Genomic DNA, 57,671 nt, shown 5'->3' on the forward strand with positions numbered 1-57,671 from the left:
GCAACAGACCCAGAGTCGGATGCATTGACCTATAGCGCAATGGGACTTCCAAACGGACTCACCATAGATGCCAGTACGGGATTGATCAGCGGAACTGTCGCCACGGGCAGTGCGACCAACAGTCCGTATACAGTAGAGGTTACGGTAACCGATGATGGCACGCCATCAGAGAGTACCAAGGTGACCTTTACTTGGACCGTCAAAATACCTGCGGAGAATCAAGCACCAATTGCGGTTATTACGGCGAGTGAGGTTTTAGGAACGGCACCATTTAAAGTATTCTTTACAGGAAGCAGATCCACGGATGATAATGGAATCAAAAGTTACTCATGGAACTTCGGAGATGGGACCACTAGTAACGAGATGAATCCAACGCATGTGTTTGATACGCCTGGATCGTATACTGTTGAACTTACTGTTACAGATGGTTTACTTACAGACACAGCCTTTATAGTAATTACAGTAGGTGACAGAGCAGGTAAATTGAAAGCAGTTATCAAACCAAATCCAGCTAAAGGTTTTGCTAAGGTATTCATGTTAAATGCATCTACTGATGATGTTGTTGCAGGAATTAGTCTCCATGATACTGCCGGAAAATATATAGATACCATTTCGTATCCTCCATTTGTCAATGGTCATTATTCAGTTCCTGTGTATGGATTGCAGGATGGTGTGTATTTCATAACCGTACGCATGGAAGGTGATACGGTTCTTACCGTAGTCTTGGTAGTGAAGAATTAGAATCAATTATAGGAAGGAATGACATTGCAAAATGTTATTCCTTTTTTTAAAGCTAATCATAGTGCAAAAAAATCCCCGAATTTTATGATTCGGGGATTTTTATTATTTATAAAACTCTGGACTATCCATTCATAGATAATAAGAATTCTTCATTATTTCTAGTTTTCTTGACTCTATCATTAATAAATTCCATAGCCTCTACAGGGTTCATATCTGCAAGATACTTGCGCATCACCCACATTCTTTGAATGGTGTTTTCATCTAATAATAAGTCATCTCTACGCGTACTTGATGAAGTCAAATCAATAGCAGGGAAGATACGACGGTTAGAGATTTTTCGATCCAGCTGTAACTCCATATTGCCAGTACCTTTAAATTCTTCAAAAATCACCTCGTCCATTTTAGAACCTGTTTCAGTTAATGCTGTCGCAATAATGGTAAGAGATCCACCATTTTCAATGTTACGGGCGGCACCAAAGAAACGTTTTGGTTTATGTAACGCATTGGCATCAACACCACCACTTAATATTTTTCCTGATGCCGGTTGAACAGTATTATAAGCTCTTGCCAAACGGGTAATTGAATCTAATAATATCACCACATCATGGCCACATTCTACTAGGCGTTTTGCTTTTTCTAAAACAATATTGGCAATCTTGACGTGCTCATGTGCTTCTTTGTCAAATGTAGAGGCAATAACTTCACCACGTACATTTCGTTGCATGTCAGTTACCTCTTCGGGACGCTCATCAATTAATAAAATCATTTGGTAAACTTCAGGATGGTTAGCTGCAATGGCATTCGCAACATCCTTAAGTAGCATTGTTTTACCTGTTTTAGGTTGTGAAACAATCATACCACGTTGTCCTTTCCCAATGGGAGAGAACAAATCCATAATTCGGGTAGATATGGTACTTTGTCTTTCGGCAAGATTGAATTTTTCTTGTGGAAATAACGGTGTTAAGTGTTCAAAAGACACCCGATCTCTTACAACTTCGGGTTTTTGACCGTTAATTTTACTAACTTTTATTAAAGGGAAATACTTTTCACCTTCTTTAGGAGGTCTTACATGACCAAGAACAGTGTCTCCAGTTTTAAGACCAAATAATCTGATTTGTGACTGTGAAACATAAATGTCGTCAGGAGAGGATAGGTAATTGTAATCTGAGGAACGTAAAAAACCGTATCCATCTTGCATGATATCCAAAACACCTTCACTTTCGATAATCGCATCAAATTCAAAATCTGGTTCTCTGTAACGGTTACGAGTATCCTTATTTCCGTTATTTACTTTTGACGATGCATGATTACTATTATCACGATTATTATTGTCTCTAGAGTTTGACTTGTTCCCATTAGTATCGCTAGAACGCTCTTGCCTATTATCTTTTCTTTGAGGTTTATTGGAGCTATCTTTTTCTTTTTGGGGATGTTGCTTTTTATCTCTATGCTCTACCTTTTTTGGATTAGATGCATCCCTTTTAGCTGATTTTGCAGTTTCAGAGTGAGATATGCCTTCTGGAGTGGTGGCCTTAGGGGCCGGTTTTTTAGCTTCAGCTTTAGACTCCGGCAATTCCATTTTTTGTTGGGATTGGTCAACAGCAGGTTTTTTTTCAACACGCTCTCTTTTCTTTTTAGGAGGTGTTTTAGCTGTTTTAGGAGTCTCAGATTTAACGTCGGCAGGAGCAGCAATTTCTGTTTTCACTACATCCGGATTTGCAGCTTGTAAATCTAGAATTTGATAAACTAAATCTAATTTTTTGAGTGTACGGTATTTGGGTACATTAAGTTTTTGAGCTATTTCTTGTAAATCAGAAAGCTTCTTTTCTTTTAATTGCGAAATTTCAAACATGTATGTTTATGAATATTATTATAAAATTGAAATTGGATTAGTTCCGAACCTTAGTTTAGAATTAAGAAGAGGAAAAATCGAATGTAATTTTTGAAGATTTAACACCCTATCACTCTGCGAGTAACGGAATGTTATTGCAATAATACAATTTTATTTTAAAAATTACAGTATGATTTAAAAAGAAACTATTAATTTTGAGCGTTAAATTTATTGAATTAATCATGTTACAACGCATTCAAACCATATATTTACTCATAGCAGCCCTATTTTCATGCGGCCTGATATTTGTATTCCATTTGTGGACCAATACTGAAGATGTACTTGTTTATGCCAAAGATGAAATGTTGTATTTGGCTATGTTTTTTGGATCAGCTGCCTTATCTTTGATTTCAATATTTAATTATCAAAATAGAAAGTTCCAATTTGTGCTGGGACGACTCAATATCATATTAAACTTTATTTTATTAGGGCTATTTGTATATCAATTGCTAATGGCGCCTGGAGAAAGTCAAATTTCCGAGAAAGGCGTTGGGATCTTTATTCCTATTTTTTCTATCGTATTTTTGGTGTTAGCCAATAAGGCCATAAAAAAGGATGAAGATCTTGTAAAATCTGTCGATAGATTGCGATAAACCTTATATCTTAATTTTTTTAGTGCGTAAACCCGAGGTGAAGATCTCGGGTTTTTTTAGTGAAACCCAACACCCAAAAGCCGAAGGCGCATTGGGTTTTGTTGGTTGAACTATCCCGCTGAAAAGCGGGATCTCATTAATAATATAACCATTTCCAAAAGCCGAAGGCGCATTGGGTTTTGTTGGTTGAACCTGTCTGCCGACAGGGAGGCTATCCCGCTGAAAAGCGGGATCTCTTCAATAGCCTCATGGTTGTAAAAACCGAAAGCGCATTGGGTGCTGTTGCTTGGACTATAGCGATTAAATGTCGGATTTCTTCAACAGTATAACCATTTTTACGAAGATAAATAAATAGTGGGCTGATTGCATAAAACACCTTGTTAATGCGTACTTTATCACAACTTAGTAATTACCAAAACATTAGGTATTTATTAATCAAAAATAATAGTAAGAAAAAATTCGCCCTACTTTTTAAATTCAATCACCTCTAAGTTATCAATCTTACTCTCATCAATGGTAAAACGAAGCATAGTCCTTACAGTATGAAAACCGTGTTTTCCTATAGCTCCAGGGTTCATGTGTAGAAGATTTAATTTTTTGTCAGGCATGACTTTCAAAATATGGGAGTGTCCACAAATAAACAGCTTTGGTGGGTTTTTATAGAGCAATTCCCTAACCCTATTATTGTACTTGCCCGGATAGCCACCTATATGTGTTATAAAAACATCTACGTTTTCGCACATAAATCTGTTATTTTCACTGAATTCCTTACGGGCATCGGTGCCATCTATGTTGCCATAAACAGCTCTAAGAGGTTTTAGTTTTTTAATGGTATCTGTTACTGTTAAGTCGCCAATGTCTCCAGCGTGCCATACTTCATCGGCTGCTTTTACATGCTTTATAATGGCCTCATCAATGTAGCTATGCGTATCTGAAAGAAGTAGGATTTTTTTCAAGCTGAATTATTTTAATAAGATTTATGTAATGATCAAGAGGTTTCTGAAAGCTCTGGGCTTTTAAAACGGAATTCTCGTTATCTTTGCAACTCACAAAATTAGTGATAAAGACATAAACTTGAACTCTGTTTCAATTAAGATGCATGAAAAGCATTTATGTCAGATATTAAACTATCAAAATCTACCACAGTCACATTGAGATATTTTATCGAATTGTCATATAACGGGAAAGCCTATCATGGCTGGCAAAATCAGCCTAATGCCATTTCAGTGCAACAGGTTATAGAGCATGCTTTATCAACTTTATTGAGAACATCTATAAGAATAATGGGTGCTGGACGAACAGATGCAGGTGTCCATGCTTCTCAAATGTATGCTCATTTTGATGTGGACGAACCAGTGGATGTAGAGATCCTTATTTTTAAGATTAATTGGTTTTTACCGCATGATATCGCTATCCACCGAATCTTTAGAGTAAAAGATAAAGCCCATGCTAGGTTTAATGCTTTAAGTAGAACATATAATTACCGAATTTCTAATACAAAAAATGTATTTACCCATGATTTTGCTTACAAAATCCATTTGTCTTTAGATCTGGATAAAATGAATGAGGCCTGCACTATCTTATTGCAGTATAAAGACTTTCAATGCTTTTCGAAAAGTAATACAGACGTAAAAACGTATTATTGTGATATTAAAGAAGCCAGATGGGTGTTAAATGGGACGGAATTGACTTTTATCATTACTGCCGACCGATTTTTAAGAAATATGGTGCGTGCCATTGTGGGCACTATGGTCAATATTGGGTTAGGTAAAATGGAAGTTGCACAATTACATGACATCATCAAATCTAAAAATAGAGGCGAAGCTGGCTTTTCAGTTCCTGCTCAAGGATTATATTTAACAAATATTCAATATCCCAACACTATTTATAACGTAGAATAAGATTATGAGTGCCAAAAAGAAAACTAAAGTTTATGATGTGGGCTTGTTTAAGCGTTTGATGCAATACATCAAACCATATAAATTCGTGTTTACACTTACTTTGTTGTTTGTTACGGGACTAGCTGTTTTTGGTGCCCTTAGACCTTATGTTTTACAGCAAGCCATTGACAATCATATAGAACTCCAACATTATGATGGGTTTTTGTTTTACATCATCTTAATGATTGTATTATTGATTTTAGAGGTGGTATGCCAATTGCTATTTATCTATAATTCTAGTTGGTTGGGCCAATCTGTGGTTAAAGACATCAGGGTGAAACTGTTTAAGCATATTATGAGTTTCAAAATGAAATATTTTGATAATTCTTCTGTTGGAGTTTTAATTACAAGAACTGTAACGGATATGGAACGTATTTCAGATATCTTTGGGGAGGGGCTTTTTATGATCTTCAGTGACATGCTCAAGATGTTGGTAGTGGGCGGTGTAATGTTATGGATGAATTGGAAACTTGCTTTAATGGTATTTACAACGTTACCACTTGTGCTTTTCGCTACTAAAATCTTTCAAAAGTATATGAAGATTGCTTTTGAAGATGTTCGTAATGAGGTTTCTAATCTTAATTCCTTTGTCCAGGAACGCGTTACAGGAATGAAAATATTACAGTTGTTTACAAGAGAAGAAACTGAATATCGTAAATTTAAGGAAATTAACGCACGCCATAAAAAAGGGTGGTTAAAGACAGTGTGGTATAATTCTGTATTTTTTCCTATTGCAGAATTTTTATCGTCGCTTACTTTAGGACTTGTGGTATGGTATGGCGGACTAAATATTTTGTCGGATGATTTAGCATCTCAAGGTGATTTGTTTGCTTTTATTATGATGATTCCTATGTTATTTAGACCCCTAAACCAAATTGCAAATCGTTTTAACACCTTACAAATGGGAATTGTTGCAGCCAATCGGGTGTTTGATGTTTTGGATACGACATCTCAAATAGACGACGTAGGTACTATTGAAGCAGCACATTTTGAAGGGAATATCAAATTTGAAAATGTTCACTTTTCATATATTGATGACGAAGAGGTATTAAAAGGCATCTCATTTGATGTAAAGTCAGGTCAAACTATCGCTATTGTGGGTGCTACTGGAGCAGGGAAGTCTACGATAATTAATTTGCTCAACCGTTTTTATGACATTCAAAAAGGAACAATTTATGTGGATGGTGTCAATATTAAGGAGATGACTTTAATTTCATTGAGGGCGCAGATTGCAGTGGTGCTTCAGGATGTTTTTCTCTTTGCGGATACGATCATGAATAATATCACGCTCAACAATCCGGATATTACAGAGGCTCAAGTTAAGCAAGCGGCTAAAGACATTGGAATTGATGAATTTATAATGAGCCTACCGCAAGGCTATGATTATAATGTAAAGGAACGCGGCGTTATGCTGTCTTCAGGGCAACGTCAATTAATTTCCTTTTTGAGGGCTTATGTAACCAATCCGAGTATTTTAATATTAGATGAGGCAACGTCTTCAGTAGATTCTTATTCAGAACATTTAATGCAAGTAGCTACTGAAAAAATTACAAAGGGCAGAACCTCTATTGTAATTGCACACCGTTTGGCAACAATTCAGAAGGCCGATCGAATTATTGTGATGGACTCAGGACGTATCGTAGAACAGGGAACACACCAGGAGTTACTTCAAAATATTGATGGGTACTATAAAAATTTATACGAAGTACAGTTCTTAAAAGCTAAAACAGCTTAAATTGAATTGTGATTCTGAGACCTAAAAGCTATTTTAAGCCAAGTCCTTTTTAATCATCATAATCAGCTCGTCATTATCTTTAAACATGATAAATTCACCATTTTTGATATAGCTAATTTGCCCTGTTTCCTCACTCACCACAATCGCTAAAGCATCCGTTTTTTCAGTTATACCCACCGCAGCCCTGTGTCGTAATCCAAAACGTAACGGAATATTTCGCTCATTACTGACAGGAAGAATGACACGAGTTGCCTTAACAATATTATTGGCAATTACAATGGCGCCATCATGTAGAGGACTATTTTTAAAAAATATACTTTCAATAATGGGTTGGGTCACTCCAATATTCATGGCGTCACCAGAGCTGGTTAAAAAATCGAGATTATTGCTGCGTTCTAAGACTATTAAGGCTCCAGTTCTAGTGGAAGCCATTTTTTGGCAAGCAGAAATGAGTACGTCAACATCGGTTTGAACTTGTTCTTCAGTTTTTAAGAAATTAAGATGTCTCAAAAATTTTCGCTTATTGCCAAAATTAGTAGAACCTACCATTAATAAAAACTTGCGTATTTCTGGTTGAAAAACAACAATCAAAGCAATAATACCCACATCCATAAATCCATTAAAAATGGTGCTCAATAGGCCCATTTTTAAAAATGTAGTCAATTTCCAAACAAAATAAATAATAATGATGCCAATAAAGATGTTGATGGCAACGGTACCCTTTATAAGTTTGTAAACGTAATATAATAGTATGGCAACTAGGAATACGTCTATAAAATCTATGATGCCGAAATCCCAAAATTTAAGTTGATCCAATCCTGATGTGTTTTTGTAAAATTAGAAAAATATGATTAATAAATAAATTCGTTAGTATTGACGGTAATTTTGGATGAATCAATTTGAGACAACACTGATTTTAAAGAAATATAATCCTGAAAAGTTAATTTATCTTTGATGTTTAGATAAATTTCATACTGCATTTGATTTGCTAGATCTTCTAAATCCTTTTGCACGCTATAAAGTGTAGAATTTTTTAAAATAGAATCTTTTAAGATTGTCACTAATTTTATATCTGATGGACTACTAAAATCCAATATGATTTTGCGCTCTCTAGGGTTGTTATAATCTGGCGTAACATTAGGTGATACGTAATTGATTTTATATATCACATCAGTAAACTCTATAAAGCCGAGGTTTTTAATGCTGGTGTCATTACAGGTATAATAATTTTTTGCGGTTTCATTTTTATGGTCTGCATTCCGTTTTTTATTTTGTAACAAAATAATTTTTGGGATGGCCTGCTTTAAAGTGAGTCGTTTGTCAACATTTACCAACCAATTGGTCGTACTAATTAAATTGCCTCTATTTAAATCTGTACTGTCATTTTTGGTTTTATCGTAAAATAAATAGGCTGGAGAAACGTCAGTAACTTTGGTTATTTTCGCATTGGTTATTTCGGGTAACAATACCGATTTTTCTTTAGAACAAGAAAACGTTAACACCAGTAAACTGAGTAAGAGATGTTTCATGACTTAAGTTTTTATTTGCTGTGTAAGTTGAATGCATTCCATGGCTTCCTTAACATCATGCACCCGTAGGATGGAGGCGCCTTGTTGCAGTGCCATGGTATTTAAAACAGTAGTGCCATTTAAAGCTTCAGATGGAGAAGCCTCTAATAGTTTATAAATCATAGATTTTCTTGATATGCCAACTAAGACAGGTTTGTCTAACCTTTTAAATGCATTTAAAAGCTTCAACAATTCATAATTTTGCGCAATCGTTTTTGAAAACCCGAACCCAGGATCTACAATAATATCCACAAGGCCTAATGCCCGCGCCGCAGCAATTCGTTCAGAAAAATATAACAAAATGTCTTTAATCAGGTGATCATAGGTAACTTGTTGCTGCATATTTTGTGGCGTTCCTTTCATGTGCATCATAACATAAGGTACTTTAAGTTTCGCAACAGTTTCCAACATAGTATCGTCCATTTTTCCGGCCGAAATATCATTGATCATACACGCCCCAGCAGCAATAGATTGTTTGGCTACTTCACTTCTAAACGTGTCGATGGATATGAGAATATCAGGAAAGGTTTGAGTCAATAACTTTAAAATGGGGAGCAAACGCTGTAATTCTTCTGCCTCGCTGATGTGCGTCGCACTAGGTCTTGAACTGTAAGCGCCAATATCAATAAAAGTGGCGCCATCATTCAGCATTTTTTCAACGTGCTTCAAAATAACCGCGTCTTTAGTATTAACGCCGCCATCATAAAAAGAATCAGGAGTTAGATTTAATATTCCCATAACTTTGGGAATGGTTAAATCAATAAGTTCTCCTTTGCAATTAATGGTCATTTTTGTTTTTTTTCTGCGAAATTATCTATGGTTTCTACAATTTGAGTTTATCCCGGAAATGTAATACTTGGGTTTTATGCTCTATAAAACCATACATTCGTCTATTCGTGGCTATTCGTTTTGAACTTTGAACAATTTAAGCGAAATTTACGCAAAATTACCAGTTTCTATGCAAGATACCTCAAAACAATATGATGCCGTTATTGAAAAATGCCGAAATCTCTTTGTAAATAAAATGTCCGATTATGGAAGTGCCTGGCGCATTTTAAGGTTGCCATCATTAACTGATCAAATATTCATCAAAGCACAGCGCATCAGAGGTTTGCAACAAAATTCTGAACGTAAGGTTGATGAGGGGGAGGAGAGTGAGTTTATTGGTATTATCAATTACTGTACTATGGCGCTCATTCAATTGGAAAAGGGCGTGGTAGAGAAACCTGACTTATCTTTAGAGGAAGCGACGAAGCTTTATGATGAAAAAGTAGCATTATCAAAAGCACTCATGATGAATAAAAATCATGATTATGGTGAAGCTTGGCGCGATATGAGAGTGAGTAGTCTTACCGATCTTATTTTGCAGAAATTACTACGTGTTAAACAGATTGAAGATAATGCAGGCAAAACCATCGTTAGTGAAGGTATTGACGCCAATTATCAGGATATGATCAATTACGCGGTTTTTGCCATGATTCATTTGAGCGAATCAAAATAAATATAAGTAAAAGCAGTGCTCTAGGAGCCTAAAAAATAGATTTAATATATGAAGGTTTTAGTTTGGATTAGTAGAATAATAGTTGGCCTCCTTTATGTCATTTCGGGCTTTGTAAAGCTAAATGACCCGTTGGGTTTTGCTTATAAACTACAAGAATATTTTAGTGCGCAAGTTTTAAATATTCCGTTTTTAGAACCGTATGCCTTGGGGATAGCAATTATTGTAGTGGTTTTTGAGGTGGTTTTGGGCATCTTCTTGCTTATGGGCTATAAACCGAAATTTACAGTTTGGAGCTTACTGCTGATGATTATATTTTTTACCTTCCTTACCTTTTATTCAGCTTATTATGATAAGGTAAAGGACTGTGGTTGTTTTGGAGATGCTATGCCGCTCACACCTTGGCAAAGTTTTACTAAGGACATCATTTTACTGTTCTTTATATTAATTCTCTTTTTAGGGGTTAAACATATCAAGCCTATCTTTAGCAGATTGGGTAGTACTGTGGTAGCACTACTCAGCTTTTTGGCATCCCTTTCATTTGCGTATTATGTACTCATGCATTTACCAGCCATAGATTTTAGAGCTTATAAAATTGGAGATAATATTCAAGATAATATGCAATTGGCTCCAGATGCAAAAAGAGCGATTATTGATTATGAGTGGACCTACACCCTAAATGGTGAGGAAAAAGTATTGACAGATCGCGGACAAGGACCAGCGGCGTACGATGAAATTATCGCTGTCGAAACCAAAGAAATTCAAGCAGCCGATCTTCCTAAAATCCAAGATTTCTCCATCGAGTCAGAGGATGAAGATTTAACCTCATATTTCTTGGAAAAGGATAAATTGTTGATGATTGTGGCTTATAATTTGAGATCTTCGGAAAAAGAAGGTATGGCAAAATTAAAAAGGTTGTCAGATGAAGCGCTTAAAAAAGGCTATACTGTTATTGGGATGACCACTAGTGATGATGCCACAAAACAAAAGATAAAAGCGGATTATCAATTGGATTTTGAATTTTATCTGTGCGATGAAAAAGTACTTAAAACCATTGTGCGTTCAAATCCTGGTGTAGTCATCTTAAATAAAGGAACTGTGATGCAGAAAAAGCATTGGAATGATATTGAAGACTTAAAATTATAATAGTAACTAAATATGGAAATCCTGTCATTAGAGCTGGATTTAGAATCGGATATGAGAAAAAATATAGTAGCAGGAAATTGGAAAATGAACAATGATTTATCGGAAACCGAAACATTGATCAGAGAATTAAAATTACAGAATAACCCATCAGACGTTGAGGTTATGGTTGCCCCGTCCTTCACCAATCTTTGGCAGGCATTCAATACGTTAAAAGACCACCCTATTGAAGTCATTGCTCAAAACATGCATTTTGCTGAATCTGGGGCATACACTGGAGAAGTGAGCGCGGCAATGTTGAAAAGCTTAGGAATTAAGACCGTCATTTTAGGCCACAGTGAGCGTCGTGCGTACTTTAATGAAACAGATGCTATTTTGGCTAAAAAAGTTGATACAGCTTTAAAAAACGAGTTGCGGGTAATATTTTGTTTTGGTGAAGAACTAAAAGACCGAAAAGCTGACAACCACGAAACCATAGTGGAGAATCAGATAAAGAATGCGTTATTTCATTTAGACGCCTCAGCACTTCAGCATATTGTATTGGCTTATGAGCCAGTTTGGGCTATTGGTACAGGAGAAACTGCAAGCCCGGAACAGGCTCAAGATATGCACGCATTTATCAGAAAAACTTTGGCTGCCAAATATGGTAATGATGTTGCAGATGAAACTTCTATTTTGTACGGTGGTAGTGTAAAACCCAACAACGCTAAGGAGATTTTTTCTAAACCGGATGTTGATGGAGGGTTGATAGGTGGTGCAGCGCTAAATGCTGACGACTTTTTTGCCATTGCAAATTCGTTTTAATTTTTTTAACATGCTTAGGTGTCGGTTTTGGATTTTAAATACGACAACTACAACTTAATTGTATCGTATACATGTCAAATACCATTTATATAGGGTATCATTTCAAGGTGGCCCCATTGCAGCCAGGTACTGAAATTTTAATTGCAGAATTAGGTTATGCTGGTTTTGAAAGTTTTGTAGAAACTGAAGATGGTGTAACGGCTTATATTCAAAAGGACGAGTGGAATGACGCGATTCTTGAAGATATTCAGATTTTAAATTCTGACGAATTTGAAATTTCATACACCTTTGAAAATATAGAGCAAACCAATTGGAATGAAGAATGGGAAAAGAATTTCAACCCTATTGTAGTTGATGATGTGTGTTCAGTACGGGCGCCTTTTCATGAAAAGCCTGACACGCAATATGATATTATCATCGAGCCGAAAATGAGTTTTGGAACCGGGCATCATGAAACCACCCATATGATGATTCAGCACATTCTTAAGGATGATTTTAAAGGCAAATCAGTGCTGGACATGGGGTCCGGGACAGGCGTTTTGGCGATTCTTGCAGAGATGAAAGGTGCAAAACCTATTGATGCCATAGATTATGACAATTGGTGCTATGTGAATAGTTTGGAAAATGTTGAGCGCAACAATTGCGAACAAATAACCGTATTGGAAGGCGATGCAAGTCTGTTAAAGGATCAAAAGTATGACATTGTAATTGCTAACATTAATCGAAATATTCTTTTAAATGATTTAGGTACTTATGCTAAATGCATGAACCCGAACGGCGCAATGTACTTGAGCGGGTTTTATGTGGATGATATTCCAGCCATTGAGGAAGAATGCAATAAACAGGGTTTGACCTACGTTGATAGATTGGAAAAAAATAAATGGGTTGCGCTAAAATTCGTAAATTAGTAAGACTTAATACTTTAATTATGAACTACAGATTGATTTCTGTACAATGAAGACTAAAAAATGAGTACTAAAGAGAAAATTCAAGAAGACCTTCTCGTTGATACCCTAGAGCAAAATCAGAACGAGATTGTATTGTACAATGATGATGTCAATACCTTTGATTATGTTATTGACACATTGATCTATGCGTGTGATCATACACCAGAGCAAGCAGAACAATGCTCAATATTGGTACATTATAAAGGAAAGTGTACTGTAAAAACGGGTTCTTATGACGATCTTGAGCCAAGATGTTCCAAGCTTTTGCAAGCGGGACTGAGTGCGGAGATTGTATAAACAAGCTCATTAGAATAAATAAAAAGACCTCACGAGTTTCAAACTAGTGAGGTTTTTTGTATTGATGTATACTCCGTGCTTAATAAAGCATCTTTTTATAAGGTTGAAGGGCATACAAATTCCGTAATAGGCAAATCGGTTTTCTTAATTGCTCCAAATCCGCCGGCTACATCCACCAACTTATCAAATCCACGAGCTTTCAATATCGAGGCCGCAATAACGGAACGGTATCCACCAGCACAATGCACATGGTAGGTTTTTTTAGAATCGATCTGGTTCATTTGCTTATTAATGAAATCCAAAGAAAAATGTTGTGCGTTTTCTAAATGAGATGCTTTATACTCGCCATCTTTCCTAACATCAAGAATGTTGAGTTTTTCTGATCTTGCTTTAGTTGCAAATTCTTCGGCAGATATGGATTCTAAAGTTCCTACATCTTTACCGGAAGCTTTCCAAGCGTCAATGCCGCCTTCTAAATACCCAAGCGTGTTGTCATATCCTACACGGGATAAACGTGTCACAGCCTCCTCGCTTTTACCTTTAGGCACTACCAAAATCAGCGGTTGCTTTAAATCGGTTATTAGGGCGCCAACCCAAGGGGCAAATTGCCCGTTCAAACCAATAAAAATAGAATTAGGAACATGACCTGCAATAAAATCTTGTTGAGTTCTGACATCCAACACTAATGCATCTTCATGGTTTGCCATCGCTTCAAACGTTTCTGGAGATAAGGGCACATTTCCAGTTTCCATAACCTTTTCAAAAGCATCGTAACCTGTTTTATTCATCATCGCATTTTTTGCAAAATACTGAGGTGGCGGCGGCATACCATCCAAAACTTCTTTAATGAATTCCTCTTTGGTCATATCAGCACGAAGCGCATAATTGGTTTTCTTTTGATCTCCAATAGTGCCAACGGTTTCCTTACTCAAGTTCTTTCCGCAAGCAGAACCTGCCCCATGAGCGGGATACACAATAACGTCATCCGCCAAAGTCATTATTTTTGTGCGAAGGGAATCGTAAAGCATTCCTGCCAAATCTTCTTTTGTCAAATCAGATTTAATAGCTAAATCAGGACGGCCTACATCACCTAAAAACAAAGTATCGCCCGAAAATATAGCATGGTTGTTACCATTTTCATCAATCAACAAAAATGTTGTTGATTCTAAGGTGTGTCCCGGGGTATGTAAGGCTTTAATAGTAATTTTTCCAATGTTAAACTCTTCGCCATCTGTAGCAGAATGAATATCATAAGTGGTTTCAGCTCCCGGTCCGTAAACAATGGTGGCGCCAGTTTTATTGGCTAAATCTACATGGCCAGAGACAAAATCAGCATGAAAATGAGTTTCAAAAACGTATTTAATTTTTGCGTTTTCAGCGTTTGCCTTTTCAATATAAGGTTGTATTTCGCGCAATGGATCAATGATTGCAACTTCGCCTTCTGATTCAATATAATATGCCCCTTGTGCCAAACAGCCTGTATATATTTGTTCTATTTTCATAATTTTAATATTGTATGCCCTAGTCAAAAGGCTTTATTCATATTTTATAATGCACTTAAAATGTGTTTTTTTGCATCCAATTCCAAAGATATAAAATCGATCCATAACGTATTGTAACTTAGGTTGCCCTAGTATTATGTTAATTCCATATACATAATATAACATGCCATGATAAGCGTAAAGTACCCAAATCCTCGTTTTAAACTTTCATTAGACACATGTTTAGAAGCATAACCGCCTAAAATAATTCCAATAATGGTAAGAGTTGAAAAGGCGAGTAAAAACTTCCAATCGACATCTATGTTTTGTACATCTCCAGTAAAACCAATAAGCGAGTTGATTGTAATAATGACCAATGAGGTGCCAACCGCTTTCTTCATAGGGAGATTGGCCCATAGCACCAATGCTGGAACATATAAAAATCCGCCACCTGCACCAATTAGCCCAGTAATGGTTCCGATAATTAAGCCTTGAATAAATGTCAGGTAATAAGCTTGATTTTTTTGAGGTCCGTCCACTTCTTTTTTCTTTCTAATCATCGAAATTGATGATAACAACATGATGATTGCAAAAAACAACATGATAGCCACTTCTTTTGTAAAGATGAAATCATTCACTTGGAAAAAAGTATCTGGTAGACTTGGTACTAAATAACGACGTGTTAAATAAACTGCAAGAAAGGAAGGAAATGAAAAGATTAAACCGGTTTTAATATCCACTAGTTTTTTTTTGTGTTTTTGGATGGTCCCAACCAAAGATGAAGACCCCACAATAAATAATGAATATGCCGTAGCAATAATAGGGTTAAAGCCCAAAAGATAAACCAAAATAGGTACTGTTAATATAGAACCGCCGCCACCAATAAGCCCTAATACAAAGCCAACCAAAAGTGCGCCAATAAAACCTATAATGTGCAGTGTATCCATAATTAATGAGGTAATCTATCTTTTAGTACACCATAAACATACGTTCCTAAGATAGCAGCAAAAATGAGAATGAGTATCGAGAAAACTCCCGTGCCAACTAAAACATACATTGGTCCCGGACAAGCGCCAGATAGCGCCCATCCCAATCCGAAGAGTGTACCACCCACGATATAACGAACCAGGCCCTTTTCTTTATCAGGAACTCTCATAAACCCGCCTTCAATATTTTTGAATTTGAATTTTTTTGTAAGGAGCATCAAAAGAACCCCAGTCGCAACAGCTGAACCAATAATGCCATACATATGAAACGATTCAAACCTGAACATTTCATAGATGCGATACCAAGATACGGCTTCTGATTTAACGAGGACAATTCCAAAGACCACTCCAACGAGTAAAAATTTTATAAATTTCATCTGTGCTTTTTTATATGATTTAATGCCCATGCATCTAGAACTACGATTTAAATGAATTCCAGATGTGCATAAAGACAGGTTATATTAACCGAAAATTAAAGGGAATACTAAATGAATCATAATTAAACCGCCAAGGAAAAATCCTATTACGGCAATTAATGAAGGCAGTTGCAAGTTGCTCAGCCCGGTAATGGCGTGACCAGAAGTACATCCACCAGCGTAACGTGTACCGAAACCAACCAAGAAGCCTCCAATAATTAATATTGACAATCCTTTCAAACTTAAGACAGCATCCCAGCTATAAAGCTCAGCGGGTAACAATGATTTGCCAATATTTTCAAATCCATATTGCGAGAGACTTTCAACTGTTACAGGATTAAGATCTATATCAGTGGGAACGGAGAGTAAAAAATGAGCAATAAATCCGCCAATAACGGCGCCCAATACCACGGTAAGATTCCATCGTTGTGCTTTCCAATCGAAATCGAAGAATTTTGTCTTTTTTCCCGCACCGGCAATGGTGCATAAAGTTCTTAAATTGGAAGACATACCAAATGTTTTTCCAAAATAGACAAGCGTAAACATGATAATTGCCATCATCGGGCCGGCAACATACCAAGGCCATGGTTGTAAAATGTAATCCATATTAATTAAATTTATGCAAATATAAGGGTAGCAAATGAACTGAATTGAAATAATATTGACTTAAAAATTCAATACTTCCAGCTTATTACGGCTCAAAATAATTTTGCCTTCATTTTCCAATTGTTTTAATACCCGAGAAACAACTACCCTTGATGTATTTAAATCTTCCGCAATTTCCTGATGGGTTTTTGAAATTGTTTCAGAAGCATTCAACTTAACATGATCTTTGAGGTATTTAAAAAGGCGTTCATCCATTTTCATGAAGGCCAATGTGTCAATAGTTTCGAGCATTTCATTAAAACGAATCTGATAGCTTTGCAAGATAAAGTTGCGCCAACTTTCATTTGTATGAAACCATGTTGACATTAGATCATTAGGAATCATAATGACAGTGGAATCTTTATCGGCAACGGCCCTAATTTTGCTGCTCGATTTGTCCATGCAGCAGGTTAAGGACATTGAACAGGTGTCTCCTGATTCTAATACATATAATAGAAGCTCATTTCCATTATGGTCTTCCCGTAACACTTTAATGTTGCCGTTTAAAAGCAATGGAACATGTGTCAGGTCTTGACCGATATCCATGATGATATCATCTTTTCTAAAATGCTTGATGATGCCGTATGTTGAAATGCTTTTGATGATGGGTGCATCAAATTGATATTTGAATGGCGTTAATAACTCTTGGTTTATCATAATTCAAAAATAAACAATTAGAAATTTGTAATAATTATTTGGTACTAATTTAATAAAAGTATTATATTTGCACCCACTTAAAAAGGCCTCGTGGCGCAACTGAATAGCGCACTTGATTACGGCTCAAGAGGTTACTGGTTTGAATCCAGTCGAGGTCACAAGACGCTTTAAGTAAAAGCACTAAAACCATGCAAACACTACGTTTCGCATGGTTTTCCTGTTTTTAGGCATACATGTAAATTGATATCAAATCATTCAAAGTGTCTGATATTCAGTTGCCTCTCGTTCAAAGTGTCTGCTCAGTAGACATTTTTAAGGAAATCGTCACGGCAGAAAATCATTGAGAATAGTGAAACAGGAATAATGGTTTTTAGAGAAATCATGGAAACTAAAATTGGTAACGCCTTCCAATTATATAATTTTAGCCGTCCACGTTAAGGTTCAATTCACCTAAAATTACCATATCTTAAAGCAGAAATTTAAAATCCGAATACACACTAGCATAAATGACATTACAAGAATTAGTAGGGGACTACTCCATAATAGGTAAAAATCAAGAAGACACTGAAACTACCTATAAAGGCATTCTATCTTTATCCTTAAACGAGCACAACAGAATCCGCGCAAAATGGCTCATAAATGATGTCCAAGTACAGCAAGGAACAGGGTTTTTTAAAGACAATATTTTGGTGATTAATTTTAACTATCAAGGTGAAAATTTGGAGATATATAAAGGCGTTGCCGTATACCGTTGCATAACAAAAGATGTATTGGACGGTTTTTGGTCTGAAAAACACGGTGACCCCTTATTTCTTGGTGAAGAACAGTGTTTTAGAATCAAGTCCGGAACACAATTAGTTAATTAGGACTCTCATGGGAGACCTCTTCCTGTACTAATATCCAACAACTTTGAGCTCATAAGGTCTATTGATCTAGAGCTGCAAGGGTGCGCTACGCCTGTCAGAAAAAAATCTCCACGCTACTGGTCATACTTTTTTACAGCCCTTGCAGCAATCGCACCGTCCTGTGAAAAAGAGATTATGTTTAAGTTTTTATTTAAGATCCGCTTAGGCTATCGGTGGTTGTTGGCCGGCATACGTACATCGGGCAGTCCGTTTCATGCAGCTGTGTACTTCGTGGGCTTTAAAGAGTAGACAGGGCGCATCTTTTGGTTTGAGTGCTGTTTTTCTGAGCTCCCTTTTTTTGTCGTTCGAAGAAATAAGATAAAGGATTCGAGTATAGCGAAAGTGGTAATGCATAAAAAAGGAGCCCATGTGAAACTCCTTAATAACACCAATAAACTTTCTTTTGGCTATTCTTAATATAAATCCTTTATAGCTCTTTCAAAAAATAAAGAATCTGAAGGATGCGGCGCATCCAGTAAAATTAAATCTCCTTCCTTGTCAAAAATAAGGTACTTTGGAATCCCGCTACTATCTATATTGGAGAAAGCTGAAAATCGAGGTATATCAATGTCATGAATTAAATATTGATTTTCTAATAATCCAAACGCTTCTTTTTCTTTTGATTTGGCTATCCATTTACTTCTTCCTTTTTCTCTGTCAAAAGATAAAAACACCCATTTTACTTTTCCTTCATCATTCAATCTGCTTCTATACTCCTTAGATACCTCAATGTCATGTAAACAAGGGACGCACCAGCTCGCCCAAACATCAAAGACTAAGACTGTACCTTTGTTCTCATTGATTAAATCATTGATTTGATAAGTTTTGTTATCTAATGAAGTAACCTTAACATTCAATATAGAATCAGGAAGTTTGTTGTTTATCTTTTTAAACTCGTTTTCAATTTCAGTAATCTTATCGATGTAAAGCTTCTGGGTCATATTCTTTTTAGATGTCATCATCTTTGCTTTTAGCATATCTATATTGCTTGGTAGCAAATTAACGTGATTACTAATATAAATATCTGTTAATGCAAACTCTCGATGTGCGCCTTTTATGTATTTATTTATAAAATCCAATTGGTCGTTAATCTCTTTTTTTGAAAATTTCAAAGAAGGTTCTGTAAAATAATTTTTAATATAAGTACTAAATGCATACGTACTTTTTCGTGAACTTAAATCTAAATTTTCAAATGCGTAGATATCTATTTTATCAAAATAATCTGACGGTACTTCATTTAAAGTTACTTTTTCTTGAACTATAGGAGATATAAGATGTGAATAATGCTCTGAAAATAATTCATTCAGGATCCATTTTTTAAAATCTATAGAGCAATTATTTGTTTTGCAATAGTCATCAATATAATTTTTTCTTGTCTCAAAATATTGATTACATTTTAATTGATAATTATTTATGTTGTCCAAATAACTTGGGGAGTTTTGGTAAAATTGAATTAGGTTTCCAAAATAATTATAATGTGCTGCATTTTTCCCGGAAAAACTCAGGGAGTTTTCATCACCAGATTTATTTATGTTTATAAGTACTGTATCTTCAGTTGTTAAAAAAACGTCTTCCGACATACCTTTTAAGTTTATGGTAACAAAACGGGTATTAAGTTTAGATACGTCTAATGCTGTCGTTTCAGAAGTATCAATTTCCACAAATTTATTTTTAAAATTAACGCCATCATAGTAGGAGAACTTTATCCATTCACCCGCCAATGCGTCTGTTTTAAATATCACTTCTTCATTTGTTTGGTGGGAAGTATTAAGCTCACTTTTACAGTTTAGTATTAATACAAATACAAGGATCGATAGATATCTGATGTTTACTAAAGATAATTCTCTTTTATTCATAGAAATATTTTTTTAATAGACACTGAAGTTTTAGGATTTCTCCTAGTTTTAGAAAGACATGCAGCACAAATAGATCTTTCACCGCACAATGTGTTACAAAGTAGAAAAATAAATTAACAAAATCCCCATCCTTAAACATATTAGAATAATCTTTCTTAAGATTAGATACTATCTGTCCCTATATACGTAGTAGTTAACAAATAGGTCAGGCAGGAAATTTAAATCGGTCAGGGTATAAAGGACTGATAATTGTCCAAAAAGCAGTGGCAGGTCACGTAATAAAAATGCAACTTACTATTAGATAGTTTGTTGCATTTTTTGTTTGCATCAAATTGGTGTTGTCTGTGCCAAATGGGAATGTTGATTCAAGTATCTAAAATCAAAAAAAAGGCTGTCATTATTGTAATGACGGCCCTTTTTGGCTAATAAAATCAATAAAATTTAATTTATTTTAGAGTTTGAATTAATTTCTGATAGCGGAATTGGCAAGTAGGCATGAGAAGCTGCACTAAAATTCGTTCTCCCTGCTGCTTGCATGGCCTCGTCTAACAAATTCCATCGTCGTAAGTCAAAGAATCGAACAGACTCCAAGGTAAATTCCATTGTACGTTCATGTATGATTTGTTTTTTAACGTCTGCCTGAGACACCGCAGTTATTGGCGGCATATTGCCGTGTACTCTTCTCACTTCATTGATAATAGTGATGGCTTGTGGGGTTGCACCTGTCTCATTTAAGGCTTCTGCATACATCAGTAACACATCAGCATAACGCATCAGTACCACATTTACCCCAACATAACTATTGTTGGAGACATAATTTGGCAACCATTTTCTAAAGTAAGCTGAATTATCATTAGTGTTCCCGTAAGTATCATTCATAAGTTGATCCCAAGTGCTTCCCTGCATTGCATTGGTGCTTGGGTCATTATAATATGGATCTCTAAAATATAGTGAGCCATAAAGTCTATAATCGTAAAGTCCGTTACTAGCAATCTTTCCTTCTTTTTTCATGTCATTTACAACATTCATAGTGGCTGCAATACCACCCCAACCGCCAATGGCCCAATCGCCTACAAAGGCGTGCAAACGCGTCGCATTCCAAGAGGTTGCATCACCACTTTTAAATTGCAGTTCAAAAACAGATTCCGAGTTGTTTTCATTTTCACCATTAAATAAGCTGGAAAAATCAGATTCCAAAGCATAAGTTCCAGCAGCCCCCTCAACGATAGGCTTAAGTGCACTTGCTGCATTAGCAAAATCTGAAGGTTCTGCTGATGAAGGGTCTCCTGCCTTGTAGAGGTATGCTTTTCCTAAATACGCTAGAGCAGCTCCTTTGGTAGCTCTACCTGGCTCAGTACTTTCAACGTTTTTAAGCATCTCAGCAGCCTGTTTGAAATCTTTTATGATGGCTTCCCACGATTCTGGACGCGATGCCAAAGGTTTGTCTAGGGTTTCATTGGAAATCATTTCAGTTCTTAATATGATTTGCTCATATAGCGTCAGTAATTTAAAGTGATAATAGCCTCTTAAAAAAGTCGCTTCTCCGATGATCTGTTTTTTTTCCGCATCAGATATTTGATCTGAAGTCATTTCGCCAACCTTGGTAATGACTTGATTTGAGAAATTTAGCCCTTTATAATTTGTGGTCCAAATGACATCAATAAAGGTGTGGCCATTGGTGTAGTTAAAATTGAATATAGACATCCAATGCGAATAATTACTGGCATCTGGTCCTGGTAGAGCATAATCAGATCTGAAATACTCAACTACAGGTCGTCCTTCTTGCCATCCATCCCAAAAATTACTTCGAGATTCTAATTCTGAATAGGCGGCTACCAATCCGGATTGTGCATCTTCAGCGTTTCTCCAAAAGCTTTCAGAGGTGAGTTGATCTGGAGATGTTTGTTCTAAAAACTCATCATCATTACAGGATGTTGAGAAGGTTGCTATAAGCGTAACGACAATTATTTTATATAAATTTTTCATGGTGTTATGTTTTGTTGTTCTTAAAATGCCAGTTGTACACCAACAATTACAGATTTATATTTTGGATATAAATTGATATCAATACCTCTCGATAATACACTTCCGCCAACTTCAGGATCTAAACCGCTGTACTTAGTAAAGGTAAATAGGTCCTGACCTGTTACATAAATTCTAAATTTGTCGAGTTCTAAAGTTTCTAGCACATTGGTTGGTAATGAGTATCCTAACTGAATGGTTTTAATTCTCAAATAATCGCCATCCTCTAAAAATCTGGTGGAAGCTCTGTTGTTTCTATTAGGATCTCCTAACACGGCTCTCGGAATGTTGGTGTTGGTATTGGATGGTGTCCAGGCATTTGCAGCTTCAGCTCTAAAATTTCTTCCTGTATCTAAACTGAGTAATCTGAAGTCGTTACCATTATAAATCTTGTTACCTCCAACGCCTTGGAAGAATACGTTCAAATCGAAGCCTTTGTAATCGGCTGATAAACTTAAGCTGTATTCGTATTTAGGAATTGCAGTGCCTTGGTAGGTTTCATCAGCAGCATCAATTTGACCATCGCCATTTTGATCCACAAATCTTATATCGCCTGGCGCTGCTTCAGGTTGCGCACCGTGGGCATCAATTTCCGCTTGACTTTGGAAAATGCCATTGGCAACCGGTAGGAAATAAGCGCCAGGCTCATAGCCAACTTGAGTTTGATTCACAAAATGGTCAGATCCGAATAGTAAACCAATACCATATAACTTTTGATTAGCATTGCTAAGTTTTGTTACTTCACTATTTACAGTGGTAAATGTGGCATTAACTGAATAATTTAAAGCATTGTCTTTATTCACATAGCCTAATTCAAACTCCAATCCGTTGTTCTCAAATTCTCCTACGTTAACTACAGGATTGTTGACACCGCTTGATGGTGATACTTCTTTGGTGATTAAAAGATCTTCTGTCGTGGTTTTATAGTAGTTGATAGATCCTTTTAATTTATTGCCTAAGGATGCAAAATCAATTCCAAAGTTTGAAGAGGTATTTGTTTCCCATTGCAAATCGTCATTTTGTAAATCGCGGGCAATACTTCCTAAATAAGAGTTTTGAGGATTTCCAAAAACATACCCACCATTATTTTGGTCTTTACCTTGAGAAATTAACGCGATATAATCATAATAGCCTAAAGCACTATCATTACCAGCTTGTCCCCAACTGTATCTCAGTTTTAGAAAGTTGAAGAACTCTTGGTTTCTCATGAATTCTTCGTCCGTAATCTTCCAACCTAGTGCAAATGAAGGGAAGGTTCCATATTTATTATTCTTTCCAAATTTTGAACTGCCATCTCTACGGATACTTGCCTGAAGTAAATAACGATCGTTATAGGCATAATTCAGTCTTCCAAACTGCGATACCAAAGCGTATTGGGCATTGGTACCTTCACCAGAAAACGTCCCATCTCCAAAGGCATTTAAAGTGTTAAAACTAGGATCGAGGATAGTTGCCGGTACTTTGTCGCCATTTTCATCAAATTTATAACCTTCGCCTTGGATGTAAGTTTCTTTGAAAGGTTCTGAAATTCTCTGATAACCAGCTAATAAATTGAAGGAATGTTTATCGATATCAAAGTTGTAATTCAAGGTGTAGTCTTGATTTAATCTTCTAAATTCACTGTTGTATTCAGAAACAAAGGCAAATTCGTTTTGAGGATTATCATCAATATCCCTTACTCTAAACGCTGGGTGAAACGCGTAAGTGTAACTGTCTCTATTGGATAATGCGAAATTAGCATTGGCAAATAGGCCTTCAATGATTTCGTAATTAAAACTCACATTACCTAAGAAATACTTCTGTTTGGTGTACCCGTCAATAAGGGCATCTTCCCCCACAGGATTACGATGATCAGGAAGATCTCCGTTTCTAAATCCGTAACCAGAAGGTTTTGTCGGATCTAATACTGGAATTAATGGCGATATGAAATAGGTTTCTCTAAGTGAAAATTTATAATCCTCACGATTGGTTTCGCTATAATTTAAAGCCGTATTAATTTTTAATTTCCCTTTTTTGATTCCCATATTGGCATTGATGCCTTTTTTGTAAAACCCTGAACCAATTAATATGCCTTTTTCGTCTGCATAACTACCGGCAACGCTATAGTTTACATTTTCTGAAGCACCGCTCACGCGAACATTCAATAAGTTCAATTGGCCTGTTCTATGTGTTTCATCAATCCAATTGGTGTTGATATTTGAAGGATTCTGAATGTATTGCGGTAAGGCTGCACCAGCATTCTCATACATTTGTCTGTGTACTGAAAGGTAACCATCAGCGTCCAATAACTTCATGTCCTCTCTTGCAGAATTGGAGCTTAAAGAGCTTTCAATCTCAATTTTGGTCTTTCCTAATTTTCCTTTTTTGGTGGTGATGATAATGACACCGTTAGCCGCTCTTGTACCGTAAATTGCACCAGAAGCTGCGTCTTTTAAGATTTCAATCGACTCAATATCGTTTCCGTTTATAAAATAAGGATCCGCTTGAACCCCATCTACAATATATAGGGGTTGGTTATTCCCAAAACTTCCAATTCCTCTAATGGTAATATCAGCAGCAGCGCCCGGACTACCTGATGAAGATGTTACCGTAACACCAGATACTCTACCTTGCAAGGCATCTACAGGGTTGGTGGTAACAACCTTGTTAAGGTCATCGCTTTTTACAGAACTAATAGCACCCGTAACATCACTTTTCTTTTGGGTGCCATATCCTACTAGCACGATCTCATCCAAGCCTTCTGTGTTTTCTACCAAAGAAATGTTAATGGTTTTTTGGTTGCCTACCGTGATTTCCTGTGTGGTAAAACCTAAATAACTGTAGACTAAGACGGCTTGTTCGTTTGGGACTTCCAAAGAATAATTACCATCAAAATCAGACTGAGTTCCTACCGTCGGATTACTTTTAAGCATTACTGTTGCGCCCGCAACTGGCATTCCGGTATTGTCTATTATTGTTCCTTTAACGATTATGCCTTGGGCATATGAATTAGACATAAATCCAAAAGACACAAAAGCAAAAAACACTAAAAACAGCATTTGTACCGAGTGATTTTTAAATCGCGATTGATTTTTTCTCATTGTAATAAATTATTTGTTGGTTCAGACTTATACCCACATTTAAACAAGGGCTTAAGATGACCAAATATGAATTTATTTTGAGATAAAACATCACAAAACACCTTTACATAACCTTTACAAGTCCTTCAATTTTAACTTTTAAAATATTATATCAAATACTCTTTTGTTAGCGTAATGTGTTGTAAACATTGTGTTTAGGCTAGGATCTAGGAGGTTTTCTGAAGGCAAATGACAATTTTATAGCTTTTAAACCAATTTTTCAGAATTACAGCTCTTCTAAAAACGTCACAAGATTATCTTTGGTGTCCAATCCTAGTTTTTTTCTTAAACGATGTCGTCCAATTTCAACAGAATTGACTGAAATATTGTTGATGTTTGCAATCTCTTTGGAGCTTAATTTGAGTTTTACCTGCACGGCAAGCTGAACATCCTTATCTGTCAGATTCGGAAACTTTTCCTTGAGTTTAAATAAGAAATCACTTTGGAGATTTTCAATGTTGGTGTGAAAGCGTTGTATATCTTCATTCAAGTCAAATTTGAAAGAGTAATCTTTGATGAGGGCATCAATATTTTTTTTGACCTCTTTTAAATCGGTGAATTTTAAACCTTTTAAGGATTTGGTCAAATCCTTATAGATGGAAGTCCTCTGGGATATAAATAACGCGAGATTGGTAAGCTCTTTGGTTCTAAATTCTAATTTGTGTTCTAGATTCTCCCGTTCTAAGCTTTGTGTTTTTAATTTCTCTTTTGACAATTTTTGACTTTGCAAATAAAGCGCTTTTTTCTTTTTAATGTTATTCCACAAACTGCCAATGATGAGTATGGCGATAATCACCAATAACAAAGAACCAATAAGTATGTAATTTCTTTTTTGAGCTTCTAAATTGCGTTGTTGTTCTAAAAATTTGATTTCATTCTCGCGTCGTTCTGCTTCATATAATATCCTCATTTCAGCCAACTTTTCGCTTTTATTGCTCGAAAAGATATCAGAAGTGCCCTCGGCATACTTCATATAATAGTTGTACGCTTCTTTGTAATTGTTTTTGGCTAAGTAGTACTCTGAAAGTATTCGGTTATTTTCTAAATCAATTTCTTTATTGTTACTTAGGGTTTCAATGATATTTCTGGATTCCTTTAGTAAGGCATATGATTTTTCAAAATCGCCTAGTTTTAGATAGACAATGGAGAGCTCATGTAGAATATATACCTTGTTTTGGTCGTATTTTATTTGATTGGTGATTTCTAAGGCGGACTCTAAATATTCTTTGGCCAAATCGAGATCATTGATCTTGCGGTAGCAAATACCCATGTTCTTTTTGGCTTCGGCAATCCTGTCTTTATTGTTGAGGTTTTCAATGAGTTCCAAAGATCTTTTAAAGAAAGACAAAGCTAAAGTGCAGTTGTCCTGACGCTCATAAATCAGTCCAATGCTATTGTAACTGTAAGCGATTCGCGGTTTGTCGCCTATTTTTTCGTGTATTTTTAAGGTTTCTGTATGGTATTCTAAGGCTTTATCTAAATAACCAATGTCATAATAGAGCCATCCAAGTGTACGTAAAGTAAAAGCCAAGTCATAATCATTTCCTAAAGCCTTTCGGATTTCCAAGGATTGTAGTCCATATTGTAGTGCTTTATCAAAAATATCATTAAATAAGTACCCTTGACAAAGATTAATAAGCGCTAAACCTTCCTGTTCTTTTGTACCATATTGTTTTGACAATTGCAATGCTTCGGAAGCATATTGAATGGTTTTATCAGGATCTATGGACCAATAAATTTCGGCAATTCTATTTAATAAAGGTATCTTTTGTGCGCGTTCTGAAGTGGGTAATAGGATTAATAAACTGTCCAGTTCAATTTGTGAGTCGGCTGGGTTTTCGTCCCAAATATTTGTTTGGGATTGCGATGTTAAACCAATACATATAAAGGTGATTAGAATAAAAGTTTTCAATTGGTTCATCAGTCGGAAATTTAAAGCCATCTAAAAATACAGTTATCTGCAGTTACATATGCACGTTCACAAAGAGGATTCGAATTTATATTGAAATTCTTTAAAAAAGTGTGTTTGTAAGGTCATGTAAAGGTGAATTTTGACGTAATATTAATAAAAATTAGAAATTTGTTACCATGATATTGATACTATTTAAATAATCTGAAATGGATGTAAAACTATATTTTAAAAAAGTGATGAAATTGACTCTGGTGATTCTGCTGTTAATTAGTTTTGGTTGCAACACGCAAAAGCAATCGACAAGTAATGCCGATTCTTTTACTTTTTTAGATTACAGTAAAAATAGTTTAGATTATCAAATCACTCCAAAAGATGCTGCAGATAGATCTGGTTTAATGTTTTCTGATCAAGGCGCCTGGTTTGCTTATGGATTGAGTGAGGAAACCCCTGAAACTGTCGGTTTTTCAGGACCTTTTTTAATGACACAGCAAAACGGGGTGTGGTTAAGTCAGTCGCTTATAAATCCGTCATTTAAAGTGAATACTACAAGTGATGTATTAACGCAAGAAAGTGCGACAAGTTATGCGAGTCATTTAGAAATGAGTTACACCAGCGATAAATTAGCTATTGACGAAACACTCGTTTTTAAAAACGGACATACCGCTTTAGTGGAGACTCAAATTAAAAACATGAGCGATAAAGCAATAGATGTTGAAGTCCTTTGGAACAACGCACCAGTTTTGATAGATGGTATTTCGTTTTCACAAATGGATCATGCCATCAAAATTACATCTTCCAAGTCCAACGCAAGCGGATATATTACGTTTCCGAAGACTACAACTGTCGCCTTGGCTGATAGTTTACAATTTACAGCAACTAATAAAATAGCTCTTAAACCTGGAGAAAGCAAAGCATTTGTCGTAGCTCAAACATTTATATTTCCAGAATATTCTTGGGAAGAAGAGCAAAAAGCTATTGAAAACGTAAATTTTGAAACGGTCTTAAAAGAGCGTAAAAGAGAAAAGAACCGTCAATTACAATCAATTATTGAAAATCGTAAACCGGAATATAAAGATGATAAATACGCTAAAGTTTTGGCCAAAGCACATTTGACCTTACAAAATAATTGGCGTATTCCTGCTGGAGAACTCAAACATGAAGGCTTATTTCCTAGTTATCATTATGAATGGTTTCACGGATTTTGGTCTTGGGATTCTTGGAAGCACGCCGTTGGCTTATCCTATTATGACGTCAGTTTAGCTAAAAATCAAATGCGCGCCATGTTCGATTTTCAGAGTGATAACGGATTTATCGTTGATTGTGTGTTTAGAGATACCACTATTGAAGCCCATAATTATCGCGATACCAAGCCGCCACTTTCGGCATGGGCAATTGTCAACATATATGAAAAGGACAAAGACATTGAATTCGTGAAAGAATTTTATCCAAAACTAAAAAAGTATCATGAATGGTGGTATGAAAATCGTGATCACGATCAAGATGGATTATGTGAATACGGATCTACCGACGGTACTTTGATTGCTGCCAAATGGGAGAGCGGGATGGATAATGCCATTCGTTTTGACGACTCTAAAATTTTAAAAAATTCGGAAGGCGCCTATTCTCTAGATCAGGAAAGTGTAGATTTAAATGCCTATTTATATGCTGAAAAGTTGTTTTTAAGTCAATTGGCTGCCATTTTAGATCACACAGAAGATTCAGAAACCTACAAGACAGACGCTGGTGTTTTGAAAGAAAAAATTCAACAACAATTCTTCGACCCTGAAGATGGTTGGTTTTATGACACTTTTATTGATGGTAAAACCTTTATTAAAGGAGAGGGAAGCGAAGGATGGACCGCGCTTTGGACAAATGCAGCCAGTCCAGAACAAGCTAATGCTGTGAAAATAAAATTGATGGATCCTAAAAAATTCTATACAAAAATCCCTTTTCAAACCATGAGTGCAGATCATGACAGATTTGACCCGCTAAAAGGCTATTGGAGAGGTCCAAACTGGTTAGACCAAGCTTATTTTGCGGTGCAAGGCTTACGCAATTATGGGTTTCATGAAGAAGCCAATCAAGCCACCATTCAAATAATTGAAGGTGCTGATGGTATTTTAGGCAAAGGAAAATCCATACGTGAAAATTATCATCCTATCACTGGTGAAGGTTTAAATGCGCAAAATTTCAGCTGGAGTGCGGCGCACCTTATCATGCTCTTACAAAATGACTAAATGAACTACGAGAACTTAAAAATATCGAATCAGCAAGCAGAGGATATGCTCCTGAAACGCTTCAATATTATAGGGAGTGCAACGCCGCTTCCTGGAGAAATCGATTTTAATTTTAGGATTAAAGTCGCTGATTCGGACGGTTATATTCTGAAAATTTCCCGACCTGATGAAGATGAAGGCTATCTGGATTTTCAGCAAAAACTATTACAACATGTTGAAGGCAATGGGCAACATCTTATTGCCCCTAAAGTAATTCCGGATGTTGACGGAAATCCGATTTCTAAAATTACTGACGCTTTTGGAAAGGAACGCTTTGTACGGGTATTAACTTGGGTTTCTGGCCGTGTGTGGAGCACTGTAAATCCGCAATTGGACGATTTACGCTTTAGTTTAGGGGAGCAATGTGGCCTATTAACACAAGCGCTCCAAGGTTTTGACCACCCAGAAGCGCATCGCGAATTTGTCTGGGATGTAGCGCAAGCACTTTGGACCAAGCCGCATTTGGATTTGTTCCAGAATGAAGACCGAGAAATCATCGCTCATTTTCAAAATCAGTTTGAAACTTCTCAAGAGAGCTACGTAAAATTAAGAACCGCAGTTGTTCATAATGATGCCAACGACAATAATGTGATTGTTTCATCAGACCTGATAAATCCAAAAGTTCAAGCGTCCATCGATTATGGTGATGCCGCCCATACTCAAATCATCAATGATGTTGCGGTGGCGTGTGCCTATGCCATCATGAATCATAATGACCCTTTGGAAGCTGCTTTGCCAATTGTTGCAGGATATCACACAACATTTCCGTTAGAGGAAAATGAGTTGATACATTTGTATAATGCCATTGCCATGCGCTTGGTGATTTCCGTTACTAAATCGGCCATCAATAAAATAGAAGAACCAGATAATACATACTTACTCATTAGCGAAAAGCCCGCATGGGAAGTTCTGAAGAAATGGAGAAAGATAAGTGCAGATTTTGCTTATTTCAGTTTTAGGAAGGCCTGTGGTTTTGAAGCGCATCCTAACGTGAATGAATTCAAGAACTGGACTTCAGCACAGCACTTTCAGCTTTCAGAATTATTTCCATCAATCGCCAGTAATGAATCACTTCATCTCGATTTAAGTGTGTCGAGTAAATGGATTGGGCATCAAGAAGACTTTAATGATTTAGACCTTTTTGAATTTAAAATCAACCAACTTCAAAAGGAACATCCAAACAAAATTATTGCTGGCGGCTATTTAGAGCCACGTGCTTTATACACGTCGGAGGCCTTTGATAAAGTTGGGAATTCGGGTACCGAAAGTAGAACCATTCATTTGGGTGTCGACTTTTGGCTGCCAAGCGGAACACCTGTTCACGCATTGTTGGATGGAGAAGTGGTCATTGCCATTAACGATGCTGGTTATAAGGAATATGGCGGACTGGTCATATTGAAACACCAAACTGACCAATTTGAATTCTATACACTTTATGGTCATTTATCGGTGGCGAGTGCCACAGCACATCAAGTTGGCGACTATATTAAAAAAGGTGAACAATTAGGAGCATTGGGCACTTCTGAAGAGAATGGGAATTGGGTGCCTCATCTTCATTTTCAAGTAATGTTGTCACTTTTAGGGTTTACCAATGATTTCCCAGGGGTCGCGTATTACAATCAAATTGATGTTTGGAAAAGTATCTGTCCTGACCCTAATTTGTTATTTAAATCCGAAGCTCTTCACGACACTCTTCAAACTTCAAATGACGAATTAATCGCTTATAGAAAACAACATTTAGGCAAAAGTTTAAGCCTTCAATATAAAGAGCCCATAAAAATGGTGCGGGGTGCGGGTCAATATTTAATAGATCAATTCGGGCGTAAATATTTAGATACGGTCAATAACGTTGCGCATGTTGGACATGAAAATTATGAGGTTGTAAAAGCAGGTCAAGAACAAATGGCGCTAATTAATACCAATTCGCGCTATCTGCATGACAATATCAATGCCTTGGCTGAAGAGCTTTTGGAGACCTTACCGCCAAAATTAAGCGTCTTACATTTTGTGAATTCAGGAAGTGAAGCCAATGAATTGGCCATTAGAATGGTAAAAGCAGCCACTGGCGAGCGCGATATTATTGCAAGTGAGGTTGGCTATCATGGCAATAGTAATATGTGTATTGATATCAGTTCGTATAAGTTTGATGGAAAGGGTGGAAGCGGCGCGCCAGAACACACGCATGTTTTTCCATTGCCTGATGCCTTTAGAGGGAAATATACAGGAGAACTTACGGGCGAATTGTATGCCGAGGAAGTCCAAAAGCAAATCGATAGCATTCATGATAAAGGTCGCGGTGTTGGGGCATTGATTATAGAACCAATCATTAGTTGCGGTGGACAAGTAGAGTTGCCAGAAGGCTTTTTAGCCAAAGCCTATGAAAAAGTGAGAGCCGCCGGCGGACTTTGTATTTCCGATGAAGTACAAACTGGTTGTGGCCGAATGGGGAAGACATTTTGGGGTTTTCAATTGCACGATGTTGTTCCAGATATTGTGACTATTGGAAAACCTTTAGGAAATGGACATCCGCTTGCAGCCGTTGCTTGTACGCGCGACGTTGCGGATAAATTTGCCAATGGGATGGAATATTTCAACACGTTTGGTGGTAATCCTGTGTCTTGTGCAATTGGTGCTGAAGTAATTCGTACCGTAAAGCGTGAGAAGCTGCAAGAAAACGCTTTAAACGTGGGCGAATTTTTAAAATCGGAACTTCATAATCTGTCGCAAGAGTTTCCAATTATTGGAGATGTGCGTGGGCAAGGGTTGTTTCTTGGAATTGAATTGGTCGATGCTGATAAAAATCCTTTAGCGGCACAAACGGATTATATAGCGGACCGAATGAAAGATCACGGCATTTTAATGAGTACGGACGGTCCCGATCACAATGTCTTAAAAATCAAACCGCCCATTGTTTTTTCAAAGGCAAACGCTGAAGAGTTGCTTCTTTATTTAAGAAAAGTGCTGGCGGAAGATTTTATGAGATTATGATTCCCATCCATTAAAAAAGAATATTACCATACGTCCCATAATTCTGGGGGACCATCAAAACATACTAAACATGAAATTAAAATTTTTAAGTGCCCTCATTTTGTGTGTGCTAGTGGGATGCAAAACTGCACCCCTTTTGGAAGTGCCAGCACAAACGTCTCACTTCAATCATGAAATTTTCGAAGACCATAAATTGGCACCACGAGCAACTTATTTTGGGTTTGAATCGGCAGATATTAAGGAGAAGGAAAACTCAAAACGGTTTTTAAGCTTAAATGGGCAATGGAAATTTAATTTCGTTACAGACCCTAAAACAAGACCAACAACCTTTCAGAATATCGATTTTGATGATTCCGAATGGAATACCATTCCGGTGCCCGCCAATTGGGAAGTGGAAGGTTATGACCATCCGATTTATTTAGATGAACGCTACCCATTCACCACAACTTGGCCTGACGCACCCACCGATTATAATCCTGTAGGAACCTATAGAAAAGAAATCACTTTAGACGAAGCATTCTTATCCGAAGAAGTCATCTTGCATTTTGCAGGTGCTAAATCGGCAATGTATGTCTATGTTAATGGCGATTATGTTGGGTATTCCCAAGGCAGTAAATTGCCGGCAGAATTTAATATTACCAAGCATCTAAGACCAGGTAAAAATATATTGGCCTTACAAATGTTCAGATGGAGCGACGCCAGTTACTTGGAGAGTCAGGACTTTTTACGCATGAGCGGCATAGAGCGCGACGTGTATTTGTATACACAACCTAAAGTGGCCGTTTCTGATTATTACGCTTATACCAATTTACAGGACGATTATATCAATGGCGTTTTAAAAAACACAGTTTCAATAGTTAATCCATCGAAAGATGTAGTTCAGAGAAAGGTGTCTGTTGCGGTGTTGGATGGCGAAACTTCGAAATTTACCGACTCTAGAGTTATCACTATTCCTGCGAATGAAAGTGTTGAATTTATTTCAGAAGGCATTTTTGAAACTGTAAAAAAATGGTCGGCTGAACAACCAAACTTATACACTTTAAAAATAAGTTTGGAAGACGAATCCAACGCTAAAAACAACCAATACATCACAAAAAAAATAGGTTTTAAAAGCGTCGAAATTAAGAATTCTCAAGTACTCATAAATGGTAAGGCTATTTACATCAGAGGTGTGAACAGACACGAAACTGATCCGTTGACGGGACATGTGGTGTCAAGAGAATCGATGGAAAAAGACATTCAACTGATGAAGCAGAATAACATCAACGCCGTGCGTGCTTCACATTACCCTAACGATCCCTATTGGTTGGAGTTGTGTGATCAGTATGGTTTGTATGTGGTAGACGAAGCAAATATTGAGAGTCACCCATTGGCCATAGATAAAAACACACAAATCGGAAATGAAATGAGCTGGTTGGCAGCACATGAAGCGCGTACACAACGCATGTACTATCGCGATAGAAATCATGTGTCCATTTATTCATGGTCGCTTGGTAACGAAGCGGGAACTGGCGATATATTTAGAACCACCTACAAATGGTTAAAAGCACAAGACGATAATAGAATCGTGCAATATGAACCGGCAGGCAAAGATGATTATACAGATTTGTATTGCCCAATGTATCCAAAGCCAGAATATTTAATTGCTCACGGAAAATCTGATTCTGATAAACCGTCAATTATGATTGAGTATGCGCATGCTATGGGGAATTCGGTAGGCAATCTGCAAGATTATTGGGATATTATTGAAACTTATTCTAATCTCCAAGGCGGCTATATTTGGGATTGGGTGGACCAAGCATTGGAATATAAAGATGAACAAGGCAACCCGTATTTTGCGTATGGCCACGATTATCATCCAGATTTGCCAACAGACGGGAACTTTTTAAATAATGGTTTGGTAGATCCGCACCGTATGCCACATCCACATTTAACCGAAGTCAAGAAGGTTTATGAGCCTGTGCAGTTCAATTATCTGGGTAATGGCGTGATAGAAATCGTCAACAAGAATTTCTTTATAGATTTATCAGATAAAACTATCGCTTGGAAAATTTTAGAAGACGGGAAAGAGATTGTTCAAGATCAGTCTATAGTGGTGCATGTGAATCCGCAGGAGTTAGCTAAAATCAAACTTGATAAATTCCCAGCTTCTTTAAATGCAGAAAAAGACTATTTACTTCAAATGAGTTTAATTCAAAAGGAGGATGAAAATTTAATTCCGAAAGGTCATGAAGTAGCTTGGGATGAATTTTTACTTCAAAAAGGAAACCTTAAAAAGACAGAATCAAAGGAGAGAATAGCGCTCGAAATCACTGCAAGCAACGATGTGTTCACAATTAAAAATGACCTTGTAGATTTTCAGATTAACGCTAAATCGGGAGAAATACAGTCATGGACGTATAATGGGAAACTTATAACGAATGACCCAATCCGCCCGAATTTTTGGAGAGCCCCAACCGATAATGATTTAGGTAACAACATGCATCAATGGGCTGAAATTTGGCAGGATGCCACTTATAATAATAGGCCCAAATTAGTTGGAAATCCTATGAATTCAAAAGGTGGCGTTACGTATAAAGTGGATTATGTTTTACCGAATAATGAGGCTAATGTGCAAGTGCAATACACCTTAAAGTCTGATGGAAGTTTGAATGTGGCATATAGTTTTTCACCCAATCAAAAGGACCTTCCAAACATCCCTCGTATAGGTATGTATATGACTTTGTCCAGAGATTTTGCAGATATTACGTGGTATGGAAAAGGAGAGACAGAAAGTTACTGGGACAGAAAAACTGGCGTTAAAACTGCTGTCTATTCAGGGAAAATTATCGATCAGTTTGAACGATACCTTCGTCCGCAGGAAACTGGAAATAAAACGGATATACGTTGGGTTGAAGTGTCATCACCTCATGTAACTTTAAAAGCAGCGGGTAACGTGTGGCTCAACACCAGTGTATGGCCTTTTTCCATGACTGAAATCGATTTTAATAGTGACGATGCCAGCGCATCTGCTTCAGGTTTAGTGCCAGTAACCAAAAAACGCGGTGCAGATATTAAACTTGGAAAAACAGTGCAATGGAACATCGATTATCTGCAAATGGGCGTTGGTGGTGATACCTCATGGGGCAGATTGGTGCATCCGGAATACACAATTCCGGCTGATAAGGTCTATAACTATACATTTTCTATTGTGCCTTATTAAAAAGGCCCATTAATTATATTGAAATTGTAAATTGAAAAACAAAAATCATCTACAGTGCACGGAGTATTGAATCATAATCTCAATGTGTTGAAAATTAAATAACTGACCTTAGTTTTTAAGGGCGAGCATATAAAAGCAAATACTAGTTTTCTAAAAAATACTATATAAAGTGACGTCAATTAGAAGCAACCCTAGGTTGCTTTTTTTTTGTAAAAAAAATCGAATAAATCTAAAATATTATAAAGTTTTGTGTATTTCATCGATTATTTATGTATTTCATGGGTAATATTGTTGCTTTATATATATATTAGCAGTCGATTAGAGCTTAACTAATCTCCCCCAAACCTAACAACTATTTAACCTACATCTTATGCGTTATTTTCTTGTCTTAATGACACTATTGACCTTGCTGTCATGTTCTTCGGAATCTATTGATCCAGCCCCTATAACTGATTCACCCCCAATGACGGGATCTGAACCTATCACCGATCCACAGGAGCGGGCCTTAATCTATTATGTCAGTGAAACGGGTGATAATGAAAATGATGGTCTTACTATTGAAACAGCATGGCGAAGTGTGGAACCCATAAATAATATGGAAGTTCAGCCAAACACGACATTTATGTTTAAAGGGACTTTTGAGAGTCTTGTTTTTGGAGCAGATGATAACGGCGCAGTAATCACTTCATATAAGGATACAAGGGCTCAGCTTAAAGGTATTACCATATTAAACACCAGTAATTTTATTATAAAAAATATTGACATTAAGCAGGAGGGGATAAAGATAGAGAACTCCTTGAGTGATGATACCAAAATCTCGAATTTTGTGATTAGCGATGTTGAAGTTTCAAACGCGTGGATTGGTATTCTGATGTATAGCCATCACGATACTTCTGGAATTGCAGATGTAACAATAGATAACGTTAAGGTCTATGATTGTACTGAAGGCGGAATTTATTCCCAAGGCTATTTTAACAAAAACAAAGTGGGATATTCACATAGCAATATTCATATTTCCAATTCTGAGGTTTATAATATTTCTGGATGGGATAATAAATATTCACATTCTGGCAATGGTATCATGTTGTCAGATGTACAATATTCCAGCATTGTTGATACAAAAGCTTATAACAATGGTAGCGAAAACACAAAATGCGGTGGTAATGTTGGTATTTGGTATTGGGATTCTAAGGATGTATTAATCCAAGGTTGTGAATCTTATAATAACAAAAGCCTTGGCTGTGATGGCGCTGGATTTGATTTTGATGGTGGGGTTGTTAATGGGATCATGCAGTACAATTATTCTCATGACAATTATGGCGGCGGTTTCCTGGTAGGCCAATTTCCAGGATCGAGACGTATGGAGAACATCACTGTTCGATATAATATTTCAGTTAACGACAATATTACAAACGGCGGCAGTATTTATCTGTTCGACTATAGTGGGGTTAATGATAGTATGCAAGATATATTTATTTATAATAATACCTTGGTTCAAGATACTAGGTTGACATTTAAATCGCTTCATAATTTCAGTAATGATAATGTTATAGTGATCAACAATATTTTTAATGGTAAATTGACCAATTCTGATAGGGTTACTTTCTTGTCTAACCATGTAGGAAGGGTCGATTTTGTTAATGGTTATAAATTATCATTGAATTCTAATCTTATCAATGCAGCCACAAATCTTGATTGGGAGATTGGTGATCGTGACTTTTACGGAAATCCATCGTTGACAGGAGAATTTCAAGATTTTGGAGCCTTTGAATTTGTTGACAAGACGTAAAGATTTATTTGTTGAAAATTTATTTTAAACACATTAATAGTAGTTAAGTGGACACATTAAAAATGGAAGCACCAACGAGTTTTTGGAGCTTCCATTTTTAATGTGTTAATTTCTGTTAAAATAAAACTAACAATCAAGAGGTTTGATATTAAAAAATTAGATTTGTCTGTATAGGAAGTATCCTCAACTAATAGACCTCTCTTTAAATGAAAAAAAGATACATCTTTTTCACGCTGCTCATCTGTGGGTTAATTGCACTCATTGCCTATAGAATAAGTGCAAATTCAAAAATAAATACTCCTAAAAATGCGCAAAGGACCGGTTCAGAACTGGGGGTGCAAGGCAAAGTACTAAAAGCCGAAAAATTTGCTGATAATCTTTCCCTATCCGGAACGTTGGAAGCCAATGAAGAAATTGAACTGCGCAGTGAAATTTCTGGCGTCGTAGAAAGCATTAATTTTGAAGAAGGCACTAAAGTCTCCAAAGGTCAAGTCTTGTTTCGGGTGAATGATATTGAACTTCGCGCGCAATTATCAAAAGTAAAAACCGCGCAACAATTGGCTTCAGAAAACCAACGAAGAGCACAGTTGTTATTAGATAAACAAGCGATAAGTCAGGAGGAATTTGATATGGCCAATGCCGATCTTGAGTCTGCCAAAGCACAAACCCAACTTATAGGAGCACAATTATCTAAAGCAACCGTTCGCGCTCCATTTTCTGGGACCATTGGTCTACGTTCCATTTCTAAAGGGACTTATGTAACGCCAGCCACTCCAATTGCGAAATTGGTTAATACAAGCCAATTGAAACTCACCTTCGCAATTCCAGAAAAATATGTCTCATTGATGAAAGTAGGCAGTGCGTTAACTTTCTCTACCTCTAATTCCAATGAAGAACACACTGCTAAAATTTATGCTATAGAACCTCAGGTGGACATTGCCACGCGGACTTTAAAGATGCGTGCAATTGCCGATAATAAGGAAGGTAAACTATTTCCGGGAACGTTTGCAAATGTCACTTTGCCACTTGAAACTGTTGAGTATGCATTGTTAGTACCTACAGAAGCGTTAATTCCCATCCAAAATGGAAAGAAAATATTTGTTGTAGATGGCGGAAAAGCTAAGGAAGTGGTTGTGGAAACAGGCGCCAGAACAGACAGTATGGTGCGTGTGCTTTCAGGAATTAAAGTTGGCGATACCATCTTAACTTCAGGTGTGATGTCTCTCAAAAATGGAACGCCCGTAAAAGTGAACCTTAAGAATTAATAGCGCTGATGAGTTTATCTACCTTAAGTATTAAACGTCCTGTACTTGCCATTGTGATGAATTTGGCCATCATGCTCTTCGGGATCATTGGATATACCTATCTTGGTGTCAGGGAATTTCCATCCATTGATCCAGCACAAATCTCTGTAAGTACGAGTTATTCTGGTGCCAATGCTGATATTATTGAATCGCAGATTACAGAACCGCTTGAAAAATCCATTAACGGAATTGATGGCATCAGAAATATTACTTCTTCCAGTAACCAAGGTTCTAGCCGAATTAGTATCGAATTTAATCTAGATAAAGATCTTGAAGAAGCGGCAAATGACGTGCGTGATAAAGTATCTCAAGCCGTAAGAAGTCTGCCTCAGGATATTGATGCACCTCCAGTCGTTTCCAAGGCGGATGCCGATTCTCGTGCGATTATTTCTATGACGGTTCAAAGTGATAACAAAAACATTTTAGAACTTACTGATTATGCCGATAATGTCCTTGCGCAGCGTTTGCAAACCATTCCGGGCGTAAGTAGTGTGCAAATTTGGGGGCAACGCAGGTATGCCATGCGCATGTGGATTGATCCTATTAAGTTGGCTTCTTATGGCGTGACAGTTGCTGAAGTCAGACAAGCTCTACTATCGCAAAATGTCGAGTTGCCATCGGGAAAATTGACTGGAGCGAATACCGAGTTGACCGTAAAAACGATTGGTAATCTGACAACCGAGGAAGAGTTCAATAATATTATAATTTCCTCAGAAGGTGGTAAAGTAGTTCGTTTTAGTGATGTAGGGAACGCTACTTTGGAAGCTGAAAACATGGAAACCAAGCTGAGCGACTCAGGGCAACCTATGGTCGCCTTAGCCATTGTGCCGCAGCCTGGTGCTAATTACATTTCTATTGCTGATGGCTTTTATGAAGAATTTGAAAGGCTTAAAAAAGATTTACCCGAAGATTTTAAATTAAACGTCGTTATAGATGACACCGTATTCGTAAAACGCTCCATTATTGAAGTGGTAGAAACCCTTGCTATCACTATCGTGTTGGTGATTTTGGTCATCTATTTCTTTTTTAGAAATTGGTCTATGGCCTTGCGTCCGCTTATTGATATTCCCGTGTCTTTGATCGCGACCTTTTTCATCATGTGGATGTTTGGGTTCTCGATAAATGTATTGACGCTTCTTGCCATTGTATTAGCTACAGGTTTGGTGGTTGATGATGGTATTGTAGTGACCGAAAATATCTATAAGAAAGTTGAAGAAGGCATGTCGCCCATTGAAGCTGCTATAAAAGGTTCTAATGAGATTTTCTTTGCCGTAATTTCAATTTCGGTAACGTTAGCCGCAGTGTTCTTGCCCGTAATTTTCTTAGAAGGTTTTGTGGGACGCCTTTTTAGGGAATTTGGAATTGTGATTGGTGCCGCCGTACTGATTTCGGCATTTGTGTCCTTATCATTAACACCGATGTTGAATGCGTATTTAATTAAACCTGGGAAACAAAAACGTTCAAAATTTTACAATTTTACAGAGCGTTATTTTGTGAAAATGAATACCGCCTATGCGAGTTCATTGGGGAATTTCATGCAGAAGAAATGGTGGAGTTTTCCAATTTTAGTGATCTGTTTCCTCATGATTGGATTGTTTTACACGCTCCTTCAAAAGGAAACTGCACCATATGATGATAGAAGTTATATTAGGGTAAGTGTTACAGCGCCAGAAGGTGCATCGTATGATTATATGGATCGGTTTATGAATGAAATGACCGATTTAATCAATGATTCCATCCCAGAAAAGAAAGTGAGTCTAATTATAACTTCACCGGGTTTTGGCTCGGCTTCTGTGAATAGTGGTCGTGCGATCATTTCATTGGTTGATCCGAGTGAACGTGATCGTTCGCAAAAGGAAATCGCCGAAGATTTGACGCGTTGGACCAGAACTTTTGAAAATGCACGATCTAGTGTTTCAGAAACGCCAACCATTGCGGTAAATAGAAGAGGTGGTATGCCAATTCAGTATATTATTCAAGCGCCTAATTTTGAGAAGCTGGAGGAGAAGATTCCTGAGTTTATGGAAGCTGCGGAAAACAATCCAGTGTTTGCAAATACGGACGTCGATTTAAAATTCAACAAACCAGAAATATATGTGACTATAGATCGGGATAAGGCGAAAAGTTTAGGCGTTTCGGTTTTAGATGTCGCGCAAACCTTGCAATTATCGTTAAGTGGCCAGCGTTTTGGTTATTTTATGATGAATGGTAAGCAGTATCAAGTGATTGGGCAGTTTGATAAAAAAGATCGCGCTGCACCAATGGATTTAAAGTCTATGTTTGTTAAAAATAATAAAGGAGAACTAATACAAATGGATAATTTGGTGACTACAAAAGAGCATAGTAGTCCGCCACAATTGTATCACAACAACCGTTACATGTCTGCAACGGTCTCCGCAAGTTTGGCGCCAGGAATGAGTATTAATGATGGTATCGAAGCTATGGAAAGCATCCGAGCACAAGTTTTAGATGAGTCCTTCACCACAGATTTAGGAGGCGAATCGCGGGATTTTGTGGAGAGTAGTTCTAATACCCTATTCGCATTCGGATTGGCATTATTGCTTATCTATCTGTTATTGGCAGCGCAATTTGAAAGTTTTATAGATCCATTTGTGATTATTCTAACAGTTCCAATGGCGGTTGCTGGAGCCTTATTTTCATTATGGTTATTCGGTCAAACTTGGAATATTTTTAGCCAAATTGGAACTATTATGCTCATTGGTCTTGTTACCAAAAACGGCATCTTAATTGTAGAATTCGCCAATCAGCTTCGGGAAGAAGGCATGGATAAATATGAAGCCATCATGAAAGCTTCAGAATCACGTTTACGTCCTATTTTAATGACCAGTTTAACCATTGCTTTAGGTGCATTGCCAATTGCACTATCCATTGGCGCAGCCTCGACAAGTAGAATAGGGATGGGGGTTGTTATTATTGGTGGAACATTGTTTTCGTTGATCTTGACCTTATTTGTGATTCCTTCTATTTATATGTTGTGGTCGAGACAGAAGCAACACCGTCCAGAATTTGATAAAATTGATAGTTATGAAACCGAATAAACTATGGACATTAGGTCTGAGTATCTGTTTTGGGGCATTCGCACTTCAAACCTATGCCCAAGAAGTGTTGACGCTTGAGGAAGCGGTAGAAATTGCGCTTGAAAACAACTATGACATTCGTCTGGCAAAAAATAATTCGAAAGTGGATTCTTTAGGCGTAAGTCCAGGTTTTGCCGGAATGTTGCCAAGAGTTTTTGCTCAGGCTAGCACCAACAATAGCACCCAAAATATTTCGCAAACGCGTTCTGATGGCAATGTCATTGAATTGGATAATGCCAAAAATAATAACCTCAGTTATGGTGTCGGTTTAGATTGGACCATTTTTGATGGTTTAGGGATGTTTGCCCGCTACGATCAATTGAAAGAACTTGAAAAATTGGGGAAAGCAGAATTGCAATCTACAGTGTTGAATCGGGTAAGTGACGTGATGGTGACGTATTACGATTTGGTGAATCAGCAACAACAATTGACGGCTTTAGATAGTACTTTGGTCATTTCAGAACAGCGTGTCGAATTGGCTGATAACCGATTCAGCATCGGAAAGTCCTCTAAATTGGAAGTGCTCAATGCTCAAGTAGATCTTAATACGGATAAAACGCTTCAAATTAGACAACGCGAGCAGTATAAAAACACAAAAATTAGACTTAATGAAATTCTTGGGCGCGATACCCATATTGATTTTAAGGTAAAGGATGAGGTGTTGATTGCTACAGATTTACAATTGGCCGAATTGGAACACTTGGCAACTACTCAAAATCCAGAGTTGCAGGCGCAACTGATCAACAAACGCATATCTGAATTAGAATTAAAACAGATTAAAGGCAACCGATTTCCAAGGATTTCTGCGAATACAGGGTATAATTTCAGCGATTCAGAATCGAGTTTAGGATTCACCACAAAAAACAATGCACAAGGTTGGAATTATGGTTTATCTGCCAGTATCGATATTTTTAACGGTTCCAATCAAAATCGGAATGAAAAAATAGCGAAGCTTCAAATTGAAAATTCGGATATTCAAATCAAACAGCAAACGGAAACCATAAAATCGCAATTGCATACCGCGTACCAAACATATTTGACCAATTTAAGTTTGATTGATTTGGAAACGCATAATGAAGATATCGCTAAAGAAAATCTTGAGATTACCTTGGCAAAATATAAAATCGGTACGATTCCCACTATCGAGTTCAGAACGGCACAACTCAATTATATCAACGCTAGTATGCGCTTGAGTAATGCCATTTATCAAGCAAAACTTTCAGAACTCACACTCAAACAATTAGCCGGTAATTTATCATTGCGTTAGTAATCGAATTCTGTCATTATTTTAAAGCCGAAAGGGTGTTAATTTCTTATTAAAAGCGTGAGGAGAACTCCATAACTAGGAGGGCTTACAATTTCTTTTAATTACCTTTGCACCTTGATTTTTATTTAAAAACATTAGTTTTAACATTTAAAAGCAAGGGCTTTTTACAACCACAGCGTCTTATAAAAAGTAACCCTTTAAACAGTATTTTATTTTAAATAGTAATAACCCCTAGTTAACCTATTGTAATGAAAAATATATTTCTATACTTTTTCTTCATCACCTTATTTTATTCTACCGTAACAGCACAAGTATTGGAACCTGTTAAATGGTCAACTTCTGTAGAGAAGATTTCAGATACTGAATATGATCTTATCGCTAAGGCAAAAATTGACAAAGGCTGGCACCTCTACTCTCAAAGTGTACCTGAAAACGGCCCAATTGCAACCGCCTTTACTTATGAAGTAGCTAAAAAGGCTGAGCTTATTGGCAAAACGAGCGAAGAAGAAGGTCGCACTGTTGATGATCCTATATTTAATATGCGCATCAAGTATTTTGATGATGTAGCTGAGTTTAGACAGCGTATTAAGGTGATCAACAATGAACTTTCTATAGTTAAAGGCGAAGTTGAATTTATGGTGTGTGATGATATGCGTTGCTTGCCACCATCATACGTCGATTTGAATTTTGATTTAAATACCTCTAAAAACCTTTCCAGTAAAGAGGATTCTGAAGCTTCAGAAAGTAATGGTATTATTGACTTTCAAAACCCTGTAAAAACTGATCTTGATAAAGATGTTATTGTTACGGATAAACAAGAAGAAGAATCAGATAATACCGGTTTATGGACTATTTTTATCCTAGGTATGGGTGCAGGGTTTATCGCGTTATTCACGCCATGTGTATTTCCTTTAATCCCGATGACCGTAAGTTTCTTTACCAAACAAAGTAAAAACAAAGCTCAGGGTATTAAAAACGCCTTCATATATGGACTATGTATCATCGTAATTTATGTGATATTAGGTACTGGTGTTGTTGCCATTTTTGGAGCGAGCGCTATTAATGAGTTCTCAACGAGTGTGACTTTTAACCTGCTTTTCTTTGTGATCCTCGTCATTTTTGCGGTGTCCTTTTTAGGTGCATTTGAAATTATGCTGCCACAATCATGGGCCAATAAAATTGATAGTAAAGCAGATAAGGGTGGGTATACTGGCATTTTCTTTATGGCACTCGCACTTGCTATTGTGTCCTTTTCATGTACAGGACCATTTGTAGGCAATATTATAGTCATTTCAGCTACTAAGGGCGGACTTGCACCAATGATTGGGATGTTGGGCTTTTCGTTGGCATTAGCATTGCCATTCGGTTTGTTTGCAGCGTTCCCAGGCTGGCTAAATTCTCTTCCAAAATCAGGAGGTTGGTTAAACACTGTAAAAGTGGTATTAGGATTTTTGGAATTGGCATTTGCATTCAAGTTCCTTTCACAGGCAGATTTGGTATTGCAATTGCATTTCCTAGAACGTGAAGTGTTTATCGCTATCTGGATTGCTATTTTTGGCGCATTGGCGTTTTATCTTTTCGGAAAGATCAAATTGCCACACGATTCGCCGTTAACACATATTTCAGTAGGACGTTTGAGCCTCGGATTAATAGCTTTAAGTTTTACAATATATATGATTCCTGGGCTTTGGGGTGCGCCTCTTAACTTGATTAGCGCCTTCCCACCACCGTTAGATTACGCAGAGTCGCCTTATGGTGTTGGTAATTCTAAAACTGGAGGAGGTGCCGTTTTAGATGATGCTCAAGAGCTACCCGATGGCGCCCATCTATTAGCACCACACCAAATTTTGGCCTTCAATGATTATGACAGAGGTTTGGCTTATGCTAAAGAAGTAGGCAAACCAATCATGTTAGATTTCACTGGCTGGGCCTGTGTGAACTGTAGAAAGATGGAGCAGAAGGTTTGGCCTGATGATCAGGTATTGAACATGTTAAAGAATGAAGTGGTATTGATCTCATTATACGTGGACGACAAACGGAAACTTGAAGGAGATGAGGTAATCGAATCTAAATTACGACCAGGAAAGAAACTGAAGTATATTGGTCAAAAATGGAGTGAATTCCAAACCATCCGCTATAAAACCAATACACAACCTTTTTATGTACTCATAGGTCATGATGAAGAAAATCTTAATGATCCTGTCGGGTATACACCAGATGTGGAGGAGTATTTTGGTTGGATGGAAGAAGGTGTTGAAGCATTTAAAAAGTAAGCGCTACCATATTGATAAGTAATAAAATTAACCACTTCGCAAAAACGAGGTGGTTTTTTTATGCCGTACTTGGAAATACTTATATAACGTCGTGAAATTTGATAGTTGCTTTTTTTAGATTTTCAGAAAGCGTTTTCAACCATATTAATTGATTCGAAATTAAATAGGCTTCTTGAAGATGGTGAAGCGATTCGGTATCTAATTCCGTCTCTCCTTTTAATATGTCTTCATCACGAGCTCTCGAAAGACTGTGGTAGGATTCCATGAGTTTGTCCTGAGCTTTTTCGATATCTATTGAAGTCGTTTCGCAATCTACAGGCGTATCGTTCAAAATAGAACATGACGATTGTAGGGTGTTGGCAATCCTTAAAATAAGAGCGTCAAACTCTTTTGATGCAGGGGTCGTTTTGTGGTTGATAATAAAACTTCCAATGGAGGCAATAGCAGAAACCATGGTCTGATTTAACGTAACCATACCATAAATAAGTTGAAACTCTTTTTGTTTTGATTTGGGGTCCTGCGTCATTCTCTGAAAAGCAGAATTCAAATTGCTGATAGCTAAAAAGGCTTCCTTTCTCGCAATTTTATAGGCCAACTCATTCTCTCTTTTATCATGATATAAATTTTGTGTTGCAATGAGATATTTTTGGTTTTTTTTAAGGGCGTCTACAAGTACATTCTTCAAATTTAAAGCCTCCCAACTTGGCCATAACACATAGTTGGCAATAACCGCAATACTCGCTCCTAAAACTGTATCAATCACTCTGTATTGAATCACTTGAAAGGCATCCGGATTAATAAGCGAATACACAAACACAATATTAATGGTTACAAAAGCTGCGGACGATTTATAATTCTGCTGTACTAAGGAGAAAGCTAAAGTGAGTGAAATAATGGCCAACACCGCATAAACGATAACGTTTTGCGTGAGTAAAACGATGCCAATCGCGAAAGCAGCGCCAATGAGTGTTCCTACAATACGATCTTTAGAACGCTCTTTGGTCAAGCCATAATTAGGGCGCATAATAACTATGATGGTAAGCAATATCCAATATGTATTTCGGATATCTAATAGCGTACCTAAAACAAAAGCAAAAACCATTGCTACGGTAAACCTAAGGGCATGTCTAAATAAGGTAGAATTTAAGCTGAAATTTTGAATGATGACATTCAATCGGTATTCTTGCAGCGTTAAGAACTTACTGGTGTCTTGACGTTTCAAGGAGACTTTTGATGAATCCTTAACGTTCGCCATTACACGACGTATCGCTCTAATTTCTTGAGCAATGTGTTCTTGATAATCGTATAAATTACGCAATACAAGTGCGCCTTCACGTGCTTTTGGCAGCTGTACATCTTCAATATATTGCGCAATATTCTTTTTTACCTGTGATAAACTATCCAATAAAATATCGGAGTCAGATACTTTGTCATTTTTAATCAACAAGTCAGATAAGGTCTTCAATTGATTGCCCATCGCTTTATTAAGGTTTTTGGAAGCTTTCAGATATTTCCGATCCTTAAAAAGGCGGTCCATATCATTATAATCTAAATGCTTCGCCTCAACAAGCTCAAAAATATTGACTGATGAAATAAAGATCAGCATATGCTTTTCATCATAATGGGAACGCCCGGAACGTTTTCGTTCTAAAAGCAGTAATTCCCTAAGCGTTTCGTGCTTTTCATTGATTTGACTTTGTAGGACGAAGGCTTCTTGCATCAATTCTTGACGCTTGGTTTTCTTAGTCAGTAATCGTGCACGTAATTGGAGATATTCACCAATCAGGGTCAGTGTTTCTGATAAAAATTGGACTTCATCTTTTGTAGGGGCTAATTTCCTGAAAAGAAAAGACACCATTAAATACCAAAGTCCGCCACAACCCATCAATAATACATGAGGAAGTATTTCCTCCGCTGTTTCTTTTTCAACTGCAAACGCCAGTACCATCGCTAACAAACCAGAAAACGACACCAACGATGCTCTAAATCCGTAAACGGACAGCAACGACACGAAGAATGAAATAGCCGCCATGACGATGACTAAAAGTGGGAGGTAGGGCTTGCAAAAAAGAATGATGGTAAAAATAAGCATCGTCAAAGCCGTACTGATTAATATGGCATTGACTTTTCTTTTTAAACTGCCCGGAATATCTCCAGGGGCATTTAAAAAAGCACCCATAACAATGGGAAGTGCAAATTCAAAATCCCCAATAAAATAAAACAGAATCAATGGTGTAACCACAGCAAATGTCAAGCGGACTCCTCTGTAAAAGTGAGAGCTTTTTAAAAATATTTCGATGGTTTTAAGATGTGCTTTCAATGTGATTTTTTAGTGTTACAAAGGTATGTTAATTGATACGCTCTATCATAAGGTAAGATTATTTTAATGTTATGGCATATGAATTTTTGTGAATTGAAAAACCACTTCTAGTTAGGAAGTGGTTTTGTTTGATTAGTAGTGTTAATGTTAAAGGTCAATTTTATACTAAATTAATCTTCACTTCCCCAAGGTGCACTTGACGTTTCCACTTCCTTTGTAAGGTCAAATTTCACCGAAAATAATCGGTCAGTGCCAATGCGACGTAAATTATAGGTAAATGATGTTGCATCCAGGGTAATCCACCACACATTATTTGCGGCATGCGCCAATAAATCAGCGGTAAATTGATCAGCAGGGAAAAACTGTATATCGGCTCTTCCTGTGTTTGGACTTAGTCCGCCGTATTGCGTGACTTCATCATCAGAACCATCCGGTTTTCTATGGTCGTGTTTTAATAGGATTAAATGATCTGCTCCCTTAGTCAGTACCCATGTTCGAGATTTGTCTTCACCTACAAAAAATGGAATTCTAATCTCACTATCTTCACAAGACCGCACATGCATTACTAACTTTTCGTCAGTAAAGCCATCGCCTTCTTTTCCTCCAGCAATGATTTCGCCTTCATAAGCTTTTCCACAATGATTTTTAAGGGTATCCCAAAATTGAACGGATCCAGGGGCCTCCTGCGCCAACAAATGTAGCGGCAAGACCAATAAAATAAGTAAGAGTTTTTTCATTGTTCCAAGATATGTAATTAATTGTAAAATGTGTCTTTTTTCCAATTCATTGGATTATTTAATATCTAATCCGAAATTCTTTGATATGAATTGGTGTCTCTAATGATATGGTCATGGAATAATGGTTGCGAAATAAAATCGATAGAATTTGTGGTGGCATAGGTTTTTACAGATGATTTATAGCCACGAATAATGGAGGTCAAATTTTTAGATTTTGGTCCGAATTTGTTTTGTTGTTGTAGCGACGCAAAATTTTGCGTCGCTACCGCGCCCAACCCCGCACCCGTTTCCCTGCCCATCGTTTTATCAATAATTATAATTCCGTGTACATGATTTGGCATAATTACGTGATTGCCCAATTTTACAAATGGAAAATGTTCAGGGATTGACAACCAAAGTTGATCTGCAATCTTACCGATGTCGGATAATTTCATCTGTGGAGACGCAATATTTTGTGTCTTTACCACATCGCCAAAATATTGGATTCTATTTTTGGTGCAAATCGTTATAAAATATGCGCCATTGCTTCCATAATCCCAATGCTTCAATCGGGTAGATTCTATTCTATATTTATTTCTAAATTTCTCAGACATTAGATTATAAACTGAACTACATTAATTATTTAAAAACTCACAACACGAGTGAAATTTAATCTGCAGAGCGGGCAAGTGGTTTATTCCACCGTCACCACCAAATCATCTTGCATGACCATCGTTCCTTCCTTAAGCGCTACAGATTTTACTTTTCCAGCTTTAAATGCTGTGACAGTCGTTTCCATTTTCATAGCTTCAATGATGAACAAAGGATCATTTTCCTTCACAACTTGTCCGCGTTTTACCAACACTTTATATAAGGAGCCTTGTAACGGTGCGCCTATATGATTGGAATTTGACGGATCTATTTTCTCGTGAGTTTCCTTTTTGATGTTGAGTGATTTATCCAGTACTTCCACAAATCTATTTTCACCATTGACGCTAAAAAATACAATTCTGACGCCATTTTCATTAGGAATTCCTACGGATAATAACCTCACTATAATTGTTTTCCCTGGTTCTAATTCAATCAGCGTTTCTTCACGTTGCTTCATGCCGTAGAAGAAATTCTTGGTAGGCACTAAACTTAGGTTTCCGTAAAGTTTGTAGTTTTCGTGAGCTTGTTCAAATACCTTTGGATATAAAGTGTAGGACAAGAAATCTTCAATTTCGATAGCTCGCGTAAACCCTTTTTGGAATTTCTTTTTGAACGCTTCATACTCCACGTCAAAATCGATAGGTTTCATATGCGCATTAGGTCTATCCGTATACGCTTTGTGATTTTTCAGAATAATCTTCTGTAATTTTTTTGGGAATCCGCCTACCGGTTGACCTAAATCGCCTTTAAAGAAATTGATAACGGATTCTGGAAACGAAATTTCTTCGCCACGTTCCATGACATCTTTTGGCGTCAGGTTATTAGTCACCATAAAAATTGCCATATCTCCAACCACTTTAGAGCTTGGTGTTACTTTTATCAAGTTGCCAAACATGGTGTTTACCTGAGCGTACATTTTTTTGACTTCATCAAACCGATCGCCAATTCCTAAAGCAATGGCTTGTGGGCGTAAATTGGAGTATTGTCCACCAGGAATTTCATGTTGAAAAACTTCAGCGGTTCCTGCTTTCAGTCCAGATTCAAATGGATAGTACAACTCGCGGGTATCTTCCCAGTAATTTGAAAATTGGTTTAAGGTATCAATATCAAATTCATGCGCTCGTGGTTGGCCTTTCATCATCTCCACAACAGAATTGAAGTTAGGTTGTGAAGTTAAACCTGATAAACCACCTAATGCGACATCAACAACATCAACACCAGCTTCAATAGCCTTTAAATACGTGGCAGTTTGTAAGGATGAGGTGTCATGTGTATGCAAATGAATAGGGAGTTTGACGGTGTCCTTTAAAGCGCCAACCAACTCTGTGGCAGCGTATGGTTTTAATAATCCCGCCATATCCTTAATGGCAATCATGTGCGCACCTGCATTTTCAAGATCTTTAGCTAATTGCGTGTAATATTTTAAGTTGTACTTAGTTTCATTGATATCTAAAATGTTTCCTGAGTAACTGATAGCAGCTTGTGCAATCCCTCCAGTTTTGTCTCTCACATAATTGATACTCGGTTCCATAGCTTTTACCCAGTTAAGAGAATCAAAAATCCTAAAGATATCCACGCCGTTTTCCCACGATTTTTCAACAAATTTTTCAATCAAGTTATCAGGATACGCTTTATAGCCAACGCCATTACTCCCTCTCAAAAGCATTTGAAATAAGATATTAGGAATTGCTTTTCGCAATTCGCGTAAACGTGTCCAAGGACTTTCATGTAAAAAGCGCAGGCACACATCAAAAGTGGCACCTCCCCATACCTCCATACTAAAGGTGTTTGGATGGTTTTTTGCATAACTCTCCGCAACTTTCATCATGTCAAACGTTCGCATACGTGTAGCGAGTAATGATTGGTGTGCATCACGCATTGTGGTGTCCGTATAATGGATTTTGTGGTCGTTTTTAAGCCATTGACAGAACTTATCTGGACCCATTTCCATTAACATATCTTTGGTTCCCTTAGGATAGGATGTTTTTATATTGAACTTTGGAACTTTAGGGTTTCTAAAAATCTTGTTGTCATCTTTATACTTAACGTCAGAATTTCCGTTGACAATTACTTCGGCTAAAAACTGAGTAACTTTAGTTGTTCTATCTTGTGGCAATTTTATTTTAAACAAGGAAGGTGTGTTTTGAATAAAATTAACCGTCACTTTTCCTTCTTTAAAAGTGTCATGAAGGATGACATTCTGCAAAAAGTGTATATTGGTTTTTACGCCACGCACTCTAAATTCTTTTAATGCACGCACCATCTTGCGTACTGCACCATCGAGCGTCCGTCCGTGGGCTGACACTTTTACAAGCATTGAATCGAAAAACGGGCTCACACTGTAGCCTTGATAAATACTTCCGGCATCCAAACGAATGCCCATTCCTGACGCACTTCGGTAGGTGGTAATTGTACCGTAATCTGGGGTGAAATTATTGCTTGGATCTTCTGTGGTCAAGCGGCACTGAAGTGCAAAACCATATGTTTTAAGAGACTCTTGCTCGTAAATCTTAATTTGTTGATCAGATAATTTATATCCGCCAGCTACGAAAATTTGAGTTTTTACCAAATCAATGCCCGTAACCATTTCAGTCACTGTGTGTTCTACTTGAATTCTTGGATTAACTTCGATAAAAAAGACGTTATCATCTTTATCGACCAAAAATTCCACCGTTCCAATATTGTTATAATTGACTTCCGTGGCAATATCTACCGCATATTTATAAAGTTCTTGCTTTACTTTATCTGATACATTATGGGAAGGCGCAATCTCTACTACCTTCTGATGTCGGCGCTGTACAGAGCAATCCCGTTCAAATAAATGGCGAATATTACCGTGGTTGTCAGCAACTATTTGAACTTCAATATGCTTAGGGTCTTCCACATATCTTTCAAGAAACATGGTATCATCGCCAAAAGAATTCAGCGCTTCGTTTTTGGCTGAGTCGAAATTCTGTTCTAGATCTTCATCCTTTCTGATAATTCGCATCCCGCGTCCGCCACCACCTGAAGCGGCTTTCAGCATTAATGGATAACCAATACGTTTGGCTTCTGATAAGGCAATTTTTAGCGTAGTGAGATCCTTTTTATTGCTTTCTATAATTGGGACATTGCATTTCGTGGCAATTTTCTTCGCCGTAATTTTGTCGCCCAAAGCATCCATCACTTCAGGGTTCGGACCGATGAAAATAATTCCATTTGCAGCACATTTTCGTGCAAATTCTGAATTTTCAGATAAGAAACCATAGCCCGGGTGGATGGCATCTACATTTTTGGACTTTGCCAATGCGATGATTTCGTCCATGTCCAAATATGGTTTTAAAGGTTGATTGTCTTCACCAATTTGATAGGATTCATCCGCTTTATTTCGATGTTGCGAATACCGATCTTCATAGGTGTAGAGCGCAACCGTAGCCAAATTCAACTCAGTACATGCGCGCATGACGCGAATTGCGATTTCTCCTCTATTGGCAATAAGTACCTTTTTTATTTTCATATGTTTCAGTGTTATGTTGTGTTGTTTTCTAGATGATTAGGGGCTTGCCTGAGTGGGTTTGGTCAGCGATATTTTTCAAAAAAGGGAATTTTTTGAAAGGGGATATGACAATTAAAAGTGCGCTTTTTGTCCACAGACGTTTCGGGTTCGCTCGAAGATAAATTTTAAATCCTTCAAAAACAAAAATGTGGTGCCGAAATATAAGGCCGTTAATTGAAGAGTAAGGGAGATGTTATAGGTGTGTTTTAGGTTGTGAAGTACTTTAAAGTAAAGACCCACGGTAAAACCTTCAACACTCTATTTTTGAAAAAGTATAACAGAGTTCCGTAGCAATCTGTAAACTACGCTCCATATATTTTTGTGCTTGTTGTGGCGTGTTGTCAAATGTTTTTGGATCTTCAAAAGGAATTGGGAATCGTCCTTCAGCACCTGCAACAATAGGACAGTCGCCGTCTGCTTGTGAACAGGTCATGATGGCCGCAAAATGAGATGTCGGATTAAAAGCAGCATCCATTTTTTTTGAAAATCCAATTATTGGAAGTTCATTTTCAGCGAATTTGATACTATAAATAGGATTGTCACTTTGGGAAAGCATCTCGATTTCAAATCCTGATTTTTCCAAAGTTTCTACAATTATTGGAAACACCGCGGTGCTTTCTGTTCCACCAGAATAGCACGATACATTTTTAATATTGAAGTGGTGGGCTAAAGTCTGCGCCCAAACTTGAGACAAATGGCTTCGTCGTGAATTGTGGGTGCAAATAAAATTTAAGCGAATGTTTTGATGTGCTGACACTTTAGATTGTATAAAATCAATAAACGGTTGTAAAACAGTTTTACGCGCATCAGGAATGCTAGTTGGGTCTAAAGTGTTGATGACCTTTTCAATTGGTGTAAATAATTGTGCTTTCATAGTATTCTATTCATTGCAATATTACGATTGATGATTCAACTCTCAAAATATTTAAAGTTAGAATTTAATGGTAATCATAAAAAAACCACCTCGTTTTCACGAAGTGGTTTTTACAATTTGCTAATGAGGTTGCTTCGTCTCCTAAAAAGGCTTCAGACAATGACTCACTTTATGGAGATTTACTTTATCATTTCATAAGAACGTTTAATAAAATCACTCAATTCTTTTCCTTTTAACAATCCTTGAGACAGACGTGCCAAATCTAAACTTTGAGAAATTAGTCGCTCTTGTTTCTTCTTTGTTTTGGTATTTAAAATCTCACCTACCAATTCAGAATTGGTATTGACCACCAAGTTGTACATTTCTGGCATGTTGCCCATTCCAAACATACCGCCACCTCCAGTTGCTTGCATCTCTTTCATACGACGCATAAACTCTGGTTGTGTGATGATAAATGGAGACGCATCACTATCCATCGCTTCTAATTGTACCATAAATTTTTCAGATGGGATAGCTTCTTTTAAGACGTCTTCCAACTCTTTTTGTTGCTCATCAGTCAACTTTGAAATTTTGGTATCGTCTTTCTTGATTAAATTATCAATATGATCAGCATCTACACGTGCAAACGTAATGTTCTCTTTTGTAGATTCCATTTTTTGCATTAGGTGACTCACAATTGGAGAATCTAATAATAACACTTCATAACCTTTGGCTTTAGCAGCTTCAGTATAACTGTGTTGAGCATCTTCATTAGACGCATATAAGATGACCAATTTACCATCTTTATCAGTTTGGTTGTCCTTAATTTTGTCTGTTAACTCTTTATAAGTATAGTACTTGCCGTCTACCGATGGATACAGTGCGAAAGCATCAGCCTTGTCATAGAATTTATCCTCTGAAAGCATTCCGTATTCAATCACAATTTTAATGTCATTCCATTTTTTCTCGAAATCGGCACGGTTTTCATTGAATAACGATTTTAATTTATCAGCGACTTTACGAGTGATGTACGATGAAATTTTCTTCACGTTACCATCGGCTTGTAAATAACTACGAGAGACGTTTAACGGAATGTCTGGAGAATCGATCACACCACGTAACATGGTTAAGAATTCAGGAACAATCCCTTCTACATTATCCGTAACGAACACTTGGTTTTGGTACAGCTGAATTTTATCCTTTTGGATATTTAAATCGGCCGTCATTTTTGGGAAATATAAAATACCGGTCAAATTGAATGGGTAGTCCACATTTAAATGAATATGAAATAATGGCTCCTCAAACTGCATTGGATACAATTCTCTATAAAAAGCGTTGTAATCCTTTTCTTCTAATTCAGTTGGTTGTTTTGTCCACGCTGGATTAGGGTTGTTGATAATGTTGTCAACAGTAATTTTCTTTTGGGGCTCAGTAGTTTCTTTACCGTCTTTATCTTTTTTGGTTTCAGGCTTATGATCAGGATCATTCACTTCCTTAGTTCCAAATTTAATTGGAATAGGCATGAACTTGTTATACTTGGTCAATAGCTCACGGATTTTAGATTCTTCTAAGAACTCGGTAGAATCTTCGGCAATGTGAAGGATAATCTCTGTACCACGGTCTGTTTTACTAGCTGGCTCTAAAGTGAATTCTGGAGAACCATCACAGGTCCAACGTGCAGCTTCAGTACCTTCTTTATAAGATTTAGAGATGATTTCAACTTTCTCAGCTACCATGAAGGCAGAATAAAAACCTAATCCGAAATGGCCGATGATGCCTGAATCTTTTCCAGCATCTTTATATTTATCCAAAAACTCTTCAGCTCCTGAAAATGCAATTTGATTGATGTATTTTTCAATCTCTTCAGCAGTCATCCCAATACCTTGGTCAATAATGTGAAGTTTTTTACCTTCTTTGTCAATTTTTACCTCGATTTTTGGATTGCCATATTCTACTGCTGCTTCCCCAATATTGGTAAGATGTTTAAGTTTTAAAGTCGCATCTGTCGCGTTACTGATCAATTCACGTAAAAATATTTCGTGATCGCTGTATAAGAATTTCTTAATTAAGGGAAAGATATTCTCTACCGAAACATTAATATTACCTTTTGTCATATTTAATTTATTAAATGTTCCCACCAATCCCAATAACTATGGGGAGGGAAACTGTTTGAACTTATATTTTACTCATCATGCAGTAGTCAACAAAAATGCCAAGTCAGTATTTGTGACAAGATGACATAAAAAAAGCCGTTCTTAGTTAGAACGGCTTTTTGCAAAATATAGTAGAATTAGTCTTTTAGAGTATCCTTTTTTTCTAAAGGTATGTCTTTCTTTTTATTTTTCACATAGGTTTCCAACCATTGGTCTTGTTCCCAAAGCATGTGCATTACGGACTCTTTGGCACTGTATCCATGACTTTCCTTAGGTAACATCACCAATCTTACTGGTGCCCCCAATCCTTTTAAAGCATTAAAATAGCGCTCACTTTGCATTGGGTAGGTACCAGAATTGTTATCAGCTTCACCGTGAATTAATAATAATGGTGTTTTCATTTTGTCAGCATTCATAAAAGGAGACATGGTATTGTAAACATCTGGAGCTTCCCAATAGTTGCGCTCTTCACTTTGAAACCCAAAAGGTGTGAGTGTTCTGTTATAAGCACCACTACGTGCAATACCAGCTGCAAATAAGTTGGAATGCGACAATAAATTAGCCGTCATAAAAGCACCATAAGAATGACCTCCAACAGCAACACGATCGCGGTCTATATAGCCCATTGCGTCCACAGCATCAATGGCTGCCTTAGCGTTTCCAACTAATTGCGCCACAAATGTGTCGTTTGGTTGATCATCACCTTCACCCACAATCGGGAAGGCGGCATCATCTAAAACAACATACCCTCGGGTTACCCAATATAATGGAGAGCCATAATATGGATAGGTGAATTCATTAGAATTGGAAGTGTTCTGACCTGCACTATTTTTGTCTTTATATTCACGCGGATAGGCCCACATAATCATAGGATATTTTTCACCTTCTTTATAATCAGTTGGTAAATAAAGTGTTCCTGTGAGTGGTAATCCGTCATCGCGTTTATAATTAATAACTTCCTTGTGTACATCTTGAATACTTTTAAAGGGGTTCTCAAATTGTGTTAAAGGTTGTAAGGCGATACGCTTCTTAATGTTTCTAATATAGTAGTTTGGATATTCGTTTTTAGATTCAATTTGAACCACAAATTCACCAGCCTTAGCATCTAATGCAAAGGAGATATTTTCAACTTTATCAGTATAAGCAGATTGGTAGAGACGCTCTGTTTTTTGCGATTTGAGATTCATTTCGTCAATAAACGGGAATTGCCCTTTTTCACTGTAGCCATCGCCAATTAGATAAGCTTTATTGTCATTTAAATCGAGCACGTATTCATCATAAGCATTTAAGGTTGTTACAAAACTTCCTGGATCGCTATACACATCTTGGTAATTTCTATCTGATAGTACCTTGGGCGCCTTGCTAGGATTAGAAGGATCAAATAAATAGGTTCTTGTATTTCTACTATTCCACCATCTGTCATATGCAATGGCGGTAGATTCATTACCCCAACGGATACCGGCAAAACGATCTTTCGTTTTTAAAAGGGATTGTTTTTTTGCCGTAAAAGGAGCTTTTTGTTGAAAAACTTCATCTCTAAAAGGAACTTCATTGGCAGGGTCGCCGCCATCTAAAGCTTCTGTCCACACTAAGGTTGCAGGATGGTCATTACGCCATGTCAAGTCTCGCATTCCGGTACGTTCTGCCATAAAGCCTTGTGGTAAATCTTCAATTAGTGGTACTTCCAATACCTTTTTTACTAAAGTGCCCGCAGCATCATAAATGGTAGTGGTAGAAGGGAATCGGCTATAGGGAACCAAATAGGAAAACGGTTTGTTGATAGTAGTCACTAAAATATACTTACCGTCTGGCGAAAAATTTAAGCTTTGGTAAATGTCCGTTGATTTCCAATTGGAGGACGTACCATTTAAGTTTACTTTTTGAATGTCTGATAAAGCTAATTGCTCAAAGTTATATTCGTCATTCGGGTTTTTTAGCAAATCTTGATACGTTCTGTTTTGAGCCTTTACACCAGCCTCACTCACAGAAATTGTTGGACCTTCTGGTACTGAAACTTCAGTATCTATTAATGGTTTTTTTGAAGTTGGTAGTGTTTTAACCAGCAATGAATTACTGTCTTTAAACCATGT

At 37.1% G+C, this 57,671-nt stretch carries 39 protein-coding genes and 1 tRNA gene (1 of these 40 running past the window's edge); 19 read left to right on the forward strand and 21 right to left on the reverse strand.

The window, feature by feature from the left end:
• Nucleotides 1-741, forward strand: a 741-nt coding sequence (locus BXY82_RS06700) for a PKD domain-containing protein (protein ID WP_133757443.1), incomplete at its 5' end; no start/stop codon positions are given.
• 121 nt (nucleotides 742-862) lie between these two features.
• Here BXY82_RS06700 and rho read toward each other — a convergent pair.
• On the reverse strand, nucleotides 863-2,593 hold the full coding sequence (rho, locus tag BXY82_RS06705; RefSeq protein ID WP_133757444.1) for a transcription termination factor Rho: 1,731 nt from the start codon (nucleotides 2,591-2,593) through the stop codon (nucleotides 863-865).
• A gap of 221 nt (nucleotides 2,594-2,814) precedes the next feature.
• Between rho and BXY82_RS06710 the strand changes: the two genes are divergently transcribed.
• Complete coding sequence (locus tag BXY82_RS06710) at nucleotides 2,815-3,225, forward strand: DUF4293 domain-containing protein (protein WP_133758603.1); 411 nt, start codon at nucleotides 2,815-2,817, stop codon at nucleotides 3,223-3,225.
• Nucleotides 3,226-3,689: 464 nt separating this feature from the next.
• On the opposite strand, the gene BXY82_RS06715 is transcribed toward BXY82_RS06710, so the two are convergent.
• Nucleotides 3,690-4,181: a metallophosphoesterase family protein gene (locus BXY82_RS06715; protein WP_133757445.1), complete on the reverse strand. Its 492-nt coding sequence runs from the start codon at nucleotides 4,179-4,181 to the stop codon at nucleotides 3,690-3,692.
• A gap of 195 nt (nucleotides 4,182-4,376) precedes the next feature.
• Here BXY82_RS06715 and truA point away from each other — a divergent pair, with 195 nt between their 5' ends.
• Together truA and BXY82_RS06725 are read left to right on the forward strand one after the other, a co-directional pair.
• Nucleotides 4,377-5,126, forward strand: coding sequence for a tRNA pseudouridine(38-40) synthase TruA (truA, locus tag BXY82_RS06720; protein ID WP_133758604.1), 750 nt, complete (start codon nucleotides 4,377-4,379; stop codon nucleotides 5,124-5,126).
• Between the two features lie 4 nt (nucleotides 5,127-5,130).
• A complete protein-coding gene (locus tag BXY82_RS06725) occupies nucleotides 5,131-6,900 on the forward strand; it encodes an ABC transporter ATP-binding protein (protein WP_133757446.1) in 1,770 nt (589 codons plus the stop codon).
• A gap of 33 nt (nucleotides 6,901-6,933) precedes the next feature.
• Here the strand turns inward: BXY82_RS06725 and BXY82_RS06730 are convergent, their stop codons facing one another.
• Genes BXY82_RS06730 through folP form a run of 3 tightly spaced genes read right to left on the reverse strand, consistent with a single transcriptional unit; the run spans nucleotide 6,934 to nucleotide 9,257 of the window.
• Entirely contained in the window at nucleotides 6,934-7,716 is a 783-nt protein-coding gene (locus BXY82_RS06730; RefSeq protein ID WP_133757447.1) for a diadenylate cyclase, read from the reverse strand.
• Nucleotides 7,717-7,751: 35 nt separating this feature from the next.
• Nucleotides 7,752-8,429: a hypothetical protein gene (locus BXY82_RS06735; RefSeq protein ID WP_133757448.1), complete on the reverse strand. Its 678-nt coding sequence runs from the start codon at nucleotides 8,427-8,429 to the stop codon at nucleotides 7,752-7,754.
• A gap of 3 nt (nucleotides 8,430-8,432) precedes the next feature.
• Nucleotides 8,433-9,257 (reverse strand): dihydropteroate synthase, encoded by an 825-nt coding sequence (gene folP, locus BXY82_RS06740; protein ID WP_133757449.1) that lies wholly within the window; start codon nucleotides 9,255-9,257, stop codon nucleotides 8,433-8,435.
• A gap of 169 nt (nucleotides 9,258-9,426) precedes the next feature.
• Here folP and BXY82_RS06745 point away from each other — a divergent pair, with 169 nt between their 5' ends.
• The 5 genes from BXY82_RS06745 (at nucleotide 9,427) to BXY82_RS06765 (ending at nucleotide 13,157) form a co-directional block, all read left to right on the forward strand.
• Nucleotides 9,427-9,969, forward strand: coding sequence for a DUF1599 domain-containing protein (locus BXY82_RS06745; RefSeq protein ID WP_133757450.1), 543 nt, complete (start codon nucleotides 9,427-9,429; stop codon nucleotides 9,967-9,969).
• Nucleotides 9,970-10,017: 48 nt separating this feature from the next.
• Nucleotides 10,018-11,112 carry a BT_3928 family protein gene (locus BXY82_RS06750; protein WP_133757451.1) on the forward strand — a complete coding sequence of 365 codons (1,095 nt, stop codon included), beginning with the start codon at nucleotides 10,018-10,020 and terminating at the stop codon, nucleotides 11,110-11,112.
• 51 nt (nucleotides 11,113-11,163) lie between these two features.
• Nucleotides 11,164-11,913: a triose-phosphate isomerase gene (gene tpiA / locus BXY82_RS06755; protein WP_133758605.1), complete on the forward strand. Its 750-nt coding sequence runs from the start codon at nucleotides 11,164-11,166 to the stop codon at nucleotides 11,911-11,913.
• A 71-nt stretch (nucleotides 11,914-11,984) separates the two neighbouring features.
• On the forward strand, nucleotides 11,985-12,821 hold the full coding sequence (gene prmA / locus BXY82_RS06760; RefSeq protein WP_133757452.1) for a 50S ribosomal protein L11 methyltransferase: 837 nt from the start codon (nucleotides 11,985-11,987) through the stop codon (nucleotides 12,819-12,821).
• Nucleotides 12,822-12,881: 60 nt separating this feature from the next.
• Nucleotides 12,882-13,157, forward strand: a complete 276-nt coding sequence (locus BXY82_RS06765; protein ID WP_133757453.1) for an ATP-dependent Clp protease adaptor ClpS — start codon at nucleotides 12,882-12,884, stop codon at nucleotides 13,155-13,157.
• Between the two features lie 95 nt (nucleotides 13,158-13,252).
• On the opposite strand, the gene BXY82_RS06770 is transcribed toward BXY82_RS06765, so the two are convergent.
• The 5 genes from BXY82_RS06770 to BXY82_RS06790 form a co-directional block, all read right to left on the reverse strand.
• Complete coding sequence (locus BXY82_RS06770; RefSeq protein WP_133757454.1) at nucleotides 13,253-14,659, reverse strand: MBL fold metallo-hydrolase; 1,407 nt, start codon at nucleotides 14,657-14,659, stop codon at nucleotides 13,253-13,255.
• Nucleotides 14,660-14,793: 134 nt separating this feature from the next.
• Complete coding sequence (locus BXY82_RS06775; RefSeq protein ID WP_133757455.1) at nucleotides 14,794-15,585, reverse strand: sulfite exporter TauE/SafE family protein; 792 nt, start codon at nucleotides 15,583-15,585, stop codon at nucleotides 14,794-14,796.
• Between the two features lie 2 nt (nucleotides 15,586-15,587).
• The gene (locus tag BXY82_RS06780) at nucleotides 15,588-16,001 is read right to left on the reverse strand and encodes a DUF6691 family protein (protein ID WP_133758606.1); all 414 of its coding nucleotides are present in this window, start codon (nucleotides 15,999-16,001) and stop codon (nucleotides 15,588-15,590) included.
• Nucleotides 16,002-16,085: 84 nt separating this feature from the next.
• Complete coding sequence (locus BXY82_RS06785; protein ID WP_133757456.1) at nucleotides 16,086-16,646, reverse strand: YeeE/YedE family protein; 561 nt, start codon at nucleotides 16,644-16,646, stop codon at nucleotides 16,086-16,088.
• A 60-nt stretch (nucleotides 16,647-16,706) separates the two neighbouring features.
• Nucleotides 16,707-17,342 carry a Crp/Fnr family transcriptional regulator gene (locus BXY82_RS06790; RefSeq protein WP_133757457.1) on the reverse strand — a complete coding sequence of 212 codons (636 nt, stop codon included), beginning with the start codon at nucleotides 17,340-17,342 and terminating at the stop codon, nucleotides 16,707-16,709.
• A gap of 84 nt (nucleotides 17,343-17,426) precedes the next feature.
• On the opposite strand from BXY82_RS06790, the gene BXY82_RS06795 reads away from it, so the two are divergent.
• Nucleotides 17,427-17,500: transfer RNA gene (locus tag BXY82_RS06795), tRNA-Arg, on the forward strand.
• Between the two features lie 348 nt (nucleotides 17,501-17,848).
• Nucleotides 17,849-18,208: a hypothetical protein gene (locus tag BXY82_RS06800; protein ID WP_133757458.1), complete on the forward strand. Its 360-nt coding sequence runs from the start codon at nucleotides 17,849-17,851 to the stop codon at nucleotides 18,206-18,208.
• Nucleotides 18,209-18,660: 452 nt separating this feature from the next.
• Here the strand turns inward: BXY82_RS06800 and BXY82_RS06805 are convergent, their stop codons facing one another.
• The 4 genes from BXY82_RS06805 to BXY82_RS06820 all read right to left on the reverse strand — a co-directional run bounded on the left by BXY82_RS06805 (nucleotide 18,661) and on the right by BXY82_RS06820 (nucleotide 27,165).
• Nucleotides 18,661-20,103 carry a TlpA family protein disulfide reductase gene (locus BXY82_RS06805; RefSeq protein WP_133757459.1) on the reverse strand — a complete coding sequence of 481 codons (1,443 nt, stop codon included), beginning with the start codon at nucleotides 20,101-20,103 and terminating at the stop codon, nucleotides 18,661-18,663.
• A 441-nt stretch (nucleotides 20,104-20,544) separates the two neighbouring features.
• Complete coding sequence (locus BXY82_RS06810; protein ID WP_133757460.1) at nucleotides 20,545-22,089, reverse strand: RagB/SusD family nutrient uptake outer membrane protein; 1,545 nt, start codon at nucleotides 22,087-22,089, stop codon at nucleotides 20,545-20,547.
• Nucleotides 22,090-22,109: 20 nt separating this feature from the next.
• The gene (locus BXY82_RS06815; protein WP_133757461.1) at nucleotides 22,110-25,205 is read right to left on the reverse strand and encodes a SusC/RagA family TonB-linked outer membrane protein; all 3,096 of its coding nucleotides are present in this window, start codon (nucleotides 25,203-25,205) and stop codon (nucleotides 22,110-22,112) included.
• Between the two features lie 265 nt (nucleotides 25,206-25,470).
• Entirely contained in the window at nucleotides 25,471-27,165 is a 1,695-nt protein-coding gene (locus BXY82_RS06820; protein WP_166643266.1) for a tetratricopeptide repeat protein, read from the reverse strand.
• A gap of 197 nt (nucleotides 27,166-27,362) precedes the next feature.
• Here BXY82_RS06820 and BXY82_RS06825 point away from each other — a divergent pair, with 197 nt between their 5' ends.
• The 8 genes from BXY82_RS06825 to BXY82_RS06860 all read left to right on the forward strand — a co-directional run bounded on the left by BXY82_RS06825 (nucleotide 27,363) and on the right by BXY82_RS06860 (nucleotide 45,353).
• Complete coding sequence (locus BXY82_RS06825) at nucleotides 27,363-29,393, forward strand: MGH1-like glycoside hydrolase domain-containing protein (RefSeq protein WP_243835731.1); 2,031 nt, start codon at nucleotides 27,363-27,365, stop codon at nucleotides 29,391-29,393.
• Nucleotides 29,394-32,420, forward strand: a complete 3,027-nt coding sequence (locus BXY82_RS06830; protein ID WP_133757463.1) for an aminotransferase class III-fold pyridoxal phosphate-dependent enzyme — start codon at nucleotides 29,394-29,396, stop codon at nucleotides 32,418-32,420.
• Nucleotides 32,421-32,490: 70 nt separating this feature from the next.
• Nucleotides 32,491-35,622: a glycoside hydrolase family 2 TIM barrel-domain containing protein gene (locus BXY82_RS06835; RefSeq protein WP_133757464.1), complete on the forward strand. Its 3,132-nt coding sequence runs from the start codon at nucleotides 32,491-32,493 to the stop codon at nucleotides 35,620-35,622.
• A gap of 370 nt (nucleotides 35,623-35,992) precedes the next feature.
• On the forward strand, nucleotides 35,993-37,411 hold the full coding sequence (locus BXY82_RS06840; protein ID WP_133757465.1) for a right-handed parallel beta-helix repeat-containing protein: 1,419 nt from the start codon (nucleotides 35,993-35,995) through the stop codon (nucleotides 37,409-37,411).
• 206 nt (nucleotides 37,412-37,617) lie between these two features.
• Nucleotides 37,618-38,676 (forward strand): efflux RND transporter periplasmic adaptor subunit, encoded by a 1,059-nt coding sequence (locus BXY82_RS06845; RefSeq protein WP_133757466.1) that lies wholly within the window; start codon nucleotides 37,618-37,620, stop codon nucleotides 38,674-38,676.
• Nucleotides 38,677-38,684: 8 nt separating this feature from the next.
• The gene (locus BXY82_RS06850) at nucleotides 38,685-41,774 is read left to right on the forward strand and encodes an efflux RND transporter permease subunit (RefSeq protein ID WP_133757467.1); all 3,090 of its coding nucleotides are present in this window, start codon (nucleotides 38,685-38,687) and stop codon (nucleotides 41,772-41,774) included.
• The gene (locus tag BXY82_RS06855; protein ID WP_133757468.1) at nucleotides 41,761-43,080 is read left to right on the forward strand and encodes a TolC family protein; all 1,320 of its coding nucleotides are present in this window, start codon (nucleotides 41,761-41,763) and stop codon (nucleotides 43,078-43,080) included. Before BXY82_RS06850 ends, BXY82_RS06855 begins: the two co-directional genes overlap by 14 nt.
• 248 nt (nucleotides 43,081-43,328) lie before the next feature.
• Nucleotides 43,329-45,353: a protein-disulfide reductase DsbD family protein gene (locus tag BXY82_RS06860; protein WP_133757469.1), complete on the forward strand. Its 2,025-nt coding sequence runs from the start codon at nucleotides 43,329-43,331 to the stop codon at nucleotides 45,351-45,353.
• A 79-nt stretch (nucleotides 45,354-45,432) separates the two neighbouring features.
• Here the strand turns inward: BXY82_RS06860 and BXY82_RS06865 are convergent, their stop codons facing one another.
• The 7 genes from BXY82_RS06865 to BXY82_RS06895 all read right to left on the reverse strand — a co-directional run.
• Nucleotides 45,433-47,673 carry an FUSC family protein gene (locus BXY82_RS06865; RefSeq protein WP_133757470.1) on the reverse strand — a complete coding sequence of 747 codons (2,241 nt, stop codon included), beginning with the start codon at nucleotides 47,671-47,673 and terminating at the stop codon, nucleotides 45,433-45,435.
• A 170-nt stretch (nucleotides 47,674-47,843) separates the two neighbouring features.
• Nucleotides 47,844-48,410, reverse strand: coding sequence for a hypothetical protein (locus tag BXY82_RS06870; RefSeq protein WP_133757471.1), 567 nt, complete (start codon nucleotides 48,408-48,410; stop codon nucleotides 47,844-47,846).
• 65 nt (nucleotides 48,411-48,475) lie between these two features.
• Nucleotides 48,476-49,003 carry a transposase gene (locus BXY82_RS06875; protein WP_133757472.1) on the reverse strand — a complete coding sequence of 176 codons (528 nt, stop codon included), beginning with the start codon at nucleotides 49,001-49,003 and terminating at the stop codon, nucleotides 48,476-48,478.
• Between the two features lie 80 nt (nucleotides 49,004-49,083).
• Nucleotides 49,084-52,536 carry a pyruvate carboxylase gene (locus BXY82_RS06880; RefSeq protein WP_133757473.1) on the reverse strand — a complete coding sequence of 1,151 codons (3,453 nt, stop codon included), beginning with the start codon at nucleotides 52,534-52,536 and terminating at the stop codon, nucleotides 49,084-49,086.
• Nucleotides 52,537-52,825: 289 nt separating this feature from the next.
• Complete coding sequence (locus tag BXY82_RS06885) at nucleotides 52,826-53,449, reverse strand: arsenate-mycothiol transferase ArsC (protein ID WP_133757474.1); 624 nt, start codon at nucleotides 53,447-53,449, stop codon at nucleotides 52,826-52,828.
• A 179-nt stretch (nucleotides 53,450-53,628) separates the two neighbouring features.
• Nucleotides 53,629-55,542, reverse strand: a complete 1,914-nt coding sequence (htpG, locus tag BXY82_RS06890; RefSeq protein ID WP_133757475.1) for a molecular chaperone HtpG — start codon at nucleotides 55,540-55,542, stop codon at nucleotides 53,629-53,631.
• A 176-nt stretch (nucleotides 55,543-55,718) separates the two neighbouring features.
• On the reverse strand, nucleotides 55,719-57,671 hold the 3' portion of the coding sequence (locus BXY82_RS06895; RefSeq protein ID WP_133757476.1) for an alpha/beta hydrolase family protein. The gene runs 498 nt beyond the window's last position; 1,953 of the gene's 2,451 nt are visible here — the last part of the coding sequence; its start codon lies beyond the right edge, outside the window; the stop codon is at nucleotides 55,719-55,721.

Source organism: Gelidibacter sediminis (genome assembly GCF_004364975.1).
In the GTDB taxonomy this organism is placed as follows: Bacteria; Bacteroidota; Bacteroidia; order Flavobacteriales; family Flavobacteriaceae; genus Gelidibacter; species Gelidibacter sediminis.

What these genes read in the sequence shown, in the direction of transcription:
- rho (WP_133757444.1), bottom strand. Translation starts at nt 2,593, where the DNA reads ATGTTTGAAATTTCGCAATTAAAAGAAAAGAAGCTTTCTGATTTACAA.
- BXY82_RS06710 (WP_133758603.1), top strand. Translation starts at nt 2,815, where the DNA reads ATGTTACAACGCATTCAAACCATATATTTACTCATAGCAGCCCTATTT.
- BXY82_RS06725 (WP_133757446.1), top strand. Translation starts at nt 5,131, where the DNA reads ATGAGTGCCAAAAAGAAAACTAAAGTTTATGATGTGGGCTTGTTTAAG.
- BXY82_RS06735 (WP_133757448.1), bottom strand. Translation starts at nt 8,429, where the DNA reads ATGAAACATCTCTTACTCAGTTTACTGGTGTTAACGTTTTCTTGTTCT.
- folP (WP_133757449.1), bottom strand. Translation starts at nt 9,257, where the DNA reads ATGACCATTAATTGCAAAGGAGAACTTATTGATTTAACCATTCCCAAA.
- BXY82_RS06745 (WP_133757450.1), top strand. Translation starts at nt 9,427, where the DNA reads ATGCAAGATACCTCAAAACAATATGATGCCGTTATTGAAAAATGCCGA.
- BXY82_RS06750 (WP_133757451.1), top strand. Translation starts at nt 10,018, where the DNA reads ATGAAGGTTTTAGTTTGGATTAGTAGAATAATAGTTGGCCTCCTTTAT.
- tpiA (WP_133758605.1), top strand. Translation starts at nt 11,164, where the DNA reads ATGAGAAAAAATATAGTAGCAGGAAATTGGAAAATGAACAATGATTTA.
- prmA (WP_133757452.1), top strand. Translation starts at nt 11,985, where the DNA reads ATGTCAAATACCATTTATATAGGGTATCATTTCAAGGTGGCCCCATTG.
- BXY82_RS06765 (WP_133757453.1), top strand. Translation starts at nt 12,882, where the DNA reads ATGAGTACTAAAGAGAAAATTCAAGAAGACCTTCTCGTTGATACCCTA.
- BXY82_RS06770 (WP_133757454.1), bottom strand. Translation starts at nt 14,659, where the DNA reads ATGAAAATAGAACAAATATATACAGGCTGTTTGGCACAAGGGGCATAT.
- BXY82_RS06775 (WP_133757455.1), bottom strand. Translation starts at nt 15,585, where the DNA reads ATGGATACACTGCACATTATAGGTTTTATTGGCGCACTTTTGGTTGGC.
- BXY82_RS06780 (WP_133758606.1), bottom strand. Translation starts at nt 16,001, where the DNA reads ATGAAATTTATAAAATTTTTACTCGTTGGAGTGGTCTTTGGAATTGTC.
- BXY82_RS06785 (WP_133757456.1), bottom strand. Translation starts at nt 16,646, where the DNA reads ATGGATTACATTTTACAACCATGGCCTTGGTATGTTGCCGGCCCGATG.
- BXY82_RS06790 (WP_133757457.1), bottom strand. Translation starts at nt 17,342, where the DNA reads ATGATAAACCAAGAGTTATTAACGCCATTCAAATATCAATTTGATGCA.
- BXY82_RS06800 (WP_133757458.1), top strand. Translation starts at nt 17,849, where the DNA reads ATGACATTACAAGAATTAGTAGGGGACTACTCCATAATAGGTAAAAAT.
- BXY82_RS06805 (WP_133757459.1), bottom strand. Translation starts at nt 20,103, where the DNA reads ATGAATAAAAGAGAATTATCTTTAGTAAACATCAGATATCTATCGATC.
- BXY82_RS06810 (WP_133757460.1), bottom strand. Translation starts at nt 22,089, where the DNA reads ATGAAAAATTTATATAAAATAATTGTCGTTACGCTTATAGCAACCTTC.
- BXY82_RS06815 (WP_133757461.1), bottom strand. Translation starts at nt 25,205, where the DNA reads ATGAGAAAAAATCAATCGCGATTTAAAAATCACTCGGTACAAATGCTG.
- BXY82_RS06820 (WP_166643266.1), bottom strand. Translation starts at nt 27,165, where the DNA reads ATGAACCAATTGAAAACTTTTATTCTAATCACCTTTATATGTATTGGT.
- BXY82_RS06825 (WP_243835731.1), top strand. Translation starts at nt 27,363, where the DNA reads ATGGATGTAAAACTATATTTTAAAAAAGTGATGAAATTGACTCTGGTG.
- BXY82_RS06830 (WP_133757463.1), top strand. Translation starts at nt 29,394, where the DNA reads ATGAACTACGAGAACTTAAAAATATCGAATCAGCAAGCAGAGGATATG.
- BXY82_RS06835 (WP_133757464.1), top strand. Translation starts at nt 32,491, where the DNA reads ATGAAATTAAAATTTTTAAGTGCCCTCATTTTGTGTGTGCTAGTGGGA.
- BXY82_RS06840 (WP_133757465.1), top strand. Translation starts at nt 35,993, where the DNA reads ATGCGTTATTTTCTTGTCTTAATGACACTATTGACCTTGCTGTCATGT.
- BXY82_RS06845 (WP_133757466.1), top strand. Translation starts at nt 37,618, where the DNA reads ATGAAAAAAAGATACATCTTTTTCACGCTGCTCATCTGTGGGTTAATT.
- BXY82_RS06850 (WP_133757467.1), top strand. Translation starts at nt 38,685, where the DNA reads ATGAGTTTATCTACCTTAAGTATTAAACGTCCTGTACTTGCCATTGTG.
- BXY82_RS06855 (WP_133757468.1), top strand. Translation starts at nt 41,761, where the DNA reads ATGAAACCGAATAAACTATGGACATTAGGTCTGAGTATCTGTTTTGGG.
- BXY82_RS06860 (WP_133757469.1), top strand. Translation starts at nt 43,329, where the DNA reads ATGAAAAATATATTTCTATACTTTTTCTTCATCACCTTATTTTATTCT.
- BXY82_RS06870 (WP_133757471.1), bottom strand. Translation starts at nt 48,410, where the DNA reads ATGAAAAAACTCTTACTTATTTTATTGGTCTTGCCGCTACATTTGTTG.
- BXY82_RS06875 (WP_133757472.1), bottom strand. Translation starts at nt 49,003, where the DNA reads ATGTCTGAGAAATTTAGAAATAAATATAGAATAGAATCTACCCGATTG.
- BXY82_RS06880 (WP_133757473.1), bottom strand. Translation starts at nt 52,536, where the DNA reads ATGAAAATAAAAAAGGTACTTATTGCCAATAGAGGAGAAATCGCAATT.
- BXY82_RS06885 (WP_133757474.1), bottom strand. Translation starts at nt 53,449, where the DNA reads ATGAAAGCACAATTATTTACACCAATTGAAAAGGTCATCAACACTTTA.
- htpG (WP_133757475.1), bottom strand. Translation starts at nt 55,542, where the DNA reads ATGACAAAAGGTAATATTAATGTTTCGGTAGAGAATATCTTTCCCTTA.